The organism is Flavobacterium sp., from assembly GCF_044357305.1.
Taxonomy (GTDB): Bacteria; Bacteroidota; Bacteroidia; order Flavobacteriales; family Flavobacteriaceae; genus Flavobacterium.
This window is the reverse complement of the sequence record NZ_JBIKPS010000007.1, coordinates 57,672-113,791: the sequence shown is the minus strand read 5'-3', so window position 1 is coordinate 113,791 and position 56,120 is coordinate 57,672. Positions and strand designations below refer to the sequence as shown.

Sequence of the window (56,120 nt, the reverse complement as noted above, 5' to 3'; positions counted from 1 at the left end):
TCATCAATAAAAAAGAGAAAACCAGTGTTAGGATTTTTAGGGTCTGATACAATTTCAATAATTAATTTTTGAATTTCTTTTTTTAATTGACTTATTTCGGCTCCCTCAGAGTTTGCTCCTGCAAAAAAATCATCTACTATTTCTGCATTTCCACCAATTTTGTCAACTACTTGCTTGGCAAGAAATTTACCGCCTCCTATGGCAAGTTTTCGAAATGTTGCTTTAAGCTTTTTAACAGTCTCACTTTTACCTTCATTTTCTTCAGAAATACTTAAAATTTGTTCAATCATTCCCTCCAGAATTTTTAAAATAGTTTCTTCAGGAGATTTCATCAATGAATATTGCCATGAATTAATCCAAACGCGGTAAAATTCTCCTTTCTGGCACAATTCATCTTCAATCATGTTCATTAAAGAGGTTTTTCCGCTTCCCCATTCCCCTTGCAGTGCAATTGTAATTGGAGTTTCAGAATGCTGAATGAATTCTACAAGTGCATCCTGGTATTTTTGAATACCAAATAAATCTACTTCTTCTTTTTTTCGAGGTAAATCAATTACACTTGATTTATAGGCCATACTCATTTTATATATTTTAAATGCTTTTCTGATAGATTAACTTTAATAATTAAGCTCTTTTTTAACCTAAAATTATAAAGTTATGTTTATGGATTTCTAATCTTTTAAGTAAAATATTATTACAGTAACCTATTGAAAATGATAGTTTACCTTCTTTAAATATAAAATCCTCAAAGAGATCGAGGTATTAGTTGAAATATTTAAATTTTCACGATACTTAATAGTTCAACCCACTCAGCTGTTGGAAAAAAGTTTTTAGCCCATGGATTTAGCTCTTTTCTTGAACTCATACCACTAGCTTTTGATAAGGTTGCATTATCAACTTGAGCCTCAAAAGTTTCTGTTCTAACCATTCCATTAGATTTTACACTGCATGTAATTTTTACTTTATTCATCATTTTGTTTTTAAATTCATCACAATAATACTCCTTTCCCAAACTAAAATAAATTGCAACTTATTGCAACTTCACTTTTAAACAGGTTTACAACTATATTTGTGCAGTCATAAAATAAAACATGAACCAACAAAGTCCTTATTTAATTGCACTTTGCAATCAACTGGAAACCCAATTGGGATTTAAAATAAAGAATATTGCCAATGCAGAAAAGTCTTCGGGACTATTAGCTTTAGATAAGTTATTTATTTCGCCGCATACTATTGCGAGGATGTATGGTGTGGTAAAACCTTTTAGAACTCCGTATAAAGATACTTTGAATGTAATTGCGCGGTATTTGAATTACGCCGATTGGGAAGATTTTTGTAACAATCAAACCAATGTTCCTTTTGACCCCAACTTTTTTCTTACGGAAGCTTCTGACGGTTTTTCTTTAGCGGTATTGCAGTTGGCATTGGCCAATGAAGATTTTAAAGCCTTGTACCTGGTATTAGAAAAAGCAAAAGAAAATGAAAATGAAGCTGTTTTGTTTACGGCAGCGGATTTAATTGGTGCTTCTGTTCGTACTTGTAAAAAGCAAAAAGAATTGCTTCAATTGCTAGCGAAAAATAGTGTTGGGCATCGCTTTTTTTATGAATGTTATGTTGATGAAGACAATGACAACAACTATTTTTCTGATGCTTTACTAAATTGTTATCTGCCTAATGTTACCAATGATTACAAGAAATTATACGTTTATTGTTTTGTCATAAGCCAAACTGCACATAAAACACAACAATCGTCTCCATTAATACAAGAATTTCAAAAATTAACGGGTCAATTAGATAAAAAGAATGGCCATTTCCACGAACTTTCAAGATGGATGGAATGTCAAATATTGATAGACGGTTATAATGGAATCCTTCAAGAGACTTGGCAATTGCATGCAGCAGAATTAATAGTTTTAACCACTGGTTTAGGGTTTAATGAAAAAGCATGGTTGCTTTCTAGGTCACTGAAGGCGCTAATACTTTTTGGCTTCAAAGAAGAATTGTTCCATCAGGAGGAATTAAACAATCACATTGATGAAATAATCAAGAATCAAAAGAAAGAGTTCCACAGCATTGCATTATATGTGCTGCAATTGTATTGGATTTGCAAATCGCTTTACTTCCATAACAAATCGGTTTATAACCCATTTAGAATCCATAACATTTTATTTCTAAATGAAAGCAATGAAAAAACAGCTATCGAATTTGCTGTTGCCTCACTTTTTGCTTCGGGAGAAAATAAAAATATTATTACGCGTAATTTAAAAAGTTTTTGTGAAACTAAAGGAGTTTATTGGGTGGTTAAAATGATAAATTAATTTTTTTCCAATTCCAAATCATAATTGGTATTCGCTTTCTGAATAAGTTTATAGGAAACAAAGAATATAAAAACAAACAAAAGCAACAAACCAATAAATAGAAGATAACTTCCGATTAAGAAATTCCAAAAAATAAAATACAATAAAAAACCATTTCCGGTTTGAAGTAGCCATGCCATCAATCTTAGTTTAGAAAAAGATTTTCCGCTGTTGTTAAACGTTTTCCAAAAGCCACCCGGTTTGATAGTTGCGGCAAAAGTTTGTAAAGTTTTGGTTTCCGTGGGTGGAGTTAGAAAGGTTATCACTAACCACGTTACACATACTGCTATTGTTAAAACTACGATTTTAATTGGATAATAATCGATGTTGAAGTCGTGTTCTAAACTCAGAAGATATTTATGGAAAGATATGTTATTAGTATAAAACCAATCCAAAATCGGTGGATAAATTAAAGCGACAACCATTGCCGACAACTGGGACCAAGCATTGATACGCCACCAATACCAACGCAACATAAAAACAGGTCCAACTCCTGCTGTTATAGCAAATAAATATTTAGTGATTCCGATTATTGAATCGGCATAAATTGCAATACCTCCAGATGCTATTATGATGTAAATCATCGCTATTATTCCAATCATTTTTCCCCTAGCATTACTCAAGTTAGGATTAATTGTATGTTTATAAAAGTTTTCAACTAATAACGACCCACCCCAATTTTGAGCGTTTTGTACCATAGAAAGAAAAGGAATCATAAATAATAAAACTACTAAAATTAGCATCCATGAAGGTAATACTTTTACAAATAAGGAAGTAAAGGCCAATTCGCTATCAACGGAACCATTTGAATATCCGAAGCAAACCGCCATAAAGGGTAATGTAAACAACAATACTCTTACAAGAACTATTGATAATGAAGGGAGAAAAATACTTTTTACTAAATTAATACTTGTATTAGTTGTCATCAGCTTTTGTCCGTTCATATCAGGATAATCTAACAAAGACGCCGACCACCATTGTACTAGCACAAACACAATAAAAGCATTAAAAGTTTTAGATCCTATTGATGGAATGATATTGAAATTGTTTTTTGCAGCTTGGACTGTAGCTGCTAGATGAAATAAGCCGCCCGTATTTAGCAGCAAGCTAACGAAGATGATTATAAATAACAGGATAAAAACAATAAATAATATAAAATCCAATTGAAGCCGTTCTTTTAAACTATTGAAGAAAGTTAAAATGATAATAAGAAAAGTCAATATTCCTATGGCTACATTAATTTCAATTCCAATAATAAAACTGAAAATTTTACTGAATGCCAAAAGACTAAAACTGATAAGGAATGGAATGACCAATAAGCCCAAATACAAACTCCTAAATTGATGCAGTATCAAGGCTCCTTAGCCAGAATACCTAAAAAACAGGAACTCATTTTCGGTTTTTACAGGAACCTTTCTCCATAAATGAGCAAAGAACGATACACTAAAAGCCGATCCAATACCGGCGCTCCAATACAACCACATGTCTGATAGTTGTCCTTTTAGCAAAGACGAACAAATCATCTGTGGTTCTATCATTAGACCACTAGTTAATAGCATTGAAAAACCAATGAGCCACCAAGATTCATTTTTGGAATAAAATAGATTGGAAATAACTTTTTTGTTATTTCTAGGCCGATTGAAGATGCTTTTAACCTCTCTGTCTAACCGTTTCATATAAAAACGCACCACATGCTACGGAAACATTTAACGAACCAATTGTTCCAAACATAGGTAATTTGGCTTTGGCATCTACAATTTTTAAAACTGATGGATTGATGCCTCGGTCTTCGCTACCCATAATGATTGCTATAGGTTCGTTAAGATTGATGCTGTAAATGGTATCTTCTGTTTTTTCAGTAGCGGCTACGGTTTTGATACCGCTTCCTTGAAGGTAAAATATAGCGTCTTTAATATGATCTACTTTACAAATAGGCACATTAAAAACCGCCCCAGCAGAAGTTTTTACCGTATCGCCATTCACCGGCGCTGATCCTGTTTTTTGTACAATAATTCCATCAACTCCTGTACATTCAGCGGTTCTTATTATGGCGCCAAAATTTCGAGCGTCACTCAATTGGTCTAAGATTAAAAACAACGGCATTTTTCCGCTTTCCACCACGCTATCTACTAAAGTTTCTAGTTTCACAAACGAAATAGGAGCAATGGTTGCCACGGCGCCTTGGTGATTATTAGGAGTTAATCTGTTTAATTTTTCAACGGGAACGTATGAGAAATTGATGCTATTTTTTTTCATCGCTTTCATCAATTCCTGCATCAATTCACTTTGAGCATCGCTTTGCACGAATACTTTATCTATTTCTTTCCCTGCATTTATAGCCTCTATAATTGCTCTAATCCCGAAGATTTGGTTCTCTTTTTCCATGGTGCAAAGATACAAAAAACCGTCAGTAAATAATTTTAGTGACGGTTTCTTTTATAAATAATTTTATTTCTTACAGAGATAATTGAGGCCAATTAGTTCCATCTGTTCTAGTTAAAGTCGTATCTCCATATTCTCCATAGTCATTTGCCCAATGAAAAGATAAAGAAGTACCGTTGATTACTAAATTAGTCATTGTAAATACTTCATTATACTGGTCCATTCCTATAAAAGAAATTGTGCCACATAAATTCGATAATTGAATCCCTGTTGCAACACCGCCAGATGGGCCATATAATCCTGTCCAACCACCAAACGAAGCATCATCGATGTCATATAATCCAGTTGATACTTCAGTAAATGACACTGTTCCTGTTATAGGACCTGTTGCTGTTTCTCCGGTTGGAGCAGAACAATTAGTAGTAGAGTATTGATATGTTCCTGCTAGTGTATAATTTAAGAAGCAATCAAAAATGGTGAAATTTATTAAAGTTGTTACTAAAACAGTATTAGATGTGTTTACACCTCCTATTTTTATAGTAAATGTTTCATCGCCCTCTTGTAAATCGTCGTTTAGAATTGATATTGTTCCAGTGCCTACTGTTGAGTAAGCTGGAATAATAATTTCTTTATCAAATTTGAAATCATCTTCATCAGTAGCTGTCCCTGCTGATTGACTAACAGAAATATGAATATCTACAGATTGAGGTTTATTTAATGTGATTTTATAAGTAAATATATTTGCATCCGATTCTCGTACTGTCTGAGAGCTTGTTAGTGGAGATATTAAGCTTACTGTAGCAACTACATCAGATGCAACTTCAAGTTTACTATATCCAGTAGCATCATCTTTATTATCACAACTAGATAAAAATGCGGATAATAAGATTACACTTAGAAATTTAATATTTAATATTTTTTTCATTTTTTTTATAATTTATTATTCAACAATTTTTTCCATAACTTGATAAAACTCTCTTGGTCCAGTAGAAGGATTTAAGTATCCAAAAGACATTGTAAGTTTGTCCTTCCCATTTACATTATCTCTTGTGACAAAATTTGAATTTCCACAATTTACATTTGTCATTTGATTTGGATTGCTTGCACATGAAATAAATGGAAGAGTATTACCTTCCTGTGGAACACCATCAGGAGTTGTTGCTGGGTATGAGATATTGTCATTTGAATCAATGGTAAAATAAAAATCACCCCCAGTTGCTGTACTTGTATTTGTAAAATAACCAAAATATTTTTTTACTCTATAAGTTGTTGAATTCACAGATTCAATTGTAGTTACAGCAGGCCAGTCAGCAGTTGAAGCTGTTAATACTCCTATTCTATAATATAGGGCAGAAATACATTTGTAATTCCCTGCAAATCTTGTTCCTACAGCAACTTTTGTTGAACTTGTATTTTCCTGTACTTGCCCATCATCTGTTGTTGTAACATAAGTTAACGTCCAGTAGTCACCAATGTTTAATAAGGTATCATCGGATGGTATAGGACTTCCACTTACGGTTAATCCACTTATTAATTCTAGATAAGTAAAATTTAGCTCTAAATTAACACTTTGACTAATAGTTGGACAAGAATAGTTTCCAAGTAATGTTTTGTTAGAACTAATACCATTTGTATTTGTAAACTGTTTATAAACAGCAACTGATATTACTTTAACAGTAGATTGAAATGCATTTACAGTTGATTTATATTGAAATGTATTTCCGTTTCCAACTACATAACCAATTAAATTGTTTTTAACTGTTAATAAGCCTCCTTCATCTTTATTTCCAGTAAGCAGGTCAGTATTATTTTCTGTACACGAGAATATTAACCCAAGTAAAGAAAAAGTTACTAATATTTTTTTAATATTTTTCATGTTTTTCATGTTTTTAAATTAGTTCATCCACCAAACTTTTGAAAGCATTGAATCTCCATTACTTAATGTGGAAACAGCACTTTGATAGTTGGCTTGGTTAGTATTTTGAGTGTCTGTTGAATAGTAGAATCTACTAGGAATTTGGCTTATTGCAGCATTTGCAGCCGGAGCTAATACTGGATATTTTGTTCTTCTCCATTCCGTCCAGGCTTCAATACCTTGTCCGTATAAAGCCAACCAAACCTGTGTTCCTATTTTTGATTTACCTTCTATTGAAGTAGAAAAGCTAATACTTGGTTGTGCTAAATATGTAGATATAGCTGATGCAGAAACGCCATTAAACGCCATGTTAGCTGTAATACCATTATTATAATGTGTTAGAGCTGCTGAGTTGCCACCAGGAATAATTGCATTATTTGCAGCTTCTGCTAATAGTAATTCAACTTGAGCATAAGATAATATTACACCTGGCAAAGTTGGATCTAAATAAAGATCACCAGGAGATGAAAATCCATTATAATTACCTGGGTTTTCAACTCCAGGAATATTTCCTACATAGGCATTAGCATCATTCACTTTTGCATAAACAGTTTTTCTTGGATCATTAATAGTTGTTAATGAATTTATAAGTATAGAGCTAACTTTATATTCACTTCTTGTACTGTAAACTATCGTTTCATAAATTGGATTTGCATCTGGTTGACTAGCTTTGTATGCTAATTGAGCGGAATCACTATTTGATGTCATTAATAATCCACTAGATACTAAAGCAGAAACTTGAGTTGATACATTTCTTTTTCCAGAAATTCTCATTAGTACTTTTAGTTTAAGTGAATTCGCAAATTTTCTCCATTTTACAACATCACCACCATATAGTAAATCTGCAGAAGGAGTTATTGTTCCAGTACCATTAGCAAAAAGTGCGTCAGCTTCAGTTAATAATCCTAATATTCCATCATAGACAGCCTCTTGACTATCAAACTTAGGTTTGTCTATTCCAGAAGTAATTGCTTCAGAAAACGGAATTGGTCCAAACACGTCTGTTAATATTTGAAAAGCATTTGCTTCCATTACTAATGATGCAGCTTGTAGGTTTGTATTTCCTTTGGCACCTGCTAATTCATAAGTTGACTTTGATTCATTAATAACACTTGCGTAAAGATTAGTCCATACTGCATTCATAAGCGCTCTTCTTGGAATATACTTTTCCTCATCATTATATTGAACTTTAGACATATGTTGTGCCCAACAAAGCCCCATATCTCCACCAACTTGCATATTGTATAATGTGTTTTGAGTGGTAGTAATAGTTTTAGATAATAATAAATTAGGATCTGTAACTGGCGATTCGTTTGGTGAAACATTTATTTCTTCAAACTTGTTATCGCAGCTAACTACAGCCATAGCTATAGTAGCAATAAAAAGATAAATTATTTTTTTCATTTTTTTCATTTTTTAAAATTTAACATTAATATTAAACCCTAAAGATCTAGCTGAAGGTAATTGACCAAATTCTTGACCTTGTTCACCATTTGAATTGCTAAATCCGGTTTCTGGATCAATGTGTGGAACATTTTTATATAATAGTGCTAAATTTCTGCCTACTAATGAAACTTTAAAATCTGACACAAAAGATCCTTTTAGTAATTTTTTAGGGAAAGAATATCCGATACTTACTTGTCTTAATTTAACATAACTTGCATCAAATATTCCACTTTCTGTAAAGTTTGAATAACTATATGCAAATTGATTAAAATCTTTCGCACCAACAACTACATTGTTTTGTACATATCCACCAGAACCATCAGACTTTACACCGTTTCCAACAACACCCGTTTCACGACCAATTAATGATTCGTCTAGAGTTCCAGCATATCTTCCCCACATGTAAGTCATGGAAAATAAATCTCCTCCAATTTTAGCATCAATTAAAAAGCCTAAATCCAAGCCTTTGTATTTAAAAGTGAAATTAGCTCCACCAGTCCAATCTGGAGTGATGTTACCTAAAACAGCAAGCTCTGAATTGTTAACTTTAGGAAGACCGTTTTCAAATATTACTTGTCCATCACTTGTTCTTGAAAATGGGAAACCAACAATTGAACCATAGGATTGCCCTGGTCTAGCTTGTAATTCCATTCCCCATTGTCCACCAAGGGTGTAAGAATCTGCAGATCCTAAGCTGTTAACAGTATTTTTGTTTTTTGCAAAATTCAAGTCTATATCAAAAGAAAAGTCTTTAGTTTTTACTGCAGTTATTCCTAATTGCAATTCAATACCTTCATTTGTCATTACAGCTAGATTGTCCCATTGTTTTGTATAACCTGTGGCAGCATCTATTTGACCTGGTAAAATCAAATTTTCCCCTTTTTGGTTATAATAAGTTGCGGCTAATCTAATTCTGTTTTTTAACGCATTAACATCAAAACCAAATTCAACACCAGTTGTTGATTCGGGTTTAATATTTGGATTCCATCTTGTGTCCGAAATATCTGCTTGAGTACCAAAACCACCATTAGCTAAGCTGTAGGTTTTGTTTAATTTGTATTCACTTAATGGTCCAACACCACCTACTTTAGACCAACCTCCTCTTAATTTGAAGTAATTAATTTTTGAGTCAGTAAATCCCAAAACGTCAGATAAAATCAATGATCCAGAAACTGAAGGGTAAAAGAAGGAGTTGTTTTGACTTGGCAAAATACTTGACCAATCATTTCTTCCGGTAAAATCTAAAAAGGCATAATTTTTATAAGATAAAGTACCAAAAGCCATTACGCTATTTATTCTTTGTTCGTAATAATTACTAAATATTTTAGGAGTAGTTCCGGATTTAATATTGGATAATGTAAACAACTCAGGAATTTCAAGACCACCATCTAAATACCCAATTGTGTTTGATTGAACTCTTTTTAATGAATTCATACCAGCATTTAATATAATATTAAAGTCATCACCTAATTTTTTATCGTATGTCAAAATAGTTTCAGCATTAATCTCGTTGTATCTTCTATTTACATTTGAATAGTAACCATTTTTGTATTCATTAGTTCCAATTTGTTTTTTCTCTTCTTCTAATTGAGAATAACTATCTAAACTTAGTTTTCCGTTTATTGATAAATTTGGAGAAAATTTAAAATTTAAAAACACGCTGCCATTTATTCTATCTTGGTTGAAAGTGTTTTTATTTTTTTCTAGAAGCCAATATGGATTGTTTTGATATACATTATTCCAATTTAATGGTGTTCCTGCAGCTGCTGTATTTGCCGGTGCGAGCGGTAAACTTCTCCAATCCTTTAAGTCGCTAAAATTTACATTTCTTGCTGACCAAATAAATTGTTGAACCATATTTTCATTTGTATAACCAACAATTGGTAGATTGTTACTTTTGTTGTTGAAAAAAGTTAAATTTGTACCAGCGGTTAGATTTTTTCCTAATTGCATACTGCCATTAAATCCAACATTGAATTTTTTAAAATCTGTAAAAGGAATCATACCTTTTTGATCTGAATTCCCGAAGGAAATTCTATATTTTGAATTTTCTCCTCCTCCAGATAGAGAAACGCTATTAGAAATATCAACTCCAGTTTGATAGAAATTTTTCACGTTGTCTGAGTGAGAAACCCATGGTAGAGGAGCTCCGCCTACTTTATAAGAATCCCATTGAACAAAGGATAGACCTCGGTCTAAAGCTGGACCCCAACTTTCATCAACACCATCTCCATAACCACCTCCAGCACCGTCAACATATTCAAAATAATTCGATGTAGGACCTTGTCCGTAAGAATTTTGATAGTTTGGTAATCTTAAAGGATTTGAAAAGGTTATATTTGAATTAAATGCAACTTCAAATTTTCCGTTTTTCTTTCCGGATTTTGTCGTGATTAAAATTACACCTTTACTTGCTCTAATTCCATATAAAGCTGCTGCAGTTGGCCCTTTAAGAACACTAATAGATTCAATATCATCAGGATTAATACTAGCTGCCCCATTTGGTAAATCTCTACCACCGGAAGATCCAGCATTTCCTGAGCTTGAATTGTCAAAGGGAACACCATCCACAATGAAAAGCGCTTGATTATCACCTGTAATTGTAGAGGCTCCTCTTAATACAATTCTTGATGAAGACCCTACGGCTCCGGAAGAATTTGTAACTTGAACCCCTGCAATTCTTCCAGAAAGCGCATTAACTATATTAGACTCTCTAGCCTCTGTCATTGCCTCCCCTTTTATTGATTGAACGGCATAGGTAACAGCTTTTTCTTTCTTTTTAACTCCTAATGCTCCAGTAATTACTACACCTTCAAGTTCTGTTGCATTTGATTGCATTTTTACTTTTATGTTTGTAGATGATGCAGAAGCTTCTTGGTTTTTCATTCCGACGTAAGAAAAAACTAAAGTTTGATTTGCGTTTGCCTTAATTGAAAACTTACCATCAACATCAGTAGAAACTCCTGTTTTTGCTCCTTTGATATTAACATTGGCTCCAGGCAAAGGCAAGCCATTATTGTCTGATACAACTCCGGTAACTGTTCTTTCTTGTGCAAATGTAATTTGCACTAATAATGCAAAAAAGAGCATTATTAATCCGTGTAGTTTTTTCTTCATGTTACATTTATTAGGTTTATATAAAAAACAAATTACTTTATTTTTTTTTTAAAATCCAAACAATAATTAACATTTTTATAACATTTAATAAATGTTTCTTTTAAAAGCTTGCTTTCAAACTAATATGCACCATAGAATTAGATAGTTTTATCGCTTGGTCTTTCGCACTTCCATTAGCATATACTAAATTGAACAGTCCATTTTTGGTAAGCAGTCCAAAACCAAAACCAAGGCCTAGAAGATTGCCTTTTAAGTTGGTAGTATTATCTTGAAAGTAGGCGTAGTCTATTATAGAGTGCACATAGATACTTGAGGAAAGTACATAACGGTATTCAGTAAGTACCGAAGAAAACATATTTCCTTGCAAACTATTTTCGTTAAAGCCACGAATAGAATTAATACCGCCAAAGCGATACAACTCATTCAAGATGTATTCGTCACTCTGTAAATAATAATTCTGACTTTTTATGTTAAGTATATTTTTCGCATTCAAATAAAAGTTGTGACTTAAATTCACACTTCCAAAAAACTGGCTGTTGTTTTGAAATTTGGAATCCCGCCTTCCGGTTCCAATTTTAATAGTAAAATTACTTTTTTCAGGAAACAAATAATCGTCTGCTTTATATTCTACAAATTCAAAATTACTCGTGTAAAACTTATTTTTATAATCGCTTAGTAACAAAGTATTGCTATTTTTTATATCGCTCGATTCTGCCGATTGGTAGCCCAAAAACAACCTAGTATTGTATTTAAAATAATACCCAAAATCAATTGCTGTTTGCGTATTCTGAAACGTACTATCCTGCTTAAAAATATGCAATTGCACTTTCATTCCAATCGGACTTTTAAAAACATACGGAATTTCGGCTCCCACACGAAACGTCTTTTGGTTCTTGCCATTGCTTTTCCAATACAGCGCCAACTTCTCGCCACTGTTCATGGCATTATTCAAAGTCAAATCTAAATACCCATTAAAAATCACCTTCTTGTTTTCATCATTAGAAAATCCTATAAAACCATCAAAAGTATTGGACTTCGCTTTTTCCAAATACACAAAAACCTTAGTAGAATCTTTAGTAAACAAAATCTCTGGATATTTAGTCTGTTTTACAAACGGAAACTGCGCAATATCTTTATACAATTTCTCTAAATTCTCCTGATTAAAAACCCGTTTCTTGTACAACCGTTTCAAGTTATTTTTATGTCCTTCCGGAAATTTATCGTACCCATTAATTACAATATCGTTCCACTGTCGTTTTTTGTCTGAAGTCACTTTCAAATCGGCACTTACAAAATTGGCATGTTTTTTCAGATTCGTCAATTGCACCTTCGCCATCGAAAACCCTTTGGCTTCCAATTTTTTTAAAGTCGAATTTAAGAACGCTTCACTTTCGCCAAAAGGCAATTTCAAAGTATCGTTTTTCACGGTGTATAAATTCCAATTTTCAGCCTCCAAATTCGTACCTATATATATATGTACAAAATTTGTTTTTGCGCCTACGTTATATAAGTACAAAAAAGTACTGTCATTTTGTTTTCTGCTTTCCAAAACCTCCTGCTCTAAAAAACCAGCCTGCAGCAACTTTTTCGAAAAAAAATTCGTCTCATCCAAAATCCCCTTCGCATTCCCAAATAATTTCGTATAACCAACCGAATCGATAACTTTAGTTTGCAAATCATTCTTCCCAACAATTTTCAAATGCAGTCGCTGCCCAAAGCCATTCAGGGAAATTAAAAAAAGTAAAAAGTAAAGAAATCTATGCAATTGTATTGTTTTTAGGAGCGAAACATTTGGCTTTATCCGTAAAGGCAATTCCCGCTTTTCGCAGTATCTTTTTATTTTTTACAACATCTACTTTAATCCAGACGCTTCAACTAAAAAATAAAAAGGATACTTGCTTCAATCGGGGCTAGAGAGCCAACCATTTGAATTTTTGTTATCGTTGTAAAAATAACGCAAATAATACTATTTTAATATATAAATTTTAAAAGCGAGAAATCTTATTGAAAATTAATCGATTATGATTTTTTTATTAGAAAAAAAGTACTACATTTGCAACCCCGTAAAAAGCGGGAATTTTATAAACAAGTAATTTTTAGTATTTAATTATGCCAACTATTCAACAATTAGTAAGAACAGGAAGAACTCAAATCACTAAGAAGAGTAAATCGGTTGCTTTAGATTCTTGTCCTCAAAGAAGAGGTGTTTGTACGCGTGTTTACACAACTACTCCAAAAAAACCAAACTCTGCAATGCGTAAAGTAGCGCGTGTACGTTTGACTAATGGAAATGAAGTGAATGCCTACATCCCTGGAGAAGGACACAATCTACAAGAGCACTCGATAGTATTAGTGCGAGGCGGAAGAGTAAAAGATTTACCAGGAGTTAGATACCACATCGTTCGTGGTGCACTTGATACCTCAGGTGTAGCAGGAAGAACGCAACGTAGATCTAAGTATGGTGCAAAACGTCCAAAAGAGGCGAAAAAGTAATTTTTAAAACTCAAAAAGAAAAGACATGAGAAAAAGAGCAGCAAAGAAAAGACCTCTTTTACCAGATCCAAGGTTTAACGACCAATTGGTAACACGTTTTGTAAACAACTTAATGTGGGATGGTAAAAAATCTACAGCGTTCAAAGTATTTTATGATGCAATTGACATCGTAGAAGCAAAAAAGAATAATGATGAAAAATCATCATTAGAAGTTTGGAAAGATGCATTAACTAACGTTATGCCTCACGTAGAAGTACGTAGTCGTAGAGTTGGGGGAGCAACATTCCAAATCCCAATGCAAATCAGACCAGACCGTAAAATCTCTATGGCAATGAAGTGGATGCTTCTTTATGCTCGTAGAAGAAATGAGAAATCTATGGCTCAAAAACTTGCTTCCGAAATCTTAGCTGCGGCTAAAGAAGAAGGTGCTGCAGTTAAAAAGAGAATGGATACGCACAAGATGGCTGAAGCAAACAAAGCATTTTCACATTTTAGATTTTAATACATTAAGAAATGGCTAGAGATCTAAAATTTACAAGAAATATCGGAATTGCGGCTCACATTGATGCTGGTAAAACAACAACAACAGAGCGTATTTTATTCTACACTGGAAAATCACACAAAATTGGTGAAGTACACGATGGTGCTGCAACAATGGACTGGATGGCACAAGAGCAAGAAAGAGGTATTACAATTACTTCTGCTGCTACAACTTGTGAATGGAGTTTTCCTACTGAACAAGGTAAACCTTTGCCTACTTCTGAAGATTACCACTTTAACATAATTGATACCCCAGGACACGTTGACTTTACCGTTGAGGTAAACCGTTCATTACGTGTATTGGATGGTTTAGTTTTCTTATTTAGTGCTGTGGATGGTGTTGAGCCACAATCAGAAACTAACTGGAGACTTGCAGATCAATACAGAGTTCCACGTATGGGATTCGTTAATAAAATGGACCGTCAAGGATCTAACTTTTTAATGGTTTGTCAACAAGTTAGAGACATGTTAAAATCTAACGCTGTTGCAATCACATTGCCAATTGGAGAAGAAAACGATTTTAGAGGTGTAGTAGATTTAGTTAAAAATCAAGCTATTGTATGGCATGATGAAACTTTAGGTGCTACTTTCGATATCGTGCCTATTCCAGAAGACATGCATGCAGAAGTTAAAGAATACCGTTCTATCCTTATTGAAGCAGTTGCGGATTACGATGAAAATCTTTTAGAGAAATTCATGGAAGACGAAAACTCAATTACTGAGGAAGAAATCAACATTGCTTTAAGAGCAGCTACTATGGACATGGCAATCATTCCTATGATTGCAGGTTCTTCTTTCAAAAACAAAGGAGTTCAATTCATGTTAGATGCAGTATGTAAATATTTACCATCTCCTTTAGATAAAGAAGGTATCGAAGGAATTCATCCGGATGATGCTGATTTATTAGAAGAAGATCAAACTAAAATCTTACGTCGTCCAGATGTAAAAGAGCCGTTCGCAGCTCTAGCATTTAAAATCGCTACGGACCCTTATGTTGGTCGTTTAGCTTTCTTCCGTGCTTATTCAGGACGTTTAGATGCAGGTTCTTATATCTTGAACACTCGTTCAGGTAACAAAGAAAGAATTTCTCGTATCTACCAAATGCATGCTAACAAACAAAATCCAATCGATTATATCGAAGCTGGAGATATTGGAGCGGCAGTTGGATTTAAAGATATCAAGACTGGAGATACAATGTGTGATGAAAAACACCCAATTATTTTGGAGTCAATGAAATTCCCAGCACCAGTAATTGGTATCGCTATTGAGCCAAAAACTAAAGCTGACGTAGATAAAATGGGTATGGCTTTAGCTAAATTAGCAGAAGAAGATCCAACATTTACAGTAAGAACAGATGAAGCTTCAGGTCAAACTATCATTTCAGGAATGGGTGAGTTACACTTAGACATCCTTGTAGATAGAATGAAACGTGAATTCAAAGTTGAAGTAAACCAAGGTGAGCCTCAAGTAGAATACAAAGAAGCTTTCACAAGAACTGCTCAACATAGAGAAACATACAAAAAACAATCTGGAGGTCGTGGTAAATTCGGTGATATCGTATTTACATTAGAGCCAGCAGAGGCTGTTGATGGAAAAGTTCCTGTAGGATTACAATTTGTTAACGCTGTAAAAGGTGGTAACGTTCCTAAAGAATATATTCCATCTGTAGAAAAAGGTTTCCGTGAAGCTATGAAAACTGGTCCGTTAGCGGGTTACCAAGTAGATAGTTTGAAAGTTACTTTAACAGACGGATCTTTTCACCCTGTCGATTCAGATGCTCTTTCTTTTGAATTAGCTGCAAGAATGGGGTATAGAGAAGTTGCTAAAGCAGCTGGAGCTATTATATTAGAGCCAATCATGAAAATGGAAGTTATTACACCAGAAGAAAATATGGGAGATATCGTTGGTGATATTAACCGTCGTAGAGGTCAAGTAAACGACATGGGAGATAGAAATGGCGCTAAAACTATAAAAGCAGACGTACCATTATCAGAAATGTTTGGTTATGTAACTACATTAAGAACACTTTCATCAGGTAGAGCAACCTCTACTATGGAATTTTCTCACTATGCAGAAACACCTTCCAATATATCTGAAGCAGTTATCAAAAAAGCAAAAGGAAACGCATAATTCTAATCAAGATGAGTCAAAAAATCAGAATAAAATTAAAATCTTACGATCACATGTTGGTAGATAAATCTGCTGAAAAGATTGTAAAAACTGTAAAAAGTACAGGTGCTGTTGTAACAGGTCCAATCCCGTTGCCAACGCACAAAAAAATATTTACTGTATTACGTTCTCCTCACGTTAATAAAAAATCAAGAGAACAATTTGAAGTTATGTCTTACAAAAGACTAATCGATATTTACAGTTCATCTTCAAAAACTATTGATGCTCTAATGAAATTAGAGTTACCAAGTGGGGTTGAAGTAGAGATCAAAGTATAATTCTACTTTAAAAATTTAAGTTTTAAGTATTAGAATTCTGTAAATTATTCTAATACTTAATTCTTTAGGATTAAAAATCAATTTATTAATTAATAATTAGTTACTATGTCTGGGTTAATTGGAAGAAAAATCGGCATGACTAGCATTTTCGACGAGAACGGGAAAAATATTCCTTGTACGGTAATCGAAGCTGGGCCTTGTGTCGTTACCCAAGTCAGAACCATTGAGGTTGACGGGTATGAAGCCTTACAACTTGGTTTCGATGACAAAACAGAAAAACACGCAACTAAAGCTGACTTAGGTCACTTTAAAAAAGCGGGTACTTCTGCAAAAAAGAAAGTCGTTGAATTCCAAAGTTTTGAAGGAGAGTTTAAACTTGGTGATAATATCACCGTAGATGTTTTCAGCGAAGGAGAATTTGTTGATGTACAAGGAGTATCTAAAGGTAAAGGTTTTCAGGGGGTTGTTAAACGTCACGGTTTTGGTGGTGTTGGACAAGCAACTCACGGTCAACACAACCGTTTAAGAGCACCAGGTTCCGTAGGAGCATCTTCTTATCCATCACGTGTATTCAAAGGAATGCGTATGGCAGGAAGAATGGGTGGTGATAATGTTAAAGTACAAAATCTTAGAGTTTTGAAAGTAGTTGCTGAAAAGAACCTACTTGTTGTTAAAGGAGCTATTCCTGGATGCAAAAACTCTTATGTAATCATTCAGAAGTAATGGAAGTAAAAGTTTTAGATATCAAAGGAAAAGATACTGGAAGAAAAGTACAACTTTCTGATTCAGTATTCGGTATAGAGCCAAATAAACACGCAGTATATCTTGATGTTAAGCAATACTTAGCTAATCAAAGACAAGGAACTCACAAAGCTAAAGAAAGAGCTGAAGTTGCTGGAAGTACTCGTAAAATTAAAAAGCAAAAAGGTACAGGTACTGCCCGTGCTGGTAGTGCAAAGAACCCTTTATTCAAAGGTGGGGGTACAGTTTTTGGTCCAAGACCAAGAAGTTACTCTTTTAAATTGAATAAAAGTTTAAAGAGATTAGCAAGAAGATCTGCTTTCTCTTTAAAAGCAAAAGAATCCAATTTAGTTGTGGTAGAAGATTTCACTTTTGATACTCCAAACACTAAAAACTTTTTATCCGTTTTAAGTGCTTTAGGGTTAGAAAATAAAAAATCTCTATTTGTGTTGGGTGATTCAAATAAAAATGTATATTTGTCGTCACGCAATTTAAAAGCTTCTAACGTAGTAACCAACTCAGAATTAAGCACTTACGCCATATTAAACGCGAATAACTTAGTCTTATTAGAGGGTTCTTTAGAAGGAATTGAAGAAAATTTAAGTAAATAACAAACCATGAGTATACTAGTTAAACCTATTATTACAGAAAAAATCACCAAAGATGGTGAACTTTTCAATCGTTTTGGTTTCGTTGTAGATAAAAAAGCAAACAAAGTACAAATTAAGAAAGCTGTTGAAGCTACTTACGGTGTATCCGTTGTGAATGTAAATACAATGAATGTTAGACCAGATAGAACTACAAAATACACTAAAAGTGGTTTGATAAGTGGAAAGACAAATGCTTACAAAAAAGCAATTGTACAAGTACAAGAAGGAGAAACAATAGATTTTTACAACAATATCTAATAAATTAAGATGTCAGTAAGAAAATTAAAACCTATTACCCCGGGTCAGCGATTTAGAGTTGTTAATGGTTTTGACGCCATTACAACTGATAAGCCGGAGCGTTCATTGATCGCACCGATAAAAAACTCAGGAGGTAGAAATAGTCAAGGAAAAATGACCATGCGTTATACAGGCGGTGGTCACAAACAAAGATATCGTATCATTGATTTCAAAAGAACTAAAGTTGGAATTCCAGCTACAGTGAAATCAATTGAGTACGATCCAAACAGAACTGCTTTTATCGCGTTATTATGGTATGCCGATGGAGAGAAAACGTATATCGTTGCTCAAAACGGATTGCAAGTAGGACAAACTGTAACATCAGGCGAACTAGCTACACCAGAAATAGGGAATACTTTACCATTAAGTAAAATTCCTTTAGGAACTGTAATTTCATGTATTGAATTACGTCCAGGTCAAGGAGCTACTATCGCAAGAAGTGCAGGTACTTTTGCTCAATTAATGGCAAGAGATGGTAAATATGCAACAATTAAGATGCCTTCAGGTGAAACAAGATTAATCTTGTTAACTTGTTCTGCAACAATTGGAGCTGTATCTAATTCTGATCATCAATTAGTTGTGTCTGGTAAAGCAGGTAGAACAAGATGGTTAGGAAGAAGACCAAGAACAAGACCAGTTGCAATGAACCCTGTCGATCACCCAATGGGTGGTGGTGAAGGACGTTCATCAGGAGGTCACCCACGTTCTAGAAAAGGTCTTCCTGCTAAAGGTTATAGAACTCGTTCTAAAGTTAACCCGAGTAATAAGTATATTGTTGAACGCAGAAAGAAATAATTAGATAGATATGGCACGTTCATTAAAAAAAGGACCTTTTGTACACTACAAATTAGATAAGAAAGTTCAAGAAAATATTGAAAAAGGAAACAAAGGTGTTGTTAAGACTTGGTCTAGAGCATCTATGATAACTCCTGATTTCGTAGGACAAACTATCGCAGTACACAATGGTCGTCAATTTGTTCCGGTTTATGTAACTGAGAACATGGTAGGACACAAATTAGGAGAATTTTCACCAACTAGATCATTTAGAGGTCACGCTGGAGCAAAAAATAAAGGTAAAAAATAAGAAGATGGGAGTTCGTAAAAGAGAAACAGCAGACGCAAGAAAAGAGGCTAATAAGTCTATAGCTTTTGCAAAATTGAATAACTGCCCTACTTCACCTAGAAAAATGCGCTTAGTAGCAGACTTGGTAAGAGGTCAGAAAGTGGAAAGAGCTTTAAATATTTTAAGATTTAGCTCCAAAGAAGCTTCAAGAAAATTAGAGAAATTAGTATTATCTGCAATCAACAATTGGGAGCAGAAAAATGCTGACGGAAACGTTTCTGAAGCAGGCTTATTTATAAAAGAAATCCGTGTAGATGGTGGAATGATGTTGAAAAGACTTCGTCCAGCTCCACAAGGAAGAGCACACAGAATAAGAAAACGTTCAAACCACGTAACAATCGTGTTAGGAGCTAATGATAACACACAAAGCAATTAATTAAGATGGGACAAAAGACAAATCCAATAGGAAACAGACTTGGTATCATCAGAGGATGGGACTCTAACTGGTATGGTGGAAATGATTACGGTGATAAAATCGCCGAAGATTATAAAATCAGAAAGTATATCCATGCTCGTTTATCAAAAGCTAGTGTATCAAAAGTAATTATCGAGAGAACTCTTAAACTTGTAACCGTTACTATCACTACTGCAAGACCTGGTATCATTATCGGGAAAGGTGGACAAGAGGTAGACAAGTTGAAAGAAGAACTTAAGAAAGTTACCGACAAAGAGATTCAAATCAATATCTTTGAAATTAAAAGACCTGAGTTAGATGCTTATTTAGTTGCAACAAGCATAGCTCGTCAAATTGAAAGTCGTATTTCTTACAGAAGAGCTATTAAAATGGCAATTGCTGCATCCATGAGAATGAATGCTGAAGGAATTAAAGTTTTGATTTCTGGTCGTTTGAACGGAGCTGAAATGGCACGTTCAGAAGGTTTTAAAGAAGGTAGAATCCCATTGTCAACTTTCAGAGCTGATATTGATTATGCTTTGGCTGAAGCGCATACTACTTATGGTAGAATGGGTATCAAAGTATGGATCATGAAAGGTGAAGTGTACGGAAAACGTGATTTATCTCCACTAGTTGGAATGGATAAAAAACAAGCTTCTGGTGGAAAAGGTGGAGATTCTCCTAGAGGAGACAGAAAACCTTTCAACAAAGGAGGTAAACCAGATGCACGTAAAAGAAAGTAATTTTTTAAATTAAAGAAAAATGTTACAGCCTAAAAGAACAAAATACCGTAAGGTACAAAAAGGTAGAATGAAAGGTCTTTCCCAAAGAGGACATGTACTTTCAAGTGGAATGTTTGGAATTAAATCTGTACATGAAAAAGGTATGTTTTTAACTTCACGTCAAATAGAAGCTGCGCGTATTGCTGCAACTCGTTTTATGAAAAGAGAAGGACAACTTTGGATTAATGTATTTCCAGACAAACCTATAACAAAGAAACCTCTTGAGGTACGTATGGGTAAAGGTAAAGGTGCCGTTGAATATTGGGCTGCCGTTGTTAAACCCGGAAAAATTATGTTTGAAGTTGGAGGTGTGCCTTTGGCAGTTGCAAAAGAGGCGTTACGTCTTGCAGCACAAAAACTTCCAGTAAAAACTAAATTTGTTATCGCTAGAGATTTCGAAGCATAATATATATAAATTATGAAACAATCAGAAGTTATTAGTCTGTCTACATCTGAGTTACAAGGTAAACTTAGTCAAGTAAAGAAAACATACGCTGAATTAAAAACCGCTCACGCTATTTCACCAATTCAAAACCCTCTTCAAATTAAAACAATGAGAAGAACGGTAGCAAGATTGGTAACGGAATTAAGCAAAAGAGAATTGTAATCTGCTGAAAGATGGAAGATAAAAGAAATTTAAGAAAAGAAAGAGTTGGTGTTGTTACTAGCAACAAAATGGAGAAATCTATAGTTGTTTCTGAAACAAGAAGAGTAAAACATCCAATGTACGGTAAGTTCGTGTTGAAAACTAAAAAATATGTTGCACACGACGAAACAAATGACTGTAATATTGGTGATACAGTAAAGATCATGGAAACAAGACCTTTATCTAAATCTAAATGTTGGAGATTAGTTGAAATCATTGAAAGAGCGAAATAATTATGTTACAACAAGAATCAAGATTAAAAGTAGCAGATAACACAGGAGCAAAAGAAGTTTTGACTATCCGTGTTTTAGGAGGAACGAAACGTCGTTATGCCTCTGTTGGAGATAAAATTGTAGTATCAATTAAAGACGCAACTCCTAACGGAAACGTTAAAAAAGGAGCGGTTTCAACTGCAGTTGTTGTACGTACCAAAAAAGAAGTGAGAAGAGCTGATGGTTCTTATATCCGTTTCGACGATAATGCTTGTGTTCTTTTGAATGCAGCTGGAGAAATGAGAGGAACACGTGTTTTTGGTCCTGTAGCAAGAGAACTTCGTGAAAAACAATTCATGAAAATTGTATCATTAGCACCAGAAGTGCTTTAATTCGTTTAATGATGACAAAGTTAAAAATAAAATCAGGTGACGTAGTAAGAGTTATTGCTGGAGACCACAAAGGTTCTGAAGGTAAAGTTCTTAAAGTTAGCCGTGAAAATAATAAAGCGATTGTTGAAGGTACTAACATGGTTTCAAAACATACGAAACCAAGTGCTAAAAACCCTCAAGGTGGAATCGTAAAGAAAGAAGCTCCTATTCATATTTCCAATTTGTCTTTAATAGATCCAAAATCTAAAGAAGCTACAAAAACTGGAACAAGAGTAGAAGGAGATAAGAAAGTGAGATTTTCTAAAAAATCAAATCAAGTATTATAGTTATGGCATATATCCCTAGACTAAAGGAAGAATATAAGAGTAGAGTTATCTCTGCACTTAAAGAAGAGTTCGGTTACAAAAACGTAATGCAAGTTCCTAAACTTGAAAAAATCGTTTTAAGTAAAGGAGTTGGTGCAGCAGTATCTGATAAAAAGTTAGTTGACTACGCAGTAGAAGAATTAACTAAAATAACAGGTCAAAAAGCATTAGCTACTATATCGAAAAAAGACGTAGCATCCTTCAAATTAAGAAAAGGAATGCCTATTGGTGCTAAAGTTACTTTACGTGGCGAAAGAATGTATGAGTTTTTAGATAGACTTATAACTTCAGCTTTACCACGTGTAAGAGATTTTAGTGGTATTAAGGCTACCGGATTTGACGGAAGAGGTAATTATAACCTAGGAGTTTTGGAGCAAATCATTTTCCCAGAAATTGATATTGATAAAGTAAACAAAATTTCAGGTATGGATATTACTTTTGTAACTTCTGCAAATACAGATAAAGAAGCAAAATCATTACTAGCAGAATTAGGTTTACCTTTTAAAAAGAATTAAGATATGGCTAAAGAATCAATGAAAGCCCGTGAGGTTAAGAGAGAAAAAACGGTAGTAAAGTATGCTGAAAAGAGAAAAGCTTTATTAGAGGCTGGAGACTATGAAGGATTACAAAAATTACCTAAAAATGCTTCGCCTGTTCGTTTACACAATCGTTGTAAATTAACTGGTAGACCAAGAGGGTACATGCGTCAATTCGGTCTTTCACGTGTAACATTCCGTGAAATGGCTAACCAAGGATTAATTCCAGGAGTAAAGAAAGCTAGCTGGTAGTTAGTTTATTTCAGCAGATAATTGTATATTTGCCGGATTTTAGCCGGTAACGTACAATTATCTGCTTTAAAAATTGAGTTTAATGGTTTCAGGTTCAGCGGAATAGTTCTTCTGAAAACCGTAACCGCAAATCTATACATATGTATACAGATCCGATTGCAGATTATCTAACAAGAGTTAGAAATGCAGTGAGAGCTAACCACAAAGTGGTTGCGATTCCAGCATCTAACCTTAAAAAAGAAATCACAAAGATTTTATTCGATCAAGGATATATCTTAAGTTACAAATTTGAAGACGACTCTGTTCAGGGTTCTATCAAAATTGCTTTGAAGTATGATAAAGATACTAAAGAGTCTGTAATTAAAGATATCCAAAGAATTAGTAAACCAGGTTTACGTAAGTACGCAGGTGCTTCTAAATTGCCAAGAATCTTAAATGGTTTAGGTATTGCTATTGTGTCAACATCCAAAGGATTGATGACAGGAAAACAAGCTAAGCAAATGAATGTTGGTGGAGAAGTAATTTGTTACGTATACTAATTAAAAGCTAAACGATGTCAAGAATAGGTAAAAATCCAGTTGTAATACCAGCTGATGTAACTGTTTTAGTTACAGAGGGATTGGTTACAGTTAAAGGAAAATTAGGTCAACTTACTCAAGAGTTTTCGGACGTAACAGTAAAAGTTGAAGAAGGTCAAGTGATTGTAGAGAGATCTTCAGATCACAAAGATCAAAGAGCTAAACATGGTTTATACAGATCATTAATCAATAACATGATTAATGGTGTATCTACTGGTTTCACTAAAGAATTAGAACTAGTTGGTGTGGGTTACAGAGCATCTAATCAAGGTCAAAAACTTGATTTAGCTTTAGGTTTTTCACATAATATCGTTTTAGAAGTTGCTAAAGAAGTAACTTTAGAAACAATATCTGAAAAAGGAAAAAACCCAATAGTAAAACTTACTTCTTATGATAAACAACTTTTAGGTCAGGTAACTGCGAAAATTAGAAATTTCCGTAGACCAGAACCATACAAAGGAAAAGGTATTAAGTTTGTAGGAGAAGTATTAAGAAGAAAAGCAGGTAAATCAGCTTAAAAATAGAGATCATGTCATTAACAAAATCTGAAAGAAGACAGAGAATCCAGTATAGAATAAGAAAGATTGTAAGCGGTACTGCTGCAAGACCAAGACTTTCTGTATTCAGAAGTAACAAAGAAATCTATGCTCAGCTCATAGACGATGTAAATGGAGTTACTTTGTTAGCTACATCCTCTAGAGATAAAGGAGTAGATAGTAAAGGTACAAGCGTTGTTGTTGCAAACACAGTTGGAAAACTAGTTGCAGAAAAAGCGTTGAAAGCCGGAATAGATACAGTAACCTTCGATAGAGGAGGATACTTATACCACGGTCGTATTAAATCATTAGCAGAAGGCGCAAGAGCAGCTGGACTTAAATTCTAATATATATGTCTAATAAATACAAGAATGTAGAGTTAGTAAAACCAAGTGGTCTTGAATTAAAAGATCGTTTGGTAAGTGTAAATCGTGTTACTAAAGTAACAAAAGGAGGTAGAGCATTTGGCTTTTCTGCTATTGTTGTTGTAGGTGATGAAAACGGTGTTGTTGGTCACGGATTAGGAAAATCTAAAGACGTTTCTGAAGCAATTGCGAAAGCAGTAGAAGATGCTAAGAAAAATCTAGTTAGAATTCCTTTGAGAGGACAATCAGTACCTCACGAACAAAAAGGTAAATTTGGTGGAGCTCGTGTATTTTTAATGCCTGCATCTCACGGTACAGGAGTTATTGCTGGTGGTGCTGTTCGTTCAGTACTTGAATCAGTAGGAATTCACGATGTATTATCAAAATCTCAAGGTTCTTCTAATCCACATAACGTGGTTAAAGCAACTTTTGACGCATTACTACAAATGAGAAGCGCTTATACTGTTGCAAGACAAAGAGGTGTTTCTTTAGAGAAAGTTTTTAAAGGTTAATTCAAGGAAATTATGGCTAAAGTATTAGTAAAACAAGTTAGAAGCAAAATCAATTGTCCTCTTACACAAAAAAGAGGATTAGAGGCTTTGGGTCTTCGTAAAATGGGTCAGGTTGTGGAACATGATTCAAATCCAACAATCCTTGGAATGATAAATAAAGTTAAACACTTAGTTTCCGTAGAGGAAGTTAAATAACAATTATAGTTATGAATTTAAGTAACTTACAACCTGCTGAAGGTTCTACGCACAATCAAAATAAAAGATTAGGTAGAGGAGAAGGTTCTGGTAAAGGTGGTACTTCTGCAAGAGGTCACAAAGGGGCAAAATCTCGTTCTGGTTATTCTAAGAAAATTGGTTTTGAAGGTGGGCAAATGCCACTTCAAAGACGTGTGCCTAAGTTTGGTTTCACGAACATTAATAGAATTGAGCACCAAGGTGTAAATCTTGATACTCTTCAAGCTTTAGTGGATAACGGAATTGTTACCGATACTGTAGATTTTGCAGTATTAGTAGAAAACCGTTTAGCTACCAAATCCGAATTAGTTAAAATATTAGGTAGAGGTGAACTAAAAGCTAAATTAAAAGTAACTGCCCATAAATTTACTGCTACCGCAAAAGCTGCTATTGAAGCTGCTGGTGGCGAAGTAGTAACCTTGTAATTCTCTGACCTATGAAGAATTTTATTGAATCGTTTAAGAATGTTTGGAAAATTGAAGAATTAAAGAACCGTATTTTATTTACTTTAGGTTTACTTTTAGTATATAGATTTGGAGCTCATGTAACTCTTCCAGGTATTGATGCTACACAGCTAGGAGGTCTTGCTGGTCAAACAGATAAAGGAATTGGATCAATTCTGGACATGTTTACTGGTGGAGCATTCTCTAAGGCTTCAGTTTTCGCATTAGGTATTATGCCTTACATTTCTGCTTCAATTGTTGTTCAATTAATGGGGATTGCAATTCCTTATTTACAGAAATTACAAAAAGATGGCGAAAGTGGTAGAAAAAAGTTAAACCAAATAACACGTTGGTTAACTATTGGAATCACTTTACTACAAGGTCCTGGTTATATTTATAATCTAAGACAAACTATTCCTCAAGATGCATTTTTATTAGGATTTGATTCTTTCGCATTCCTTTTCTCTTCTGTTTTAATTTTAACTACAGGTACAATTTTTGCTATGTGGTTAGGAGAAAAAATTACAGATAAAGGAATCGGAAACGGAATCTCTTTATTAATTATGGTCGGAATCTTAGCTCGATTACCACAAGCATTAATACAAGAATTTACTTCTAGAGTTACCAATAACAATGGTGGTCCTATGATACTTGTTCTTGAAATTATTGTTTGGATGTTAGTAATTATTGCTTGTGTACTGTTAGTAATGGCTATTAGAAAAATACCAGTACAGTATGCACGTAGAACTACATCAGGTGATTTTGAAGAAGATATGATGGGAGGTAACAGACAATGGATACCGTTAAAACTAAATGCAGCAGGTGTAATGCCAATCATTTTTGCGCAAGCAATAATGTTCATTCCCGCAGCTTTAGCTGGATTATCTCAGTCTGAAGCTTCACAATCTATTGCTGGAGCATTTAGTAATATGTTCGGATTTTGGTATAATTTGGTTTTTGCTACATTAATCATCATCTTTACATTCTTTTACACAGCAATTACAGTTCCAACAAATAAAATGGCAGATGATCTAAAAAGAAGTGGTGGTTTTATTCCTGGTGTTAAGCCCGGTATTGACACTGGAGATTATTTAGATAAAATTATGTCATTGATAACTTTTCCAGGTGCGTTATTCTTAGCATTAATAGCTGTGTTCCCAGCGATTGTAGTAAGTTTAGATGTACAACAATCATGGGCAATGTTCTATGGTGGAACCTCTCTAATCATTATGGTTGGAGTTGCAATTGATACTATTCAACAAATAAATTCTTATTTATTGAATAAGCATTATGACGGTTTGATGAAAAGTGGTAAGAATAGAAAAGCAGTAGCTTAATTTTTATGGCAAAACAATCAGCAATAGAACAAGACGGATCAATAATTGAAGCATTATCCAATGCAATGTTCCGAGTAGAATTAGAAAATGGACATATCGTTATCGCTCACATCTCTGGTAAAATGCGTATGCATTACATTAAATTGTTACCTGGTGACAAAGTAAAACTAGAAATGAGTCCTTACGATTTGTCAAAAGCAAGAATCACTTACAGATACTAAAGTTATTAAAAATGAAAGTAAGAACATCAGTAAAAAAACGAAGCGCAGAATGTAAGATTGTGCGCAGAAAAGGGAGATTATACGTTATTAACAAAAAGAATCCTAGATTTAAACAAAGACAAGGATAATTATGGCAAGAATAGCAGGGGTAGATGTACCTAAAAATAAAAGAGGTGTTATAGCACTTACCTATATCTTCGGAGTAGGAAAAAGTAGAGCTATTGAGATTTTAGATAAAGCTCAAGTTAGCCAAGATATCAAAGTTCAAGATTGGAATGATGACCAGATCGGAGCAATTCGTGAAGCGGTTTCTTTTTACAAAATTGAAGGTGAACTACGTTCAGAAACTTCATTAAACATTAAACGTTTAATGGATATTGGATGTTACAGAGGAATTCGTCATAGATCTGGTCTTCCATTAAGAGGACAAAGAACTAAAAACAATTCTAGAACAAGAAAAGGTAAAAGAAAAACTGTTGCTAACAAGAAAAAAGCAACTAAATAGTAAGTAATATGGCTAAAGCAAGTACAAAAAAACGTAAAGTTATTATTGAATCTACAGGGGAAGCTCATATTAATGCGACTTTTAACAACATCATCATTTCGTTAACAAACAAAAAAGGTGACGTTATTTCTTGGTCTTCTGCTGGTAAAATGGGATTTAGAGGTTCTAAAAAGAACACACCCTATGCTGCCCAAATGGCAGCTGAAGATTGCAGCAAAGTAGCATTAGAAGCTGGACTTAAAAAAGTAAAAGTTTATGTAAAAGGACCAGGAAACGGACGTGAGTCTGCTATCCGTTCTTTACATAACAGTGGAGTAGAAGTAACTGAAATTATTGACGTTACACCAATGCCTCACAACGGATGTCGTCCTCCTAAAAGACGTAGAGTATAATTTATAGTATAACAAGAGAAAGAACAAAGATTATCGAAGGATTTATTGACCTGAATTCATAATCTCTATCTCAAAACAATTTTAAAATGGCAAGATATACTGGTCCAAGTACAAAAATTGCTCGTAAATTTGGCGAGGCAATTTTCGGAGCTGATAAAGCATTCGAAAAAAGAAATTATCCACCTGGACAACACGGGATGGCTAAAAAAAGAGGTAAAAAATCAGAATACGCTATCCAGTTAATGGAGAAACAAAAGGCGAAATACTCTTATGGTATTCTGGAAAAACAATTTAGAAACTTATTTGAAAAAGCCGCTGCTTCTAAAGGTGTAACAGGTGAAATCCTTTTACAATTATGTGAAGCTCGTCTAGACAATGTTGTTTTTAGAATGGGAATTGCTTCAACAAGAAGAGCAGCTAGACAAATTGTTTCTCACCGTCATGTTACTGTTAATGGCGAATTAGTAAACATTCCATCGTACCACCTTAAACCTGGTGATGTTGTTGCTGTTCGTGAAAAATCTAAATCTTTAGAATCTATTGAACGTTCTTTATCTAACTCTAGTCATGTTTATGAATGGATTACTTGGAACAACGATACTAAACAAGGTACTTTTGTTTCTGTACCTGCTAGATTGCAAATACCAGAAAACATTAAAGAACAATTAATCGTAGAGTTGTACAACAAATAATAATTGACACTAGTCTAAATTATGGCAATATTTAATTTTCAAAAGCCCGATAAAGTTATCATGATCGATTCAACCGATTTTGAAGGTAAGTTTGAGTTCAGACCTTTAGAACCTGGTTACGGATTGACAGTTGGTAATGCACTTAGAAGAGTTTTACTTTCTGCTCTAGAAGGATATGCAATCACTTCTACTAAAATAGAAGGGGTTGAGCACGAATTTTCTACTATTCCAGGAGTTGTTGAAGATGTTACCGAAATTATCCTTAGTCTTAAACAAGTACGTTTCAAACGTCAAATTGAAGATATCGATAACGAATCAGTAACTATATCTATAACAGGTAAAGAGCAAATTACTGCTGGTGATTTTCAAAAATTCATCTCTGGTTTTCAAGTATTGAACCCAGAACTAGTAATTTGTAATCTAGATGCAAAAGTTAATTTCAATATGGAATTAACTATTGAAAAAGGTAGAGGATACGTTCCTGCTGAAGAAAACAAAAAGCAAAATGCTGCTATTGGTACCATCTTCACAGATTCTATTTTTACTCCAGTAAAAAACGTGAAATATACAATTGAAAATTTCCGTGTTGAGCAAAAAACAGATTATGAAAAATTAGTTTTTGAAATTAAAACTGACGGATCTATTAATCCAAAAGACGCTTTAACCGAAGCTGCAAAAGTATTAATTCACCACTTCATGTTATTCTCCGATGAGAGAATTACTCTTGAGGCCGACGAAATAGCTCAAACAGATTCTTATGATGAAGAATCATTACATATGAGACAATTGCTTAAAACTAAGCTTGTTGATATGGATTTATCTGTAAGAGCATTAAATTGCCTTAAAGCAGCTGAAGTGGATACATTAGGAGACCTTGTCTCTTTTAACAAACACGACTTAATGAAATTCCGTAATTTCGGTAAAAAATCTTTAACAGAACTAGATGAACTAGTAGCAGTTAAAAATTTAACCTTCGGGATGGATTTGTCAAAATATAAATTAGATAAAGACTAGTTCTTATTCAAGTTAAATAGCATTTAAAATGAGACACGGAAAAAAATTCAATCACTTAAGCAGACAGACAGGACATAGAAAATCTATGTTAGCTAATATGGCTTGTTCACTTATTGAGCACAAACGTATTAATACAACTGTTGCTAAAGCAAAAGCACTTAAACAATTCGTTGAGCCGCTTATAACAAAATCAAAAGAAGATACTACACACAATCGTCGTATAGTTTTCGCTTACCTACGTAATAAATATGGTGTTACTGAGCTTTTCAGAGAAGTAGCAGCTAAAGTAGGAGACCGTCCAGGTGGATACACACGTATCATTAAAGTTGGAAATCGTTTAGGGGATAATGCTGATATGGCAATGATCGAACTAGTAGATTTCAATGAAATTTACAACGGTGGTAAAAAAGAAGAGAAAAAAGCTAAAAGCCGTCGTGGTGGAAAAGCTAAAAAATCGGAAACTACTGCAACTGAAACTTCAGCTCCCGAAGCTTCTGCAGAAGAAACTACTGAAGCAGCAGAATAACAATGAATTCAATTTCATAAACATAAAGGATAAACTTTCGAGTTTATCCTTTTTTTTATTCCCCTCCTCTGGAGGGGTGCCCGAAGGGCGGGGTGGCAAAAGATTTAATAACATTTTTTTTAATAGCCCAGCCCCTCTCATTATCAGTTTAAATCGTTCCCGCTTTACGCAGTATCTTTATTGTTTTAAAGAAAAACAATAAAGGATACCTGCTGCAATCGGGGCTAAAAACAAAGACAAAGGAATATTTGTAAAGTTTCCAAAAGAACCTTAGAAAATTAAATCGAAAATCCTAAATTTGCACCACAACAACTAACTACTACAATGAAATATACAACACGACCACAAGCCATACTACTCTTAGCCGACGGAACCATCTTTCACGGAAAATCCATAGGAATTTCTGGAACAACTTTTGGCGAAGTTTGCTTCAATACTGGTATGACTGGTTACCAAGAAATCTTCACCGACCCTTCTTACTTCGGACAAATAATGGTTGCCACCAATCCACACATAGGAAATTACGGTGTAAATACTAACGAAGTAGAATCCGATGCTATTAAAATTTCAGGTTTGGTTTGTAAAAATTTTAGTTTTAACCATTCCCGTCCCGATTCCGAAAGCAATCTCTACGATTATTTTGAAAAACAAAATCTAGTTTGCATTTCCGATGTGGATACTCGTGCTTTAGTAAGTTACATTCGCGATAACGGAGCACAAAATGCAGTAATTTCCACCGACGGAACTTCTATTGAAGAATTAAAAAAACAACTAGCAAATGTTCCTGATATGAAAGGTTTGGAACTAGCCTCTACAGTTTCAACAAAAAAACCTTACTATTTCGGAGAAGAAACAGCAACCTATAAAATTGCAGCCTTAGATTTAGGAATTAAAAGAAACATTCTGCGAAACCTAGCACATAGAGACTGCTATATAAAGATATTCCCTTACAATGCTTCTTTTCAAGAATTACAAGCATTTAACCCTAATGGATACTTTCTTTCTAACGGTCCTGGTGATCCAGAACCATTAACAGGAGTGCAAGCAGTAGCTAGAGAAATATTAAATTCCAACAAACCTTTATTCGGAATTTGTCTTGGTCACCAAATTATTGCTTTGGCGAATGGAATTTCTACCTATAAAATGTTTAATGGACACCGAGGAATTAACCATCCCGTAATGAATGTCTTAACTGGAAAAGGGGAAATTACATCCCAAAATCATGGTTTTGCTGTGAACAGAGAAGAACTTGAAAACCATCCCGATTTAGAAATTACACATTACCATATCAACGATAATACGGTTGCAGGAATGCAAATGAAATCCAAAGATTGTTTCTCAGTGCAATACCATCCAGAAGCAAGTCCCGGGCCACACGATTCCTCCTATCTTTTTGATACTTTTATCGAATTGTTGAAAAAGTAATTAATTAAGACACTTTGTTTTTAATCGGTATCCAAATTTCCTCCTCCGAGTTTGGATCGTTGTTCTTGTATTTTTCTCCAAGGATTTCAAATTGCGGATGATTTCCTAATTCATATCCCGAAGCAGGCAACCATTCGGTATAAATAGCATTAAAAAATGCTGCAACATTACTTTGATCTCCCTTGTAATTAAAAACAGCATACAATCCTTGTGGGATTTCTAATACTTCCATTCCTTCTGGAACCAAATCAAAATTTGTAACTGCAACTGCAGCCCATTTTACAAAAGGCGTATTGGGATAAAAATCGAAATTTTCTGGATTGATTTGGATATTGTACAAATCTGTTCCAATAGTGTTTAGAATTTCTTTTCTACGAGGCATGAAACTGCTCCACAATTCAAAAGCACGATAATCTGCATAAGTAAACGAAAGGTTTTTACCTATGAATTTAGTGGATGAGAATGTTTTTATGGTTGGGTTCATTGATTATAAAATTTGTCTTTTTCCCAATTCATAGGATTTTCAAAGATATAGTTTTGTATGATATCAAATGATTTTGAATTTCGAATAATGTGATCATGAAATCTAGATTGCCAACTAAAATCGGAATTTATTTTTCTACATTCAAAAGTACAACGCCCTTTGTACCATCGAATTATTTTAGAAATAGTATCATTCAACATTGGATTTTTATCACCAGAAAATCCACCATTTTTATTCGGTAGAGACGCGATTAATCGCGTCTCCTTATTATCTATGGATTCTATATTTTTAGACGCGATAAATCGCGTCTCCTTTATATCTATGGATTCTATATTTTTAGACGCGATAAATCGCGTCTCTACCGATGGCGAAACAATTTTATTAATAATTAATATCCCATGAACATGGTTTGGCATTACCACAAAATTTCCTAATTCAATAAACGGAAATTGATTAGGTATTTCTATCCATAATTGTTCTGCAATTTTTCCTGTTTCGGACAATTGCATGGTACCATTTTGTACAACACCAAAAAAATGTTCTCTACTTTGGGTGCAAATCGTGATAAAATAGGCACCATTGGTTCCGTAATCCCATGTTTGCAATCGACTAGATGGAATACGGTATTTATTTTGAAATTTATTTTGCATAGCACTCTATATTATATAGTACTACTAATTTATAAATAATTTATGAATTTTGAAAATTTATCAAAAAATCGGGTTTCATTTGAAATTATTAATAAAAAAAAAGACGCGATAAATCGAGCGATAAATCGAGTTTCTTTGAAATTATAATAAAAAAAAGACGCGATAAATCGCGTCTCTACATATTTGATATTACTTATTTACATATTCCTTCTATACTGACCGCCAACTTCAAACAACGCATTGGTTATTTGTCCTAACGAACAAACTTTCGTGGCTTCCATTAATTTTTCAAAAATATTTTGATTTGTGATGGCAGCTTCTTGAAGAATAGCAATATGTTCGGCTACTTTATCGGCACTTGTTTTTTGTAAATTGGTCAACATATCAATTTGATATTGTTTTTCTTCTTCGGTAGCACGAATTACTTCTGCCGGAATTACCGTTGGAGAACCTTTGGAACTCAAGAAAGTATTTACTCCGATAATTGGGAATTCCCCCGTGTGTTTCAAGGTTTCGTAATACAAACTTTCCTCTTGAATTTTAGAACGTTGGTACATCGTTTCCATAGCACCAAGAACTCCGCCACGTTCTGTAATTCGGTCGAATTCAAGCAACACAGCATTTTCTACTAAATCGGTTAATTCTTCAATAATGAACGAACCTTGAATTGGATTTTCGTTTTTCGCCAAACCTAATTCTTTATTAATAATCAACTGAATTGCCATTGCTCTTCGAACCGATTCTTCAGTTGGCGTAGTAATTGCTTCATCATAAGCATTGGTGTGCAAAGAGTTACAGTTGTCGTAAATGGCATACAATGCTTGCAACGTAGTACGAATATCATTAAAATCAATTTCTTGTGCGTGAAGCGAACGACCAGAAGTTTGAATATGGTATTTCAACATTTGGGCTCTTTCGTTGGCACCGTATTTATTTTTCATGGCTTTCGCCCAAATTTTACGCGCTACACGACCAATCACAGCATATTCTGGATCCACTCCATTAGAGAAAAAGAACGATAAATTAGGTCCGAAATCGTTGATATTCATTCCACGGCTTAAATAATATTCCACGTAAGTGAAACCATTAGAAAGTGTAAACGCCAATTGCGAAATAGGATTCGCACCCGCTTCGGCAATATGATACCCAGAAATGGAAACCGAATAAAAGTTACGCACATTTTCTTTGATAAAATATTCTTGTACGTCACCCATCAATCGTAAAGCAAATTCGGTAGAGAAAATACAAGTATTTTGTGCTTGGTCTTCTTTCAAAATATCCGCTTGAACCGTACCACGAACTTGTGATAAGGTTTTTACTTTGATATCGTTATAAACTTCCAAAGGCAATACTTGATCTCCAGTAACTCCTAAAAGCATAAGTCCTAAACCATTATTTCCTTCGGGTAAATCGCCTTGGTATTTTGGTCTAGCAGTTCCTTTTTTCTTATAAATTTCGTTGATTTTTTCTTCAACTTCAGTTTGAAGATTATTTTCAACTATGTATTTTTCGCAATTTTGATCGATAGCGGAATTCATAAAAAAGCCTAGCAACATTGGTGCTGGTCCATTGATTGTCATCGACACCGAAGTCATCGGATGGCTCAAATCGAAACCAGAATACAACTTTTTAGCATCATCCAAACAACAAATAGAAACTCCGGCATTACCGATTTTTCCATAAATATCAGGACGAATATGCGGGTCATTTCCGTAAAGCGTTACACTATCAAAGGCTGTAGAAAGTCGTTTGGCAGGCAAACCAGCACTTACATAATGAAAGCGTTTATTGGTTCGTTCAGGTCCACCTTCACCAGCAAACATTCGGCTTGGATCTTCTCCTTCGCGCTTGAACGGATACAATCCAGAAGCAAAAGGAAATTCACCAGGAACATTTTCTTGTAAATTCCATTTTAAAATATCGCCCCAGGCTTGGTATTTAGGCAAGGATATTTTCGGAATTTGAGAATGCGATAAACTTTCGGTATGCGTGGCAATTTTGATTTCTTTATCCCGAACTTTAAAACTATAAAGAGGGTTTTTGTATTTGTTTACTTTTTCTTCCCAAGTTAAAATTACTTCCCAATTATAAGGGTCAAGGTTCATTTTTACTCGGTCGAATTCTTTATGAAGTAATTCCAAAAATTGATGAGATTCCTCCTTCGTCGGAATGACAATATCCACTAAACCAACTTTAGTTAATTCCGGTGGTTTACCTGAAACGGTTTCAATGGTTTTGAAAATTCCGTATAATTTTTGAGCAACTTCCACTTGCGAAAGTGCTGTCTCGTCGTATTTTCTATTATTCTCTGCAATTTCAGATAAATAACGGGTTCTGTGTGGCGGAATTACGAATATTTTCTCGCTCATTTCACGAGTAATTTGGAACGTCGATTTTAAATCGGCTCCCGTTTTCTCTACAATTTTATCCATAATAGATTTGTAGAGCGTGTTCATTCCGGGATCATTAAATTGGGAAGCGATAGTTCCAAAAATTGGCATGCTATCTACATTTTCATCCCATAAATTATGATTGCGTTGGTATTGTTTTTTAACATCACGGATGGCATCTAAAGCACCACGTTTGTCAAATTTATTTAAGGCTACTAAATCGGCAAAATCCAACATATCGATTTTTTCCAATTGGGTTGCGGCACCAAATTCAGGCGTCATTACGTATAACGAAACATCGGAATGGTCCATAATTTCAGTATCACTTTGACCAATTCCAGAAGTTTCTAGAATGATAATATCGTATTTAGCCGCTTTCAACACTTCGATGGCTTCGTTCACATATTTAGACAATGCCAAATTGGATTGTCTTGTTGCCAACGAACGCATATAAACTCTAGGATTATTGATGGCATTCATACGAATTCTATCGCCAAGCAAAGCACCACCTGTTTTTCTTTTGGATGGATCTACAGAAATTAATCCGATAGTTTTTTCTGGGAAATCAATTAAAAAACGTCGTACCAATTCATCTACCAACGAAGATTTACCAGCACCACCGGTTCCTGTAATTCCTAGGACTGGAGCCCCCCCCGCCCCCGAAGGGGGAGCTTGAGAGGTTTGAGGAAAAACTTTGTGGAATTCATCGGGTTTATTTTCGGCTAATGAAATTAATCGAGCAATTGTGTTAACTTCTTTTTTCGCAAGCATTTGCACTATATGCGCAGCTCCCCCTTCGGGTGCGGGGGGGGCTTGTTCAGCTCTTTTCACTAAATCGTTAATCATTCCCTGCAAACCCATAGCACGTCCATCGTCTGGTGAATAAATTCGTTCGATTCCGTAGGCTTGAAGTTCTGCAATTTCTGTAGGAAGAATTACACCTCCGCCACCACCAAATATCTTGATGTGCCCTGCTCCTTTTTCTTTAAGCAAATCATACATATACATGAAATACTCATTGTGCCCTCCTTGATAGGAAGTCATTGCAATAGCATTGGCATCTTCTTGAATGGCAGTATTTACTACTTCTTCTACACTTCTGTCGTGACCAAGATGAATGACTTCAACACCTGTAGATTGGATAATTCTACGCATAATGTTGATGGCAGCATCGTGACCATCAAAAAGAGATGCAGCGGTAACAATTCTTACTTTATTTTTAGGAATATAGGGCGTTTGTGGTTCCATTGGTAATTTTTAATCAAATTTGAGTGCGCAATTTACGAATTTAATAATTTTATACCCTTTTAATTCCTCTAAATCTTTGCCAATTAAAACTACATTTAGTTTAATTTTAATACAATTTGAACATTGAGGCATTATATTTGCTTTAGCATTTAAAATTAAAACCAAAAAAGATGAAAAAAATATTCTATTTACTACTGATAGTTCCCATGATTGGAATGGCGCAATTGAAAAGTCTTCCTAAGAAAATTACCATTAAGAAACCTAATATATCTTTACCCAAAGTAACCCCAACTACTTCTGGATTATCAAACCCAATTGATATTTCGGCTGGATTAAAAGAAGCATTAAACAACGGAATAACCAAAGAAGTTTCTAAATTAACGGCTGTGGATGGTTTTTTGAAAAATGAAGCGGTCAAGATAATTATGCCTGCCGAATTGCAAAAAGTGGAGAGTACTCTAAGAAAATTAGGTATGGGTAATTTAGCCGACCAAGGAATTACAGCAATGAATAGGGCCGCAGAAGATGCGGTTAAAGAAGCCACTCCAATTTTTGTTTCGGCCGTAAAAAACATGAATATCACCGATGCCAAATCAATACTTCTTGGAAGTGAAAATGCAGCAACAGTTTATCTTCAGGGAACTACCAACAAAGATTTGTATGCTAAATTTAGCCCTGTGGTAAAGCAATCTATTGGAAAAGTTGGTGCGGATGTAATTTGGAATACTATAATTACCAAATACAATAATATTCCATTTGTAACCAAAGTCAATCCAGATATTACGGACTATGTTACCAATAAATCTATGGAAGGAGTTTTCAAAATGATTGCTGTAGAAGAAAAAAATATTAGAACCGATTTAAAATCAAGAACTTCCCCTTTATTGCAAAATGTTTTTGGTTTGTTGAATAAAAAATAATTTGTAAAAAATTAATAATCAAACACATAAGAATAACATTCTCTTAACATTGCTATAGGGAAAAGAACGGACATTTGCAGTGTTATAAATGAGGATTTGTAATTTTGTTTGGTTTAGTTAAGTTAATAAAATTGCCAGTGTTTGTTAAGCATTGGCATTTTTTTTGTCTCAAAATTAATTTTGCTGAATAAAAGCAATAACTTCTTGATTAAAAATAGTGGGTTGTTCTACATTCACCACATGTCCACAGTTTTCAACTACAAATAATGTAGACGATTTAAAATGTTTCTCTACCACTTTTCTAACAGAAGGCAAAAACATATAATCTTCTTGTCCCATTACATAAAAGGTTGGAATATTTAACTCTTGCTGGCGAAACCATTTTAGCACCGGGTTAATTTCTGCAGTGAGTTTGAACCATCGAATGAACTCTTTTTGGTAGAGTTTTTTGGCTTCGTTTATGAATAATAACCGAGATTGTTTGTGGTTTTTATTGGGCATGATTACAAATGCAAAAAATCGGTACAATACCAAATAAGGTAATACATATTTGAAGATATTCCCTAATTTCATTAGGATTTGGGAACGGAAATTCATTTTTAAAATGGCACCTCCCATAATCATGCTTTTCACTCTATTGGGATGCACTTCGGCCAATTGCCGAATAACGATAGTACCCAAGGATATTCCTATAAAATGGGAAGTTTTTATTTTTAGATGATCTAGTACTTCCAAAACATCTTCGGCAATAGATTGGAACGTATATTTTTGTTGGAATGCTTTTTTTATTAGTTCGTTGGAATTTCCGTGACCGCGTAAATCCAATAACAATACATTAAAATGCTTTTGAAACTCCCGTATTTGCTTGAACCATATAGACGAACTTCCTCCTGCGCCATGCACAAAAGTCACCCATTCCTTAGAGTTTTCGTTGTTGTATATGGTATAGGCTATCATAATTTATTAAAATAGGATGCAATTCTTTTGAAATTAGTTAGTAATAAATAGCCTAGTACTAAATTAATTCCGCTAGAAATCCAATTGAAATAATTGATAGTATAAATATTATTTTCTGTAGAATGTATTTTAGTTTTAAATGCTTGAAAAGTATGGTTTAAAAAACTTGGTAAGTAATCTAAAACTAAAAATCCACCTATAATTAGTACTGCAAATTTTAATAAATTTTCGTTATTAAGATTTTCAAATTGGATTCTATCTTCATCAAATCCTTGATCTAATTTTAATTTATCAATAATGAAATCCGTTTTAAAAATAAGAACATAAACCAACAATAACGATAAGAATATCATTCCGAATACAAACAAGAACAGCATTGGAATAAAATCATTTGGTAGTGTGGATACATAACCTGGAACTATAGAAAACAAGGTGATAATTCCAGAATAAAATCCGAAAATCTTAATTAGAACTCTAAATAAATCGCGTTTTGTCATCTAAAAATTGGTGTTAATAATTGTTTTCATTTCCAATTGCATTTTCAAGGCTTCTGCTCTTGCTTTTTCGGCAAAATCAATTCCATTTGAAGCAAAAATTATTCCTCGAGAAGAATTGATTAACAAACCTACATTCTTACTCATTCCGTATTTACAAACTTCTTGCAGGCTTCCGCCTTGAGCTCCAACTCCGGGAACTAATAAGAAACTATCAGGAATTATTTTTCTAATCTCCGTAAAATATTCTGCTTTGGTGGCTCCAACTACATACATTAAATTCTCGGAATTTTTCCACGATTTAGACGTTTCAATTACTACTTTATAGAGTTCTTTTCCGTCAACATTTTTGGTTTGAAAATCAAATGCGCCTTCGTTAGAAGTCAGTGCCAACATTATGGTATGTTTGTCTTTAAAGGCCAAAAAAGGTTCTACAGAATCTTTACCCATATAAGGGGCAACGGTTACGCTATCAAAATTCAAATCTTCGAGAAAAGCTTTGGCGTACATGGTTGAAGTATTTCCGATATCGCCACGTTTTGCATCGGCGATAGTAAATATTTCTGGATGTTTTTCATTAAGATAATTTATTGTTTTTTCTAAGGATTGCCATCCTTTAATTCCATAGGCTTCGTAAAAAGCAGTGTTGGGTTTATAGGAAACACACAAATCGTGAGTGGCATCAATTATTGCTTTATTGAATTCAAAAATTGGGTCTTCGAGTTCTAGTAAATGCTGTGGTATTTTAGTCAAATCAACATCCAAACCAATACATAGAAAGGATTTTTTGATTTGAATTTGTTCAATTAATTGTTCAGTAGTCATTGTTGTGTGTTTAACGGCAAAGTTCGCAAAGTTTTTGCAAAGTTCACCATGAAAACCGAAACAAAAATAAAAATGGTATACTAATTAGCCCCGATTGAAGTGAAAATCCTGTCATTGTGATAATGATTTGGTGTATTGAATTGCTTGGTGCCTCACAATGACAGATTGAAACGAAAAGCGGGAAATGCCATTACCGATAAGTCCCGAGCATTTCGCTTCAAAAAAAATGCCAAACTAAATCTAGCTTGGCATCTTTATTATTTAATCTATATTCTATTATCTCTTTCTATAAAACTTCGCTTTCTTTCAGTTTCTCCATGTTGTTTACCAGCTGAAGTTCGTCTACAAATTTTTGGATTTTTCCATTCATAACCCCATCCATGTCAAAAACGTCTAGTCCAACTCGATGATCGGTTACACGACCTTGGGCATAGTTGTAAGTACGGATTTTAGCCGAACGGTCCCCGGAACTTACTTGTGAAGTACGCGTAACCGCATCTTCCGCTTGTTTTTTAGCTAATTCTTGTTCGTATAAACGGGAACGTAAAACGGTAAAAGCTTTGTCTTTATTTTTATGTTGTGATTTTTGATCTTGACATTGCGCCACTAATCCTGTAGGAATGTGGGTTAAACGAACTGCCGATTTAGTAGTGTTTACTGATTGTCCACCAGGTCCTGAGGAACAAAAGAAATCCACACGAACATCGTTCATGTCAATTTGTACGTCAAATTCTTCTGCTTCTGGCAAAACCATTACGGTTGCTGCTGAAGTATGCACACGACCTTGTGTTTCCGTTTGAGGAACCCGCTGCACGCGGTGAACACCAGCTTCAAATTTTAAAGTTCCGTAAACATCTTCACCGGTAACTTCAAAAATAACCTCTTTAAATCCGCCAGAAGTTCCTTCGTTCATATCTACCACTGAGGTTCTCCATCCGCGGGCTTCGCAATATTTAGTATACATTCGGAATAAATCTCCAGCAAAAATAGAAGCTTCATCCCCACCAGTGCCGGCACGAATTTCAACCATAACATTCTTAGCATCTTCAGGGTCTTTAGGAATCAAAAGAAATTTTATCTCCTCTTCCAATTCTGGCAAACGCTCTTTAGCTTCTTCCAATTGCATTTTGGCCATTTCTACCATTTCAGGATCGCTACCATCGGCAAGAATTTCGTTGGCTTCTTTTATGTTTCCATCTAGAGTAACGTATTCTTCTCGCTTCTCCATTAGGTTTTTTAATCCCTTATATTCTTGATTTAGTTGAACATAACGTTTTTGATCGGCAATAACATCGGGTTGAATAATCAAATCCGAAATCTCGTCGAAACGCTGTTTTACATATTGAAGTCTATTTAACATTTTGTATTCTTTAATTGGAGTGCAAAAGTAATAAAAAAAGTGTTCAGTTAACAGTGTTCGGTTGGCAGATTTTTCATAGTATTGTAGTATTAAATATTTGGATATGAAAAAAATTGCATTCTCTATAGCAACTGTTGCCTTAATCTTAGTTATTTCTTGTAATAAATACGATGCGAAAGGCAATTTGATAAAAGAATATAACGAATTGCAAAAAGCCACTTGGCTTCTTGGAGAATGGGAAAAAACGGATAGCTTAGGAACCTTAAAAGAAATTTGGACTAGTAAAGACGATAGCACTTTTATTGGACAATCCTATTATATTCAAAACGAAAAAGATACGTTTCATGATGAACAAATAGAATTGGTGCAAGATGGGGAACATCTTATATATATCGCAACAATTAAAGGGGAAAATAACGATACTCCCATTCCGTTTCAAATGACAAATGACCAAGATAGTTTATTGGTTTTTGAAAATCCAAAACATGATTATCCTCAAAAAATCCAATACAAACTAATGAAAAATCATAGTTTGGTTGCTATTATTTCTGGTAAAGTAAAGGGTAAAATTACTTCGCAGAGTTATCCTATGACAAAGAAAAAATAAATTATTTTAGTTGACTATATTAAAGAATAATTTCAAAGTAAAATTTATTTGCAGTCTTCGAATATGTATTTACAATACTAAGTTAATTTTTTTATCATCCAACTTTAATTGTTATGTGGTAATTAATGCTCTAAAAGGCTAATATTTAAATCTATTACGGGTATTAGTTTTAAGAAAGCCTTAGATTAAAGACCAAACTGCAATTTATATTTAACGGAAAATAAAACCCTTAAACAATTCCAATTATCTAAAACAAATCAATAAATTTGCCCCTTATTTCCAAAAATTTTGAAGAAACAAATTGTAGTTATTATTGGTGGTCCCGGAACAGGAAAAACAACCATCATTGACGGCTTACTAGCCAAAGGATATTGCTGCTATCCCGAGATTTCTCGCGAGGTAACTATGGAAGCCAAAAAACAAGGAATCGAACAGTTGTTTTTAGAGAATCCGTTGCTTTTTAGCGAACTACTTTTAGAAGGCAGAAAAAAGCAATTCCACAATGCTGTAGCAGAAACACACGATATTGTATTTCTAGACCGAGGAATCCCAGATGTTTTAGCCTACATGCACTATATTGGCGATAGTTATCCTGCATTTTTTGATCTTGCTTGTCGCGAACACTCTTACACTAAAATATTCTTGCTTCCACCTTGGGAAGAAATTTATATAAGCGATGACGAACGTTACGAAAACTTTGAACAAGCCAAACTCATCTACAACCACCTTACCGAAACCTACGAAAAATACGGTTACAATTTAATTGAAGTTCCTAAAGGTACCGTGGAAGAACGCATTCATTATATTATAAATCAATTATAAACTCGTTTTTATTACATTTACAACATCATTGCATCCTATACATAATTCCTAATTTGTAATTCGTAATTGATTAAAAATGTCCAATCCGTTAGCTATTCTAAAACAATACTGGAAACACGATGCGTTTAGAACACCGCAAGAAGAAATTATTGCAGACGTTCTAGACGGAAAAGATGCCTTTGGTTTAATGCCTACTGGTGGCGGAAAATCGGTTTGTTTTCAAGTTCCTGCTATGCTTATGGAAGGGATTTGCTTGGTAATATCGCCCCTGGTTGCCCTAATGAAAGACCAAGTAAACAACCTACAAAACAAAGGAATTAAAGCCATCGCCCTTACTGGCGGCATTGCATCCGATGAAATAATTGACCTTTTAGACAATTGCCAATTTGGTAATTACAAATTTTTATACCTTTCTCCTGAACGACTGCAAAGCGACTGGGTTTTGGAACGCATTAAAAACCTACCTATAAATCTTATTACCATTGATGAAGCGCATTGTGTATCCCAATGGGGACATGATTTTAGACCGGCGTATTTGAAAATTGCAAAACTCAAAGAGTATTTTCCTAAAGTTCCTTTTTTGGCTTTAACGGCATCGGCAACCAAAAGAGTGCAAGAAGATATTTTGGTGCAATTGCAAATGAATAATCCACAGATTTTTACCAAGTCTTTTGCAAGAGAAAATTTAGCCTATATGGTTTTTAATGTGGAAGATAAACTCCACTTGATGGAGCAAATTCTAAAGAAAAATCCGGAGCCTTCCATAATATATGTAAATAACAGAAAAGCTTGTTCCGAAACTGCCAACCAGTTGCAATCGTTAGGATATACGGCTACGTATTACCATGGCGGACTTTCTTCCAAAGAGAAAGAAAAGCAAATGCAGCTTTGGATGGATGAAAAAGTGCAAATTATTGTTGCTACCAACGCCTTCGGAATGGGAATAGACAAAGCCAATGTGAAAATAGTAATCCATTTGCACATTCCGCCAAATCTAGAAAACTACTATCAAGAAGCAGGTCGTGCGGGCAGAAATGGCGAAAAAGCATTTGCAGTTTTACTCACCAATCCATCCGATGTTATTCATGTAGAAGCCCAATTTTTAAGCATATTATCCGATAAGGCATTTTTAAATTTGGTATTTATCAAACTTTGCAATTATTTTCAAATTGCCTATGGCGAAGGAATGGATGAAAAGTTTACCTTTAACATCAACCATTTTTGTACTAAATACAGTTTTTCTGTTTTGAAAGTTTACAATGCCCTGCAGTTTCTAGACCGACAAGGAATTCTTACATTATCGCAAGAATTTTCTGAAAAAATAACGCTACAATTTTGTATTCCTTCCAAAGAAGTTATGCGGTACATCAGTTTAAATCCGCAAGATGAGGAAGTAATTCTTACCATCTTACGCACCAATCCAGGGGTTTACGAATCGCAATCGGTGTTAAATCTTTCTTTGATTGCTAAAAAATCCAATGCCGAGGAAAATCAAGTTTTAGCAATTCTTCATAAATTAAATGAAAAAGGAATCATAGAATTGCACTCCAAAAGCAACGATGCTTCCATCACTTTTAATGAAGTTCGCGAAGACGAAAGAACTATTAGTAGAGTTGCAAAATATCTTGAAGCGCAAAACCAACTTAAAACTAGTCAACTAAAATCAGTTCTACAGTATATTAAGGAAGATACTAAATGCAAAAGCAGGTTGCTGTTGGAGTATTTTGGAGAAGCGGTTACTGATGATTGTGGAATATGCTCCTACTGTATATCTAAAGATAAAGTAAAAACCGATTTTGTAGTCCTTGCCGAAAAAATTATTGGACTTCTAAAAATTCAGGAATTGAATTCTAGAGATATTCAAAAATTATCCAAATATCCAAAAGACGATGTTATCTTTGTACTTCAAAATTTATTGGAAAACAATACTATTATCGTTCAAGCCAATAATTTATATTCGATAAAAAAATAATATTAAAAAAATATTGAGATTGCTTTGCCACGTGCCTCGCAGCCCCTCGCAATGATACTATGGAAAAATTAAGAATCGTTTTTATGGGTACGCCCGAATTTGCTGTGGGTATTTTAGACTCCATTCTAAAAAATAACTACGAAGTGGTTGGCGTAATCACCGCTGCCGACAAACCAGCAGGTCGCGGACAAAAAATAAAATATTCGGCAGTAAAAGAATATGTTTTAGATCACCAATTGCATTTATTGCAACCTACCAATTTAAAAGACGAACATTTTTTAGAGGAATTAAAAAGTTTAAACGCCAATTTACAAGTGGTTGTTGCTTTTAGAATGTTACCCGAAGTAGTTTGGAAAATGCCTAAGTTGGGTACGTTCAATCTTCACGCTTCCCTCTTGCCCGATTATCGCGGAGCGGCACCTATTAATTGGGCTATCATCAATGGCGAAACCAAAACTGGAGTTACTACTTTTTTTATTGATGATAAAATAGATACTGGTGCTATTATTCTAAGTAAAGAAACTCCTATTGCTTTTACTGAAAATGCTGGAGCGCTTCACGACAGATTAATGAATTTAGGATGTGATGCCGTAACGGAAACTTTAGAATTAATAGAAAAAGGAGAAGCAACCACCACTATACAAAATGATTCTAGTGAAGATAAAACAGCTTACAAACTAAATAAAGACAATTGTAAAATTGATTTTACAAAATCAGGAATTGATATCTATAACCTTATTAGAGGGCTTTCTCCTTATCCTAGTGCTTGGTGTACTATTATAGATGATGAAACAGAATCGAGTGTTAAGATTTATGATGCTAAATTACAATTAGAGACACATTCAGAAACCATTGGAAAACTGCTTACCACCAAGAAAGAGTTACGAATTGCAGTCCTAGGAGGTTTTTTAGAAATAACAAGTTTGCAGTTTCCAGGAAAAAAGAGAATGAATACAGCCGAATTATTAAACGGAATGTCGATTTCTAACCATGCAAAAGCCTTGTAAAGCATAGTAAACATTGAAAATTCAGACAAAAAAACAATAAAAAAACAGTCTTTTATTAACAAAACCCTAGAGTTATCAACAAAATTAGCTAAAATAACATCAATCACTTGTGTAGTGTGTAATTTCTACTAAATTTGTTTTGATTAACAACAATTTTTAACCAACAATTAATAACTATTATTATGAACAAATCAGAATTAATCGATGCTATTGCTGCTGATGCAGGAATTACAAAAGCTGCTGCAAAATTAGCTTTAGAGTCATTTTTAGGAAATGTAGGATCTACTTTGAAAAAAGGAGGAAGAGTTTCTTTAGTAGGTTTCGGATCTTGGTCAGTTTCTAACAGAGCTGCAAGAGATGGTAGAAACCCTCAAACTGGAAAAACTATTAAAATTGCTGCTAAAAATGTAGTGAAATTTAAAGCTGGAGCTGAATTAGAAGGTTCAGTAAACTAGTCAAGTTTCCAATTCAATATAAAATCACGCTATTGGCGTGATTTTTTTTTGAAATAAAACTAGATAATAGTGTTATTATTTGTACTTTTAAATAAAAATGTTCCATTATGATTTCAGAAAAACTTCAAAAGGGACAACTCCTTATTGCAGAACCTTCTATTTTAGGAGATGTTTCCTTTAACAGGTCCGTCATTTTGCTTGCTGAGCATAATGAAGAAGGCTCTGTAGGGTTTATCCTAAACAAACCACTAGATTTCACTATTAGCGACTTACTTCCAGAAATTGAAGCGTCGTTCAAGATATACAATGGCGGACCTGTAGAACAAGATAATTTATATTTTGTTCATAGCATTCCAAAACTAATAACTAATAGTGTAGAGATTTCCAATGGCATTTATTGGGGAGGTGATTTTGAATTAACCAAAAGCCTTATAAATGACGGAAAAATAAATAAAGAAGATATTCGATTTTTTCTTGGTTATACTGGTTGGGGAGAAAAACAACTAGAAACAGAACTCCAAGACAATTCGTGGATTATTGCAATCAACAATCTTAAAAAAGAAATATTAAGCAAATCATCTAAACAATTCTGGAAAGAAAAAATAAACGAATTGGGCGGAGAATATATTATATGGTCTAACGCCCCTGAAAATCCGGGTTTAAATTAAATTATTTAATTTTTGAAGCAATTCTTTAGCAAAGACATTTGAAAATGTTTTTTTTCGGTATTGGGTAATGGGTTGAATTCCCATAATTATATTTGTAATAAATAATTCATCGGCTTTTTGTAAATCAAATGGCGAAATAGACTCTTCAACCACTTCCAATCCTTCTATTTTTTTGGCAATAGCAAGCACTTGTTTTCTAACAATGCCATTTAAACAACCATCTTCAATAGGCGGGGTAACGAGTTTGCCATCTATTAGCAGGAACAAATTACCATTTAAAGATTCGACTACATTTTTTTCATTATTAAGCAATAAGCAGTTTTGCAAATCATTTTCTTGAGCAAAAATACTACCTGTTATATTGATAATTTTATTGGTAGTTTTTATAGTAGAAAGCAATTGTTTTGCAATAAAAAAATCTTTATACAAGTCTACTTCATAGTTGGCATCTGTAAAAGAATATAAAGCATTAGCCAATGGAGAAGCCTGAATAACAAAAGAAATCGTTCTGGTTTCTGGCGTATAAAATCCACCGTCATTTCTATAAACAGTAAAACGAATTCTTGCAGAAGCTTCACAATTATTGGTTATAGCAGTGCTTAATATTTGCTCTTCTAGATATTCTAAAGTAAAATTATTAGGTATTTGCATTCGCACAATTCGCATAGAAGCCATTAATCTAAAATAATGATCTTCCAGAAAAAGTATTTTATTGTTTACCACTTTTAAAGTTTCGAAAACACCATCGCCATAAAGAAATCCGCGATTGGAGGCCGATAAACAAATATCTGAAGAAAGAAAAGAACCGTTGCAATTAATCATAAGAAAATCCTGTTAAAAACAGGGCAAATATAACTTTAAAAAAGTGATTATTTTAAACAGATCCAATAATATGTTTTAAATCGGAGACTTGATTTTCCCATAATTTAATAGATTCATCCATTTCGTCTTCTTCAGCAAAATCTACAATCAAAAGAGAAACATCTTTAGTAATTTCGTCTTCTAGAATTCGAATTTCGAAGTAATATTCCGTATCATTTTTATCCTCGTCAATCCATTTAAATTTCACTTTCTCACCTGCTTTTTTAGAAACTAAACGAGCATTTTCTTCAGAACTATTCCATTCAAAAGTATAAAATTCTCCACGAGAATTAACACTATCGGCAAACCATTCTTGCAATCCAGAAGGCGATGAAATATAGGGATATAATAATTGAGGCGATGAATTAATCGGGAACTCGATCTCGTAACGAACTTTAGGCGTCATAGTATAAATTTTTATAAATATATAATTTTTATTTAAAAAACAGCCAAAGAAAAAAAATATTTTATTTTATTGACCTAATATTTGTATGCTGTAATATTAGTATTATATTTGCACCCGCGTTCAAAGGCGCACAACCCCTCATGGCGAGGTAGCTCAGTCGGTTAGAGCGCAGGATTCATAACCCTGAGGTCGAGAGTTCAAATCTCTCTCTCGCTACAAAGATTAAAGTCAATAAACAAGCGGATTTGTGTTCACATATCCGCTTTTTTTATGTCTTCAATTTTCTTACTTTTACAAACCGTACACGATATCGTACACGATTTGCCAATGACATCTAACTTTTCGAAACCAAAAATTTATACTGGAGGCGCTGATATTAGCCAATGGAACAAACTCTCTAAACAAGAAAAAGAGGATGCTTTATCAAAAGATTGGTATGCCTATTTTTCATTTAGAAACCCAAAAACAGGAAAATTAGAACGTCAATCCAATATTAAAGCTGGAGTAAATAGACTAAAAACAAAAGAAGAACGAATTGATATGCTTGAAAAAATTCAAGCTAAAATTATTTTTTTGCTTAAACAGGGGTTTAATCCATATCAAGATAATTCTCTATTAGAAGAAAAATTAGATCCCAAAAAAGGCATTATTAATACTCCTGTTGTAATACCTATTGAAGTTGAAGAAAAAATTCAAGGAAAAGTTGAAGAAGAAATAATTATTGAAAAAGAATACTCTATTCGGGAAGCATTTGATTTTGGATTAACAATCAAAAAAAATGTTTTAAGTAAAACTTCTTATAGTGGTTTTCAAGGAAGAGTTAATAGATTTATTATTTGGTTAAATGAAAATGGGAATCCAACTCATAAAATATCAACATTAACTAAAAAAACTATTATTAACTATTTAAACCATGTATTAGAAAACACTAGTGCTAGTAACCGAAATAATACTAGAGCAGATTTAAGCTCTTTAGTTCAGACATTAGTTGATAATGAATTAATGAAAGATAACTTTGTTAAAAACATTAATGTTCTAAAATCAGCACCAGAAAGAAACAAAACATATTCAAATACACAAGAAATTGATATTCTAAAATACGTTAAGGAAAATGATCCTATTTTATTGCTATTTATACAATTTATTTCTTACAACTTCTTAAGACCAGTAGAGGTGTGTAGACTAAAAATTGGTGATTTGGATCTAGAAGGTAAAAAGTTATTTGTAAGAGCAAAAAACAAAGCGGTTAAAGTTAAAATTATACCTCAAAAAATAATTGATTTATTACCTGATTTTTCCAAAATGAATCCAGATCATTATCTATTTACTCCAAATCAAATTGGTGGGGAATGGAAAACAGAAGAAAATAACCGAAGAGATTATTTCTCTAAAAGATTTAAGATTATTAAAGATCATTTTGGATTGAACGAAGATTATGGCTTATATAGTTTTAGACACACCGCTATAACTAATCTTTATAAGGAATTATGCAAAACACTAACCCCTTTTGAAGCCAAAAGTAGATTAATGCAAATTACTGGACATCAAACAATGGAAGCTCTTGAAAAATATTTAAGAGACATTGATGCTGCTTTACCTGATGATTATTCTCATTTATTAAAGTAATTTATAAAAAAACTTTTTATTTTACTTATTCATTTCTTGTTTAGTCCTAGTTTCCCTTAAAACAGCTCTTTGTTTGCTTCATTTTGATAATTAATATTGCGTTCATTACAAAATATTATTATGCGGTTTCGGCTTCCTAACCTTTGGAGAGTTTTGTCATAGACAAAATGAACAAAAGCTTCGGCACCAACAAAGTTAAATTTGCCAGCCAATCCCTAGGCGAACAATGGAAAATGAAACAAGGAAAAATAACGCCATCTTTAAACACAAAAATTAAAGAAATTATCGCAATAAATGTATAATTTTGTAAGATTACTTTTATATATTTGTTAAAATTATTTCACATTAATAATATAATTGTTTTCCTACTTTTAGTATGAAAAACGTACTTTGTAATGCATATTAACAAATTAGTAGCAATATCATCGGAGCTCATTAAAAAAGAACACATGAAACAAAAATTAACTTTTTTACTTTTAATAATTTTTTTATCCTTAAATGGTTTTGGTCAGAAACTTACTTTAACTGATTTAGCTTCTCTTTGTAATAAAAAAAATTGGGAAGACGTTAATCAATTTATGCTTATTAAAGGTTGGACTTACTATAATTCTGAAGAAGGCAGCGATGATAAATATAACACAATCACTTGGTCTTACAACAAAGAAGACTATAGCGATAAAGCACAAGGTTGGTTTTACTTATACACCTTTGATAATTATCCAAATAAAATATTTTATTCAATTTTTAACAAAACATCATATCTATTAATTCAAAATTCATTAATTACAAATGGCTTTAAACTAATTGATAGTGAAATTGAAGACGAAAAAGTCATATCAACTTATGCAAATTTAGGTTACACATTAAAAATTTCAAACTCAAAAAGAAAAGATGAGGATTGGTCAGATAGAAGTTTAACCGCTTATAGTATAACTTTAATAAAAAAGGCGGGAGTTTATGATGCACAAAATGGAGAAAAAACAGACTATTATGAAAATGATATTATAAAAGCAGAATACAACTTAATAAATGGAAAAATAAATGGGTTATTAAAATTTTATGATGAAAATGGAAATCTTCAAAAAACCACAAATTACATCAACGGAATCGCTAGTGGTAAAGTGGTTGAATATAAAGAAACTGGGGAAAAAAATGCAGAATATTTGATAAGTAATGATTCAAAAAATGGTTTACTCACATTTTATGAAAACAATAAAATTTCTTATACAACAACTTTTAAAAATGATTTAAAAAATGGAAAGCATATAAATTATTATTATGATGGTGAAACTGATAATCTTTTTTTAAAAGAATACGGTCAGTATCTTGATGATAAAAAAAATGAAACTTGGAAAACCTATTATATTGATGGTAAAAATGAAAAACTACTAACTTATACAAATTATTTAAATGATTTAAAAGACGGATTATTTCAAGAAGTACAAGGTGATAGCTTAATTGTTGGTAATTACAAAGAAGATGAATTACACGGTAATTATAAAATCTATTTTGACCAATCAAAATTCCTATCAGGTGGTTTAATAAATACTGATATTTCAAAATTAAAATTATTAACAGAAGGACAATATACCGATGGTAATAAATCTGGAAATTGGAAAATTTATGATATTACAGGAACTTTAAGAAGCGAAGAAAATTACAACAATAACTTAGAAAGTGGTGAATGGAAATATTATTATCCAAATTGGATTAAAAAAGATGGAAAACCTGAAAAAAATGCTAAGGAACTATTTTTAACTCAAAACTATTATAATGGCAAATTAAATGGCAAATCAACAAGATTTTCTTATGAAAATGAAGTAAGATATCCTTGTGATGAAATGGATGAAAATGGAATAAAATTAGACACTTGTAGTAGATATGTATTTCGTAAAATATTAGAAACTTCTTATTTTAAAGATAATGAGTTAAACGGACCATATGAGTTACGTGACTCTATAAACCAAATTATATCGAAAGGAAAATATTTAAATGGTTTAAAAGATGGAGAATGGCAACATAAATATACTTTGCTAGATATTGACAACAAACCGTACAATATTTTCAAAAAAGGTAAATACGTAAATAATACAAAAGAAGGTAAATGGATTCAATATCTTAAAGAAGATGAAATTTCAGAAATATTAAAATATGAAAATGGCAAATTAAAAGAATTAATTTCATTAGACAGTTTAGGTATTAAAAAAAATATGTACGAGATATATGAAGAGAAACTATTTACTTGCAAGGTTAAAAAAACAGTTTGGACAGAAGTTGATGGCTATTTTACACAAGAATATTGGTATGATTTTGAGAAAGAAATAGAAGATTATTATTTTGAACCATTGTTTTTAATAGCTGTTGACAAAGAACTATCGGATGGAACTAAAGGTTATAAAGATGGTGCTTTTTGTGTTTATAAAGAAGATAAACCCTATACTATAGGGAAATATTACAAAGAAGATCGCGTTGGTTTGTGGACAAATTATTATTACGATCAAAATATTAAAATTGAATCCAATTTCAATAATGATGAACTTGAAAATGAAAAATACATTAAACTTAGTGGTGAATTATTTTCAGGCGAATTTGAATATTTAAATAATGAAAAAAACATTAAAGAAATAAGAAAAATTAAAGATGGTTTAAGAAATGGTAAAACTTCTTATGTAGATTTAATAACAAATAAAACAGTAAATAAAGAAACATATAAAGACGGGAAATTGAAAGAATAACTAACAATAATTCTGTACGACAAATATTTTACAGTAAATACTGAATATATATTGATATTAATAATAAATTATCAAATGAAAATAAAATACATGTTTATTATCCTTATAATTAGTTTTGCTTCAATAGCTGCAAACAAATTATTAAATACCGATGAGGGCCTTAGAAAATTTACTCATACCCTAAAAGATGGAGAATCAATAGAAATAAAATCTTATTTTATAGATACAGACGAAGATCTAATAGTTGAAAAATCACTTCCAAATTTAAATACAGCTATTTTAAGATCTTTTGAAACAGAAACTAATTCAGTTAAAGATATTACAACATACATTACCCATATTTCGAAAAGTCGCTCTATTGGATATTGGTTAATTACACCAGAATTTACTGTATCTGATCCGACATATGCATTTTACACAAACAATAAAGGCTACGATTGGAATAAAATTAACGGTTTAAGTAATTATTACCATAGCCTTTTTAAAAACAAAACCACTCGTACATTTTTATTTAATCAAGCATTAGATTATACATCTATTCAATGCTTGAAATACCCATCGGATTTCAAAAAAAACATTTTAAAAGAATTAGACATATTATTAAATTTTACAAATTCACTAAATAACATTAATTCTAAAATAAATACAGATAACATAAAAGATTATTGGAAAGGTTTTATTTACAGAAGATATGCTATTGACAAGGTGCCTATTTCTGAAATACAATCAGCTATAATTAAATCCCAAATGAAAATCAAATCCATTGACACATCAAAACAACCAAATAACATGTATGAATTTAACATCAATAATCAATTAACTTTATTTATATCAAGCGAAAATTATAGTTTACATTCCAAAAAAAACTTTAAAAAAATAATATTTAACCATAATGTTTCAATAGAAAAAATAAAATATCTCAAAGATGACACTGGTGAATACTATCAATTAACTGGATTGGAAAATGGAGAAAATATTAATTATTTATATAATAAAAATTTAGATAAAATAGATTAAATTAAATAAAGAAACATACAATGAAATAAAAATTGAAAGAAAAGCTATTACTGCCAATCGTCTTTTTATTAATAAAGATTTAATGGAATAGATATTTCAAACTATGTTTTTGTTACACATAAAATACCTCCTGAGCAAAGTGACAAACCGCAAGTATTTTAATAAATGCTCGCAAAATGAATTAATTTATAAAAGCACCTTTAGTAAATACTATTTTCTCATTCCCTCTTTATTTATGTTATAGTAATATCGTTTTCCGTCTTTATCAAAATTCCAAACATTAGACACTTCCCTTAATAAGGGTAAAATTTCATTTTTTTTTGCAATTCTAACTTTTACTAACCTACGTAATTTTTTATTTGCAATTGTTTTATCTTGTTTTTCTGATACCTTAGTAGTGTAACCAACTATTTTAGTTTTTTTATAGGAACGGCTCATAGTAATTAATTTGTAATAATGAAAAAATTCTAAATCAATATTAAACGCTTAGAATGATTTATCCAAACTGCTCCAACTTCTTTTTCCAACGTTCCCACAAAGGACATTCTTTCACCTGTAAATCAAAAAACTTCTGATTGTGACTGTGGTGTACCAAATGACATAGTTCATGTATAATTACATACTCAATACAGCCCTTTGGGGTTTTGATTAATTCAGGATTTAATATTATTTTGCCTTTTGGGGTACAACTCCCCCATCTGGTTTTCATTCCTTGAATAAAAATACCAGTTGGCTCAACATTATACTTTTTAAATTTTTCAATTAATGGTGTTGCAATCTCTTCAAATTTTTCTTTTGCTTTTATTCTATACCAGTCATTAAGTAATTTTTCAACATTAGATTTATTCTTTGTTTTAATCTGAATATATCTCCCCTTGTAACTAACTTCATTTTTCTTGTCTTCAATAACTTCTATTCGGTATTGTTTACCTAAATAAAAATGGGATTCCCCTGATATATATTTCTTATCATTTAGTTTGGGGTGAAATGTTAAAAAGAAATTTTGTTGCTTTATTATCCATGCAGCACGTTTTTTAACTTTAGTTGCAATTAAATCTGTTGAAGAGTTTTCAGGTGCTTTCACAACTATTCTCATGTCTGGATTTACTGTTATACCTAATGTCTTACGTTTTGAATACAAAAGAGTATACACTATCTTTCGTGAACCAAAATCAATTGAAAACTCCATGCTTACTTATAAATTAGTTTTGCAATTTCAATACACTTTTCTGCAATATCTTCCGCTTCATTAATTGCAATTTGTAATTCGTCTATTAAATACTCTCCAATATAAAAAGTTATTTTTCTTATAATATCAGGCTTGGCAGACCAATCTACAATAACATATTGCTTAATTATCTTATCTACTTCCAATGCAAATGGTATTGCAATACTCTCGTTTGCAATGGTTGTATTTGCAATTGCAAGTCTGTAAAACGGAATAGTTTTCTCGTTTTGCAAAATGGTTTTTGGTATATCGTCCGACTTTTTGGTAATTGCTTGCTCTCTTATCTCCTTCAATCTATTAATTGCAAAAACATCGGAAATTCTCATGGCTCGCAAATCTGAAATTGTTTGCTGTATCAGTTCAGAAAGTTTTTTGTAAAAAATTGGATCTTCATCCATTCTTTCATTTATATGTTTTGCAGTTCTGCTTGCAATAGTTTCTGCTTTTGCTTTTGTACCAACAACTTTTTCAAGTTCTTCTTCAAATGCTTTTGCATCTAATATAGATACTTGTTCTGTTAGCCTTATCACTTCTTCGGTAGTAACATGTTGATCTAATAATTTTTGCAATTGCTTCTCATATTTTTTAAAATCAATAGAATCGGAGTAAGTGTTTACAACGGAATTTCTTAATTCTGTATAAAATTTCAAATGTCTTACATATAATTCTTTTGTTTTTTCGGGAGTATTATTTTCAAAATCAATTGAAGACAACGCTAACTTTAAACATTTTGCAAAAGCAGTAAATTTTTGATAAAAATCCACTCTAATGGCTTCATCAGTTAAAACATCCGAATAATTAATAATATCCCATTTGTTTTTAACTTGTTTGAATATATCATTAAGCTCTGAATGTAACTGAGGAAGTTTTGCAATTTCTTTTTTGATGTCGGTTAAAGTACCTATTAAATCTGTTTCATCAAATTCTGTAAAGTCTGAATAGGCATTCATGGCTTCATCCAGTTCGCCAATTATTCCTTCATAATCTATAATAAAACCATATTCTTTGCCTTGCATTACTCTATTTACCCTTGCAATTGCCTGCAATAAAGTATGATCCCGTAGTTTTCGACATACATACATTACAACAACACTTGGCACATCAAAACCTGTTAACAGTTTATCAACTACAATTAACAACTCTGGATAATCTGTTTTCTTAAACTGATTGATTAATTTTTCATCAAATCCTTTGCCGTATTTTGTCTCCATTTGTTTCCAAAAAGCAACAACTTCATTGGTTGGCTCTCCATGAATATCATCATTCCCTTCTCTTGTATCTGGAGACGACATGATTACTTCTGTTGAAACTTTGCCAATTAAATCAAATGCTTTTTTGTACTTAACTGCTGTTGCTTTGTCTGGTGTTACAACCATGCCTTTAAAGCCGCTTCTATCTCCTGTTTTATCTACTCCCCAATTGTGTGTGTAATGGTCTGAAATGTCTCTTGCAATCTCATCAATTCGTTGTTCGGTCTTTGAAATTAGATTGGCTTTACTGAATTTCTTTTTTAAATCGGCT

General features: G+C 33.1%; 67 protein-coding genes and 1 tRNA gene (2 of these 68 cut by a window edge). 46 read left to right on the top strand and 22 right to left on the bottom strand.

From position 1 onward, the window contains the following. On the bottom strand, positions 1-575 hold the 5' portion of the coding sequence (locus ACIQ2J_RS06940) for a P-loop NTPase fold protein (RefSeq protein ID WP_396167940.1). It extends 1,255 nt beyond the left edge of the window; 575 of the gene's 1,830 nt are visible here — the first part of the coding sequence; its start codon is at positions 573-575; its stop codon lies off the left edge, out of view. Positions 576-775: 200 nt separating this feature from the next. Then, positions 776-973 carry a hypothetical protein gene (locus ACIQ2J_RS06935; protein ID WP_396167884.1) on the bottom strand — a complete coding sequence of 66 codons (198 nt, stop codon included), beginning with the start codon at positions 971-973 and terminating at the stop codon, positions 776-778. A gap of 118 nt (positions 974-1,091) precedes the next feature. Between ACIQ2J_RS06935 and ACIQ2J_RS06930 the strand changes: the two genes are divergently transcribed. After that, entirely contained in the window at positions 1,092-2,318 is a 1,227-nt protein-coding gene (locus tag ACIQ2J_RS06930; protein WP_396167882.1) for a hypothetical protein, read from the top strand. Here ACIQ2J_RS06930 and ACIQ2J_RS06925 read toward each other — a convergent pair. The 8 genes from ACIQ2J_RS06925 to ACIQ2J_RS06890 all read right to left on the bottom strand — a co-directional run bounded on the left by ACIQ2J_RS06925 (position 2,315) and on the right by ACIQ2J_RS06890 (position 12,982). Further along, positions 2,315-3,673, bottom strand: coding sequence for a hypothetical protein (locus ACIQ2J_RS06925; protein WP_396167938.1), 1,359 nt, complete (start codon positions 3,671-3,673; stop codon positions 2,315-2,317). The two genes, ACIQ2J_RS06930 and ACIQ2J_RS06925, sit on opposite strands and share 4 nt — an antisense overlap. A gap of 45 nt (positions 3,674-3,718) precedes the next feature. Next, entirely contained in the window at positions 3,719-3,895 is a 177-nt protein-coding gene (locus ACIQ2J_RS06920) for a hypothetical protein (RefSeq protein WP_396167880.1), read from the bottom strand. 112 nt (positions 3,896-4,007) lie between these two features. Then, positions 4,008-4,742, bottom strand: coding sequence for a 23S rRNA (guanosine(2251)-2'-O)-methyltransferase RlmB (gene rlmB, locus ACIQ2J_RS06915; protein WP_396167878.1), 735 nt, complete (start codon positions 4,740-4,742; stop codon positions 4,008-4,010). 70 nt (positions 4,743-4,812) lie between these two features. After that, entirely contained in the window at positions 4,813-5,664 is an 852-nt protein-coding gene (locus ACIQ2J_RS06910) for a hypothetical protein (RefSeq protein ID WP_396167875.1), read from the bottom strand. A 15-nt stretch (positions 5,665-5,679) separates the two neighbouring features. Next, positions 5,680-6,615, bottom strand: coding sequence for a hypothetical protein (locus ACIQ2J_RS06905; protein WP_396167872.1), 936 nt, complete (start codon positions 6,613-6,615; stop codon positions 5,680-5,682). Between the two features lie 18 nt (positions 6,616-6,633). Next, positions 6,634-8,058: a SusD/RagB family nutrient-binding outer membrane lipoprotein gene (locus ACIQ2J_RS06900; RefSeq protein ID WP_396167870.1), complete on the bottom strand. Its 1,425-nt coding sequence runs from the start codon at positions 8,056-8,058 to the stop codon at positions 6,634-6,636. Between the two features lie 12 nt (positions 8,059-8,070). Further along, entirely contained in the window at positions 8,071-11,217 is a 3,147-nt protein-coding gene (locus ACIQ2J_RS06895; protein ID WP_396167868.1) for a SusC/RagA family TonB-linked outer membrane protein, read from the bottom strand. 100 nt (positions 11,218-11,317) lie between these two features. Further along, positions 11,318-12,982: a hypothetical protein gene (locus tag ACIQ2J_RS06890; RefSeq protein ID WP_396167864.1), complete on the bottom strand. Its 1,665-nt coding sequence runs from the start codon at positions 12,980-12,982 to the stop codon at positions 11,318-11,320. Between the two features lie 344 nt (positions 12,983-13,326). On the opposite strand from ACIQ2J_RS06890, the gene rpsL reads away from it, so the two are divergent. From rpsL to carA, 33 genes are all read left to right on the top strand, one after another. Continuing rightward, the gene (gene rpsL, locus ACIQ2J_RS06885; RefSeq protein ID WP_007136570.1) at positions 13,327-13,710 is read left to right on the top strand and encodes a 30S ribosomal protein S12; all 384 of its coding nucleotides are present in this window, start codon (positions 13,327-13,329) and stop codon (positions 13,708-13,710) included. A 25-nt stretch (positions 13,711-13,735) separates the two neighbouring features. Beyond that, positions 13,736-14,212, top strand: coding sequence for a 30S ribosomal protein S7 (gene rpsG, locus ACIQ2J_RS06880; RefSeq protein ID WP_396167862.1), 477 nt, complete (start codon positions 13,736-13,738; stop codon positions 14,210-14,212). 11 nt (positions 14,213-14,223) lie between these two features. Then, positions 14,224-16,380 carry an elongation factor G gene (gene fusA, locus ACIQ2J_RS06875; protein ID WP_396167859.1) on the top strand — a complete coding sequence of 719 codons (2,157 nt, stop codon included), beginning with the start codon at positions 14,224-14,226 and terminating at the stop codon, positions 16,378-16,380. Between the two features lie 11 nt (positions 16,381-16,391). Beyond that, a complete protein-coding gene (gene rpsJ / locus ACIQ2J_RS06870) occupies positions 16,392-16,697 on the top strand; it encodes a 30S ribosomal protein S10 (protein WP_035125647.1) in 306 nt (101 codons plus the stop codon). A gap of 105 nt (positions 16,698-16,802) precedes the next feature. Then, entirely contained in the window at positions 16,803-17,420 is a 618-nt protein-coding gene (rplC, locus tag ACIQ2J_RS06865; protein WP_396167856.1) for a 50S ribosomal protein L3, read from the top strand. Further along, positions 17,420-18,049 carry a 50S ribosomal protein L4 gene (gene rplD / locus ACIQ2J_RS06860; protein ID WP_396167854.1) on the top strand — a complete coding sequence of 210 codons (630 nt, stop codon included), beginning with the start codon at positions 17,420-17,422 and terminating at the stop codon, positions 18,047-18,049. Before rplC ends, rplD begins: the two co-directional genes overlap by 1 nt. 6 nt (positions 18,050-18,055) lie before the next feature. Then, positions 18,056-18,346 carry a 50S ribosomal protein L23 gene (gene rplW / locus ACIQ2J_RS06855; protein ID WP_396167851.1) on the top strand — a complete coding sequence of 97 codons (291 nt, stop codon included), beginning with the start codon at positions 18,056-18,058 and terminating at the stop codon, positions 18,344-18,346. Between the two features lie 9 nt (positions 18,347-18,355). After that, the gene (gene rplB, locus ACIQ2J_RS06850) at positions 18,356-19,180 is read left to right on the top strand and encodes a 50S ribosomal protein L2 (protein ID WP_396167849.1); all 825 of its coding nucleotides are present in this window, start codon (positions 18,356-18,358) and stop codon (positions 19,178-19,180) included. Between the two features lie 10 nt (positions 19,181-19,190). Beyond that, entirely contained in the window at positions 19,191-19,469 is a 279-nt protein-coding gene (gene rpsS, locus ACIQ2J_RS06845) for a 30S ribosomal protein S19 (protein ID WP_014085019.1), read from the top strand. Positions 19,470-19,473: 4 nt separating this feature from the next. Beyond that, positions 19,474-19,884 (top strand): 50S ribosomal protein L22, encoded by a 411-nt coding sequence (gene rplV / locus ACIQ2J_RS06840; protein ID WP_396167845.1) that lies wholly within the window; start codon positions 19,474-19,476, stop codon positions 19,882-19,884. A 5-nt stretch (positions 19,885-19,889) separates the two neighbouring features. Then, positions 19,890-20,645, top strand: coding sequence for a 30S ribosomal protein S3 (gene rpsC / locus ACIQ2J_RS06835; RefSeq protein ID WP_396167843.1), 756 nt, complete (start codon positions 19,890-19,892; stop codon positions 20,643-20,645). 19 nt (positions 20,646-20,664) lie between these two features. After that, a complete protein-coding gene (gene rplP / locus ACIQ2J_RS06830) occupies positions 20,665-21,090 on the top strand; it encodes a 50S ribosomal protein L16 (protein WP_396167841.1) in 426 nt (141 codons plus the stop codon). A gap of 12 nt (positions 21,091-21,102) precedes the next feature. Further along, the gene (gene rpmC / locus ACIQ2J_RS06825; RefSeq protein ID WP_396167839.1) at positions 21,103-21,291 is read left to right on the top strand and encodes a 50S ribosomal protein L29; all 189 of its coding nucleotides are present in this window, start codon (positions 21,103-21,105) and stop codon (positions 21,289-21,291) included. A gap of 11 nt (positions 21,292-21,302) precedes the next feature. Next, positions 21,303-21,563: a 30S ribosomal protein S17 gene (gene rpsQ / locus ACIQ2J_RS06820; protein ID WP_396167836.1), complete on the top strand. Its 261-nt coding sequence runs from the start codon at positions 21,303-21,305 to the stop codon at positions 21,561-21,563. A 2-nt stretch (positions 21,564-21,565) separates the two neighbouring features. Then, positions 21,566-21,934, top strand: coding sequence for a 50S ribosomal protein L14 (gene rplN, locus ACIQ2J_RS06815; protein WP_396167834.1), 369 nt, complete (start codon positions 21,566-21,568; stop codon positions 21,932-21,934). 11 nt (positions 21,935-21,945) lie between these two features. Next, a complete protein-coding gene (gene rplX, locus ACIQ2J_RS06810; RefSeq protein ID WP_396167935.1) occupies positions 21,946-22,260 on the top strand; it encodes a 50S ribosomal protein L24 in 315 nt (104 codons plus the stop codon). Positions 22,261-22,262: 2 nt separating this feature from the next. Continuing rightward, positions 22,263-22,814 carry a 50S ribosomal protein L5 gene (gene rplE / locus ACIQ2J_RS06805; RefSeq protein ID WP_396167831.1) on the top strand — a complete coding sequence of 184 codons (552 nt, stop codon included), beginning with the start codon at positions 22,263-22,265 and terminating at the stop codon, positions 22,812-22,814. Positions 22,815-22,817: 3 nt separating this feature from the next. After that, positions 22,818-23,087, top strand: a complete 270-nt coding sequence (rpsN, locus tag ACIQ2J_RS06800; RefSeq protein ID WP_396167829.1) for a 30S ribosomal protein S14 — start codon at positions 22,818-22,820, stop codon at positions 23,085-23,087. Between the two features lie 140 nt (positions 23,088-23,227). Beyond that, positions 23,228-23,626 (top strand): 30S ribosomal protein S8, encoded by a 399-nt coding sequence (gene rpsH / locus ACIQ2J_RS06795; protein WP_396167826.1) that lies wholly within the window; start codon positions 23,228-23,230, stop codon positions 23,624-23,626. Between the two features lie 14 nt (positions 23,627-23,640). Then, positions 23,641-24,183 (top strand): 50S ribosomal protein L6, encoded by a 543-nt coding sequence (gene rplF, locus ACIQ2J_RS06790; RefSeq protein ID WP_396167823.1) that lies wholly within the window; start codon positions 23,641-23,643, stop codon positions 24,181-24,183. 11 nt (positions 24,184-24,194) lie between these two features. Beyond that, positions 24,195-24,548, top strand: a complete 354-nt coding sequence (gene rplR / locus ACIQ2J_RS06785; RefSeq protein WP_396167821.1) for a 50S ribosomal protein L18 — start codon at positions 24,195-24,197, stop codon at positions 24,546-24,548. Positions 24,549-24,553: 5 nt separating this feature from the next. Further along, positions 24,554-25,078, top strand: coding sequence for a 30S ribosomal protein S5 (gene rpsE / locus ACIQ2J_RS06780; RefSeq protein WP_396167819.1), 525 nt, complete (start codon positions 24,554-24,556; stop codon positions 25,076-25,078). 12 nt (positions 25,079-25,090) lie between these two features. Further along, positions 25,091-25,273 (top strand): 50S ribosomal protein L30, encoded by a 183-nt coding sequence (gene rpmD, locus ACIQ2J_RS06775; protein ID WP_395064777.1) that lies wholly within the window; start codon positions 25,091-25,093, stop codon positions 25,271-25,273. 11 nt (positions 25,274-25,284) lie between these two features. Continuing rightward, complete coding sequence (gene rplO / locus ACIQ2J_RS06770; protein ID WP_396167815.1) at positions 25,285-25,737, top strand: 50S ribosomal protein L15; 453 nt, start codon at positions 25,285-25,287, stop codon at positions 25,735-25,737. Between the two features lie 11 nt (positions 25,738-25,748). Then, a complete protein-coding gene (gene secY, locus ACIQ2J_RS06765; protein ID WP_396167813.1) occupies positions 25,749-27,092 on the top strand; it encodes a preprotein translocase subunit SecY in 1,344 nt (447 codons plus the stop codon). A gap of 5 nt (positions 27,093-27,097) precedes the next feature. Beyond that, a complete protein-coding gene (gene infA / locus ACIQ2J_RS06760) occupies positions 27,098-27,313 on the top strand; it encodes a translation initiation factor IF-1 (protein ID WP_007136545.1) in 216 nt (71 codons plus the stop codon). Between the two features lie 11 nt (positions 27,314-27,324). After that, positions 27,325-27,441: a type B 50S ribosomal protein L36 gene (gene ykgO / locus ACIQ2J_RS06755; RefSeq protein ID WP_081932050.1), complete on the top strand. Its 117-nt coding sequence runs from the start codon at positions 27,325-27,327 to the stop codon at positions 27,439-27,441. 2 nt (positions 27,442-27,443) lie between these two features. Further along, complete coding sequence (rpsM, locus tag ACIQ2J_RS06750; RefSeq protein WP_396167809.1) at positions 27,444-27,818, top strand: 30S ribosomal protein S13; 375 nt, start codon at positions 27,444-27,446, stop codon at positions 27,816-27,818. An 8-nt stretch (positions 27,819-27,826) separates the two neighbouring features. Continuing rightward, the gene (gene rpsK, locus ACIQ2J_RS06745) at positions 27,827-28,210 is read left to right on the top strand and encodes a 30S ribosomal protein S11 (protein WP_396167807.1); all 384 of its coding nucleotides are present in this window, start codon (positions 27,827-27,829) and stop codon (positions 28,208-28,210) included. A gap of 86 nt (positions 28,211-28,296) precedes the next feature. After that, positions 28,297-28,902 (top strand): 30S ribosomal protein S4, encoded by a 606-nt coding sequence (rpsD, locus tag ACIQ2J_RS06740; RefSeq protein WP_396167805.1) that lies wholly within the window; start codon positions 28,297-28,299, stop codon positions 28,900-28,902. Positions 28,903-28,923: 21 nt separating this feature from the next. Further along, a complete protein-coding gene (locus ACIQ2J_RS06735) occupies positions 28,924-29,916 on the top strand; it encodes a DNA-directed RNA polymerase subunit alpha (RefSeq protein WP_396167800.1) in 993 nt (330 codons plus the stop codon). A 28-nt stretch (positions 29,917-29,944) separates the two neighbouring features. Further along, on the top strand, positions 29,945-30,442 hold the full coding sequence (gene rplQ, locus ACIQ2J_RS06730) for a 50S ribosomal protein L17 (protein WP_396167797.1): 498 nt from the start codon (positions 29,945-29,947) through the stop codon (positions 30,440-30,442). A gap of 324 nt (positions 30,443-30,766) precedes the next feature. Continuing rightward, positions 30,767-31,867 carry a glutamine-hydrolyzing carbamoyl-phosphate synthase small subunit gene (gene carA, locus ACIQ2J_RS06725; protein WP_396167795.1) on the top strand — a complete coding sequence of 367 codons (1,101 nt, stop codon included), beginning with the start codon at positions 30,767-30,769 and terminating at the stop codon, positions 31,865-31,867. 4 nt (positions 31,868-31,871) lie between these two features. Here carA and ACIQ2J_RS06720 read toward each other — a convergent pair whose 3' ends face one another. The 3 genes from ACIQ2J_RS06720 to ACIQ2J_RS06710 form a co-directional block, all read right to left on the bottom strand. Continuing rightward, positions 31,872-32,351 (bottom strand): GyrI-like domain-containing protein, encoded by a 480-nt coding sequence (locus ACIQ2J_RS06720; protein ID WP_396167792.1) that lies wholly within the window; start codon positions 32,349-32,351, stop codon positions 31,872-31,874. Beyond that, positions 32,348-33,001, bottom strand: a complete 654-nt coding sequence (locus ACIQ2J_RS06715) for a transposase (protein ID WP_396167789.1) — start codon at positions 32,999-33,001, stop codon at positions 32,348-32,350. The genes ACIQ2J_RS06720 and ACIQ2J_RS06715 overlap by 4 nt, the downstream gene beginning before the upstream one ends. A 197-nt stretch (positions 33,002-33,198) precedes the next feature. Beyond that, positions 33,199-36,639 (bottom strand): methylmalonyl-CoA mutase family protein, encoded by a 3,441-nt coding sequence (locus ACIQ2J_RS06710; RefSeq protein WP_396167787.1) that lies wholly within the window; start codon positions 36,637-36,639, stop codon positions 33,199-33,201. A gap of 170 nt (positions 36,640-36,809) precedes the next feature. On the opposite strand from ACIQ2J_RS06710, the gene ACIQ2J_RS06705 reads away from it, so the two are divergent. After that, complete coding sequence (locus tag ACIQ2J_RS06705; RefSeq protein WP_396167785.1) at positions 36,810-37,559, top strand: DUF4197 domain-containing protein; 750 nt, start codon at positions 36,810-36,812, stop codon at positions 37,557-37,559. A gap of 174 nt (positions 37,560-37,733) precedes the next feature. On the opposite strand, the gene ACIQ2J_RS06700 is transcribed toward ACIQ2J_RS06705, so the two are convergent. The 4 genes from ACIQ2J_RS06700 to prfA form a co-directional block, all read right to left on the bottom strand. Continuing rightward, on the bottom strand, positions 37,734-38,516 hold the full coding sequence (locus ACIQ2J_RS06700; protein ID WP_396167781.1) for an alpha/beta fold hydrolase: 783 nt from the start codon (positions 38,514-38,516) through the stop codon (positions 37,734-37,736). After that, positions 38,513-39,013: a hypothetical protein gene (locus ACIQ2J_RS06695; RefSeq protein ID WP_396167778.1), complete on the bottom strand. Its 501-nt coding sequence runs from the start codon at positions 39,011-39,013 to the stop codon at positions 38,513-38,515. Before ACIQ2J_RS06695 ends, ACIQ2J_RS06700 begins: the two co-directional genes overlap by 4 nt. Further along, positions 39,014-39,835 carry an orotidine-5'-phosphate decarboxylase gene (pyrF, locus tag ACIQ2J_RS06690; protein ID WP_396167776.1) on the bottom strand — a complete coding sequence of 274 codons (822 nt, stop codon included), beginning with the start codon at positions 39,833-39,835 and terminating at the stop codon, positions 39,014-39,016. A gap of 286 nt (positions 39,836-40,121) precedes the next feature. After that, a complete protein-coding gene (gene prfA, locus ACIQ2J_RS06685) occupies positions 40,122-41,195 on the bottom strand; it encodes a peptide chain release factor 1 (protein ID WP_396167774.1) in 1,074 nt (357 codons plus the stop codon). A gap of 103 nt (positions 41,196-41,298) precedes the next feature. On the opposite strand from prfA, the gene ACIQ2J_RS06680 reads away from it, so the two are divergent. From ACIQ2J_RS06680 to ACIQ2J_RS06655, 6 genes are all read left to right on the top strand, one after another. Further along, complete coding sequence (locus tag ACIQ2J_RS06680; protein WP_396167771.1) at positions 41,299-41,802, top strand: DUF6265 family protein; 504 nt, start codon at positions 41,299-41,301, stop codon at positions 41,800-41,802. Positions 41,803-42,090: 288 nt separating this feature from the next. Continuing rightward, complete coding sequence (locus ACIQ2J_RS06675; protein WP_396167769.1) at positions 42,091-42,624, top strand: AAA family ATPase; 534 nt, start codon at positions 42,091-42,093, stop codon at positions 42,622-42,624. Between the two features lie 76 nt (positions 42,625-42,700). Next, complete coding sequence (locus ACIQ2J_RS06670) at positions 42,701-44,596, top strand: ATP-dependent DNA helicase RecQ (protein ID WP_396167766.1); 1,896 nt, start codon at positions 42,701-42,703, stop codon at positions 44,594-44,596. 59 nt (positions 44,597-44,655) lie between these two features. Then, positions 44,656-45,603 carry a methionyl-tRNA formyltransferase gene (gene fmt, locus ACIQ2J_RS06665; protein WP_396167764.1) on the top strand — a complete coding sequence of 316 codons (948 nt, stop codon included), beginning with the start codon at positions 44,656-44,658 and terminating at the stop codon, positions 45,601-45,603. Positions 45,604-45,785: 182 nt separating this feature from the next. Further along, complete coding sequence (locus tag ACIQ2J_RS06660; protein WP_395055022.1) at positions 45,786-46,058, top strand: HU family DNA-binding protein; 273 nt, start codon at positions 45,786-45,788, stop codon at positions 46,056-46,058. A gap of 107 nt (positions 46,059-46,165) precedes the next feature. After that, positions 46,166-46,726, top strand: a complete 561-nt coding sequence (locus tag ACIQ2J_RS06655; protein WP_396167761.1) for a YqgE/AlgH family protein — start codon at positions 46,166-46,168, stop codon at positions 46,724-46,726. Here the strand turns inward: ACIQ2J_RS06655 and ACIQ2J_RS06650 are convergent. Together ACIQ2J_RS06650 and ACIQ2J_RS06645 are read right to left on the bottom strand one after the other, a co-directional pair. Next, positions 46,718-47,548, bottom strand: a complete 831-nt coding sequence (locus tag ACIQ2J_RS06650) for an aminotransferase class IV (protein WP_396167759.1) — start codon at positions 47,546-47,548, stop codon at positions 46,718-46,720. The two genes, ACIQ2J_RS06655 and ACIQ2J_RS06650, sit on opposite strands and share 9 nt — an antisense overlap. Positions 47,549-47,600: 52 nt before the next feature. Continuing rightward, complete coding sequence (locus tag ACIQ2J_RS06645) at positions 47,601-47,993, bottom strand: START-like domain-containing protein (protein WP_396167757.1); 393 nt, start codon at positions 47,991-47,993, stop codon at positions 47,601-47,603. Positions 47,994-48,135: 142 nt separating this feature from the next. On the opposite strand from ACIQ2J_RS06645, the gene ACIQ2J_RS06640 reads away from it, so the two are divergent. The 5 genes from ACIQ2J_RS06640 to ACIQ2J_RS06620 all read left to right on the top strand — a co-directional run bounded on the left by ACIQ2J_RS06640 (position 48,136) and on the right by ACIQ2J_RS06620 (position 53,371). Next, a tRNA-Met gene (locus ACIQ2J_RS06640) sits at positions 48,136-48,209 on the top strand. A gap of 54 nt (positions 48,210-48,263) precedes the next feature. Continuing rightward, positions 48,264-49,619 (top strand): tyrosine-type recombinase/integrase, encoded by a 1,356-nt coding sequence (locus tag ACIQ2J_RS06635; protein ID WP_396167755.1) that lies wholly within the window; start codon positions 48,264-48,266, stop codon positions 49,617-49,619. Between the two features lie 167 nt (positions 49,620-49,786). Further along, positions 49,787-49,921 carry a DUF4113 domain-containing protein gene (locus ACIQ2J_RS06630; protein WP_396167752.1) on the top strand — a complete coding sequence of 45 codons (135 nt, stop codon included), beginning with the start codon at positions 49,787-49,789 and terminating at the stop codon, positions 49,919-49,921. Between the two features lie 147 nt (positions 49,922-50,068). After that, positions 50,069-52,354, top strand: coding sequence for a hypothetical protein (locus ACIQ2J_RS06625; RefSeq protein ID WP_396167749.1), 2,286 nt, complete (start codon positions 50,069-50,071; stop codon positions 52,352-52,354). Between the two features lie 75 nt (positions 52,355-52,429). Next, a complete protein-coding gene (locus ACIQ2J_RS06620; RefSeq protein ID WP_396167746.1) occupies positions 52,430-53,371 on the top strand; it encodes a hypothetical protein in 942 nt (313 codons plus the stop codon). 210 nt (positions 53,372-53,581) lie between these two features. Here the strand turns inward: ACIQ2J_RS06620 and ACIQ2J_RS06615 are convergent, their stop codons facing one another. The 3 genes in view from ACIQ2J_RS06615 to ACIQ2J_RS06605 are tightly spaced (at most 58 nt apart) and all read right to left on the bottom strand, a layout consistent with a single transcriptional unit that may run on beyond the window. Further along, a complete protein-coding gene (locus tag ACIQ2J_RS06615) occupies positions 53,582-53,809 on the bottom strand; it encodes a hypothetical protein (protein WP_396167744.1) in 228 nt (75 codons plus the stop codon). Positions 53,810-53,867: 58 nt separating this feature from the next. Continuing rightward, on the bottom strand, positions 53,868-54,560 hold the full coding sequence (locus ACIQ2J_RS06610; RefSeq protein ID WP_396167742.1) for a M48 family metallopeptidase: 693 nt from the start codon (positions 54,558-54,560) through the stop codon (positions 53,868-53,870). A 2-nt stretch (positions 54,561-54,562) separates the two neighbouring features. Continuing rightward, positions 54,563-56,120: the final stretch of a type I restriction endonuclease subunit R gene (locus ACIQ2J_RS06605; protein WP_396167739.1), read on the bottom strand. The gene runs 1,607 nt beyond the window's last position; 1,558 of the gene's 3,165 nt are visible here — the last part of the coding sequence; the start codon falls outside the window, past its right edge; its stop codon occupies positions 54,563-54,565.

Excerpts from the sequence above, each read along its gene's own strand:
- ACIQ2J_RS06935 (WP_396167884.1), bottom strand. The coding sequence starts at position 973 with ATGATGAATAAAGTAAAAATTACATGCAGTGTAAAATCTAATGGAATG.
- ACIQ2J_RS06930 (WP_396167882.1), top strand. The coding sequence starts at position 1,092 with ATGAACCAACAAAGTCCTTATTTAATTGCACTTTGCAATCAACTGGAA.
- ACIQ2J_RS06920 (WP_396167880.1), bottom strand. The coding sequence starts at position 3,895 with ATGATAGAACCACAGATGATTTGTTCGTCTTTGCTAAAAGGACAACTA.
- rlmB (WP_396167878.1), bottom strand. The coding sequence starts at position 4,742 with ATGGAAAAAGAGAACCAAATCTTCGGGATTAGAGCAATTATAGAGGCT.
- ACIQ2J_RS06910 (WP_396167875.1), bottom strand. The coding sequence starts at position 5,664 with ATGAAAAAAATATTAAATATTAAATTTCTAAGTGTAATCTTATTATCC.
- ACIQ2J_RS06905 (WP_396167872.1), bottom strand. The coding sequence starts at position 6,615 with ATGAAAAATATTAAAAAAATATTAGTAACTTTTTCTTTACTTGGGTTA.
- ACIQ2J_RS06900 (WP_396167870.1), bottom strand. The coding sequence starts at position 8,058 with ATGAAAAAAATAATTTATCTTTTTATTGCTACTATAGCTATGGCTGTA.
- ACIQ2J_RS06895 (WP_396167868.1), bottom strand. The coding sequence starts at position 11,217 with ATGAAGAAAAAACTACACGGATTAATAATGCTCTTTTTTGCATTATTA.
- rpsL (WP_007136570.1), top strand. The coding sequence starts at position 13,327 with ATGCCAACTATTCAACAATTAGTAAGAACAGGAAGAACTCAAATCACT.
- rpsG (WP_396167862.1), top strand. The coding sequence starts at position 13,736 with ATGAGAAAAAGAGCAGCAAAGAAAAGACCTCTTTTACCAGATCCAAGG.
- fusA (WP_396167859.1), top strand. The coding sequence starts at position 14,224 with ATGGCTAGAGATCTAAAATTTACAAGAAATATCGGAATTGCGGCTCAC.
- rpsJ (WP_035125647.1), top strand. The coding sequence starts at position 16,392 with ATGAGTCAAAAAATCAGAATAAAATTAAAATCTTACGATCACATGTTG.
- rplC (WP_396167856.1), top strand. The coding sequence starts at position 16,803 with ATGTCTGGGTTAATTGGAAGAAAAATCGGCATGACTAGCATTTTCGAC.
- rplD (WP_396167854.1), top strand. The coding sequence starts at position 17,420 with ATGGAAGTAAAAGTTTTAGATATCAAAGGAAAAGATACTGGAAGAAAA.
- rplW (WP_396167851.1), top strand. The coding sequence starts at position 18,056 with ATGAGTATACTAGTTAAACCTATTATTACAGAAAAAATCACCAAAGAT.
- rplB (WP_396167849.1), top strand. The coding sequence starts at position 18,356 with ATGTCAGTAAGAAAATTAAAACCTATTACCCCGGGTCAGCGATTTAGA.
- rpsS (WP_014085019.1), top strand. The coding sequence starts at position 19,191 with ATGGCACGTTCATTAAAAAAAGGACCTTTTGTACACTACAAATTAGAT.
- rplV (WP_396167845.1), top strand. The coding sequence starts at position 19,474 with ATGGGAGTTCGTAAAAGAGAAACAGCAGACGCAAGAAAAGAGGCTAAT.
- rpsC (WP_396167843.1), top strand. The coding sequence starts at position 19,890 with ATGGGACAAAAGACAAATCCAATAGGAAACAGACTTGGTATCATCAGA.
- rplP (WP_396167841.1), top strand. The coding sequence starts at position 20,665 with ATGTTACAGCCTAAAAGAACAAAATACCGTAAGGTACAAAAAGGTAGA.
- rpmC (WP_396167839.1), top strand. The coding sequence starts at position 21,103 with ATGAAACAATCAGAAGTTATTAGTCTGTCTACATCTGAGTTACAAGGT.
- rpsQ (WP_396167836.1), top strand. The coding sequence starts at position 21,303 with ATGGAAGATAAAAGAAATTTAAGAAAAGAAAGAGTTGGTGTTGTTACT.
- rplN (WP_396167834.1), top strand. The coding sequence starts at position 21,566 with ATGTTACAACAAGAATCAAGATTAAAAGTAGCAGATAACACAGGAGCA.
- rplX (WP_396167935.1), top strand. The coding sequence starts at position 21,946 with ATGACAAAGTTAAAAATAAAATCAGGTGACGTAGTAAGAGTTATTGCT.
- rplE (WP_396167831.1), top strand. The coding sequence starts at position 22,263 with ATGGCATATATCCCTAGACTAAAGGAAGAATATAAGAGTAGAGTTATC.
- rpsN (WP_396167829.1), top strand. The coding sequence starts at position 22,818 with ATGGCTAAAGAATCAATGAAAGCCCGTGAGGTTAAGAGAGAAAAAACG.
- rpsH (WP_396167826.1), top strand. The coding sequence starts at position 23,228 with ATGTATACAGATCCGATTGCAGATTATCTAACAAGAGTTAGAAATGCA.
- rplF (WP_396167823.1), top strand. The coding sequence starts at position 23,641 with ATGTCAAGAATAGGTAAAAATCCAGTTGTAATACCAGCTGATGTAACT.
- rplR (WP_396167821.1), top strand. The coding sequence starts at position 24,195 with ATGTCATTAACAAAATCTGAAAGAAGACAGAGAATCCAGTATAGAATA.
- rpsE (WP_396167819.1), top strand. The coding sequence starts at position 24,554 with ATGTCTAATAAATACAAGAATGTAGAGTTAGTAAAACCAAGTGGTCTT.
- rpmD (WP_395064777.1), top strand. The coding sequence starts at position 25,091 with ATGGCTAAAGTATTAGTAAAACAAGTTAGAAGCAAAATCAATTGTCCT.
- rplO (WP_396167815.1), top strand. The coding sequence starts at position 25,285 with ATGAATTTAAGTAACTTACAACCTGCTGAAGGTTCTACGCACAATCAA.
- secY (WP_396167813.1), top strand. The coding sequence starts at position 25,749 with ATGAAGAATTTTATTGAATCGTTTAAGAATGTTTGGAAAATTGAAGAA.
- infA (WP_007136545.1), top strand. The coding sequence starts at position 27,098 with ATGGCAAAACAATCAGCAATAGAACAAGACGGATCAATAATTGAAGCA.
- ykgO (WP_081932050.1), top strand. The coding sequence starts at position 27,325 with ATGAAAGTAAGAACATCAGTAAAAAAACGAAGCGCAGAATGTAAGATT.
- rpsM (WP_396167809.1), top strand. The coding sequence starts at position 27,444 with ATGGCAAGAATAGCAGGGGTAGATGTACCTAAAAATAAAAGAGGTGTT.
- rpsK (WP_396167807.1), top strand. The coding sequence starts at position 27,827 with ATGGCTAAAGCAAGTACAAAAAAACGTAAAGTTATTATTGAATCTACA.
- rpsD (WP_396167805.1), top strand. The coding sequence starts at position 28,297 with ATGGCAAGATATACTGGTCCAAGTACAAAAATTGCTCGTAAATTTGGC.
- ACIQ2J_RS06735 (WP_396167800.1), top strand. The coding sequence starts at position 28,924 with ATGGCAATATTTAATTTTCAAAAGCCCGATAAAGTTATCATGATCGAT.
- rplQ (WP_396167797.1), top strand. The coding sequence starts at position 29,945 with ATGAGACACGGAAAAAAATTCAATCACTTAAGCAGACAGACAGGACAT.
- carA (WP_396167795.1), top strand. The coding sequence starts at position 30,767 with ATGAAATATACAACACGACCACAAGCCATACTACTCTTAGCCGACGGA.
- ACIQ2J_RS06720 (WP_396167792.1), bottom strand. The coding sequence starts at position 32,351 with ATGAACCCAACCATAAAAACATTCTCATCCACTAAATTCATAGGTAAA.
- ACIQ2J_RS06715 (WP_396167789.1), bottom strand. The coding sequence starts at position 33,001 with ATGCAAAATAAATTTCAAAATAAATACCGTATTCCATCTAGTCGATTG.
- ACIQ2J_RS06710 (WP_396167787.1), bottom strand. The coding sequence starts at position 36,639 with ATGGAACCACAAACGCCCTATATTCCTAAAAATAAAGTAAGAATTGTT.
- ACIQ2J_RS06705 (WP_396167785.1), top strand. The coding sequence starts at position 36,810 with ATGAAAAAAATATTCTATTTACTACTGATAGTTCCCATGATTGGAATG.
- ACIQ2J_RS06700 (WP_396167781.1), bottom strand. The coding sequence starts at position 38,516 with ATGATAGCCTATACCATATACAACAACGAAAACTCTAAGGAATGGGTG.
- ACIQ2J_RS06695 (WP_396167778.1), bottom strand. The coding sequence starts at position 39,013 with ATGACAAAACGCGATTTATTTAGAGTTCTAATTAAGATTTTCGGATTT.
- pyrF (WP_396167776.1), bottom strand. The coding sequence starts at position 39,835 with ATGACTACTGAACAATTAATTGAACAAATTCAAATCAAAAAATCCTTT.
- prfA (WP_396167774.1), bottom strand. The coding sequence starts at position 41,195 with ATGTTAAATAGACTTCAATATGTAAAACAGCGTTTCGACGAGATTTCG.
- ACIQ2J_RS06680 (WP_396167771.1), top strand. The coding sequence starts at position 41,299 with ATGAAAAAAATTGCATTCTCTATAGCAACTGTTGCCTTAATCTTAGTT.
- ACIQ2J_RS06670 (WP_396167766.1), top strand. The coding sequence starts at position 42,701 with ATGTCCAATCCGTTAGCTATTCTAAAACAATACTGGAAACACGATGCG.
- fmt (WP_396167764.1), top strand. The coding sequence starts at position 44,656 with ATGGAAAAATTAAGAATCGTTTTTATGGGTACGCCCGAATTTGCTGTG.
- ACIQ2J_RS06660 (WP_395055022.1), top strand. The coding sequence starts at position 45,786 with ATGAACAAATCAGAATTAATCGATGCTATTGCTGCTGATGCAGGAATT.
- ACIQ2J_RS06655 (WP_396167761.1), top strand. The coding sequence starts at position 46,166 with ATGATTTCAGAAAAACTTCAAAAGGGACAACTCCTTATTGCAGAACCT.
- ACIQ2J_RS06650 (WP_396167759.1), bottom strand. The coding sequence starts at position 47,548 with ATGATTAATTGCAACGGTTCTTTTCTTTCTTCAGATATTTGTTTATCG.
- ACIQ2J_RS06645 (WP_396167757.1), bottom strand. The coding sequence starts at position 47,993 with ATGACGCCTAAAGTTCGTTACGAGATCGAGTTCCCGATTAATTCATCG.
- ACIQ2J_RS06635 (WP_396167755.1), top strand. The coding sequence starts at position 48,264 with ATGTCTTCAATTTTCTTACTTTTACAAACCGTACACGATATCGTACAC.
- ACIQ2J_RS06630 (WP_396167752.1), top strand. The coding sequence starts at position 49,787 with ATGAACAAAAGCTTCGGCACCAACAAAGTTAAATTTGCCAGCCAATCC.
- ACIQ2J_RS06625 (WP_396167749.1), top strand. The coding sequence starts at position 50,069 with ATGAAACAAAAATTAACTTTTTTACTTTTAATAATTTTTTTATCCTTA.
- ACIQ2J_RS06620 (WP_396167746.1), top strand. The coding sequence starts at position 52,430 with ATGAAAATAAAATACATGTTTATTATCCTTATAATTAGTTTTGCTTCA.
- ACIQ2J_RS06615 (WP_396167744.1), bottom strand. The coding sequence starts at position 53,809 with ATGAGCCGTTCCTATAAAAAAACTAAAATAGTTGGTTACACTACTAAG.
- ACIQ2J_RS06610 (WP_396167742.1), bottom strand. The coding sequence starts at position 54,560 with ATGGAGTTTTCAATTGATTTTGGTTCACGAAAGATAGTGTATACTCTT.